51 protein-coding genes, 1 pseudogene and 1 riboswitch (1 of these 53 running past the window's edge) are annotated in these 56,498 nt (G+C 73.1%); of the genes and pseudogenes, 23 read left to right on the top strand and 29 right to left on the bottom strand.

Going from position 1 to position 56,498, the window contains the following annotated elements; genetic code table 11:
- The coding region (locus ABT122_RS22740; protein ID WP_351555153.1) for an acylneuraminate cytidylyltransferase family protein at window positions 1-823 on the bottom strand (823 nt) is incomplete at its 3' end.
- Between the two features lie 17 nt (window positions 824-840).
- Window positions 841-2,163, bottom strand: coding sequence for a DUF6716 putative glycosyltransferase (locus ABT122_RS22745; RefSeq protein WP_351555156.1), 1,323 nt, complete (start codon window positions 2,161-2,163; stop codon window positions 841-843).
- 187 nt (window positions 2,164-2,350) lie between these two features.
- Here ABT122_RS22745 and ABT122_RS22750 point away from each other — a divergent pair, with 187 nt between their 5' ends.
- The 3 genes from ABT122_RS22750 to ABT122_RS22760 all read left to right on the top strand — a co-directional run bounded on the left by ABT122_RS22750 (window position 2,351) and on the right by ABT122_RS22760 (window position 5,604).
- A complete protein-coding gene (locus tag ABT122_RS22750) occupies window positions 2,351-3,325 on the top strand; it encodes a glycosyltransferase family 2 protein (RefSeq protein WP_351555159.1) in 975 nt (324 codons plus the stop codon).
- Window positions 3,325-4,725 (top strand): alpha-2,8-polysialyltransferase family protein, encoded by a 1,401-nt coding sequence (locus ABT122_RS22755; protein ID WP_351555162.1) that lies wholly within the window; start codon window positions 3,325-3,327, stop codon window positions 4,723-4,725. The genes ABT122_RS22750 and ABT122_RS22755 overlap by 1 nt, the downstream gene beginning before the upstream one ends.
- A 246-nt stretch (window positions 4,726-4,971) precedes the next feature.
- Window positions 4,972-5,604 (top strand): CBS domain-containing protein, encoded by a 633-nt coding sequence (locus ABT122_RS22760; protein WP_351555165.1) that lies wholly within the window; start codon window positions 4,972-4,974, stop codon window positions 5,602-5,604.
- 117 nt (window positions 5,605-5,721) lie between these two features.
- Here the strand turns inward: ABT122_RS22760 and leuE are convergent, their stop codons facing one another.
- From leuE to ABT122_RS22790, 6 genes are all read right to left on the bottom strand, one after another.
- The gene (gene leuE / locus ABT122_RS22765) at window positions 5,722-6,375 is read right to left on the bottom strand and encodes a leucine efflux protein LeuE (RefSeq protein WP_351555168.1); all 654 of its coding nucleotides are present in this window, start codon (window positions 6,373-6,375) and stop codon (window positions 5,722-5,724) included.
- Window positions 6,376-6,714: 339 nt separating this feature from the next.
- Window positions 6,715-7,809, bottom strand: a complete 1,095-nt coding sequence (locus ABT122_RS22770) for a hypothetical protein (RefSeq protein ID WP_351555171.1) — start codon at window positions 7,807-7,809, stop codon at window positions 6,715-6,717.
- Window positions 7,809-8,588: an RNA polymerase sigma factor gene (locus ABT122_RS22775; protein WP_351555174.1), complete on the bottom strand. Its 780-nt coding sequence runs from the start codon at window positions 8,586-8,588 to the stop codon at window positions 7,809-7,811. The genes ABT122_RS22770 and ABT122_RS22775 overlap by 1 nt, the downstream gene beginning before the upstream one ends.
- Window positions 8,589-9,077: 489 nt before the next feature.
- Window positions 9,078-9,677 (bottom strand): hypothetical protein, encoded by a 600-nt coding sequence (locus tag ABT122_RS22780; protein ID WP_351555177.1) that lies wholly within the window; start codon window positions 9,675-9,677, stop codon window positions 9,078-9,080.
- A 389-nt stretch (window positions 9,678-10,066) separates the two neighbouring features.
- Complete coding sequence (locus ABT122_RS22785; protein ID WP_351555180.1) at window positions 10,067-11,707, bottom strand: beta-N-acetylhexosaminidase; 1,641 nt, start codon at window positions 11,705-11,707, stop codon at window positions 10,067-10,069.
- A complete protein-coding gene (locus tag ABT122_RS22790) occupies window positions 11,704-11,847 on the bottom strand; it encodes a hypothetical protein (RefSeq protein ID WP_351555183.1) in 144 nt (47 codons plus the stop codon). Before ABT122_RS22790 ends, ABT122_RS22785 begins: the two co-directional genes overlap by 4 nt.
- 401 nt (window positions 11,848-12,248) lie before the next feature.
- Between ABT122_RS22790 and sdhC the strand changes: the two genes are divergently transcribed.
- The 5 genes from sdhC to ABT122_RS22815 all read left to right on the top strand — a co-directional run bounded on the left by sdhC (window position 12,249) and on the right by ABT122_RS22815 (window position 16,339).
- A complete protein-coding gene (gene sdhC / locus ABT122_RS22795) occupies window positions 12,249-12,629 on the top strand; it encodes a succinate dehydrogenase, cytochrome b556 subunit (protein ID WP_351555186.1) in 381 nt (126 codons plus the stop codon).
- Window positions 12,630-12,637: 8 nt separating this feature from the next.
- Window positions 12,638-13,114, top strand: coding sequence for a succinate dehydrogenase hydrophobic membrane anchor subunit (locus tag ABT122_RS22800; RefSeq protein WP_351555189.1), 477 nt, complete (start codon window positions 12,638-12,640; stop codon window positions 13,112-13,114).
- A 19-nt stretch (window positions 13,115-13,133) separates the two neighbouring features.
- Window positions 13,134-14,888, top strand: coding sequence for a succinate dehydrogenase flavoprotein subunit (gene sdhA, locus ABT122_RS22805; RefSeq protein WP_351555192.1), 1,755 nt, complete (start codon window positions 13,134-13,136; stop codon window positions 14,886-14,888).
- On the top strand, window positions 14,888-15,646 hold the full coding sequence (locus ABT122_RS22810) for a succinate dehydrogenase iron-sulfur subunit (RefSeq protein WP_351555195.1): 759 nt from the start codon (window positions 14,888-14,890) through the stop codon (window positions 15,644-15,646). Before sdhA ends, ABT122_RS22810 begins: the two co-directional genes overlap by 1 nt.
- A 171-nt stretch (window positions 15,647-15,817) precedes the next feature.
- Window positions 15,818-16,339, top strand: a complete 522-nt coding sequence (locus ABT122_RS22815) for a hypothetical protein (RefSeq protein WP_351555198.1) — start codon at window positions 15,818-15,820, stop codon at window positions 16,337-16,339.
- 20 nt (window positions 16,340-16,359) lie between these two features.
- On the opposite strand, the gene ABT122_RS22820 is transcribed toward ABT122_RS22815, so the two are convergent.
- A complete protein-coding gene (locus ABT122_RS22820) occupies window positions 16,360-17,655 on the bottom strand; it encodes an alpha/beta fold hydrolase (RefSeq protein WP_351555201.1) in 1,296 nt (431 codons plus the stop codon).
- A 134-nt stretch (window positions 17,656-17,789) separates the two neighbouring features.
- Between ABT122_RS22820 and ABT122_RS22825 the strand changes: the two genes are divergently transcribed.
- Genes ABT122_RS22825 through ABT122_RS22835 form a run of 3 tightly spaced genes read left to right on the top strand, consistent with a single transcriptional unit; the run spans window position 17,790 to window position 19,556 of the window.
- Window positions 17,790-18,206 (top strand): hypothetical protein, encoded by a 417-nt coding sequence (locus tag ABT122_RS22825; protein ID WP_351555203.1) that lies wholly within the window; start codon window positions 17,790-17,792, stop codon window positions 18,204-18,206.
- Window positions 18,207-18,210: 4 nt separating this feature from the next.
- Window positions 18,211-18,735: a thiol-disulfide oxidoreductase DCC family protein gene (locus tag ABT122_RS22830; RefSeq protein ID WP_351555206.1), complete on the top strand. Its 525-nt coding sequence runs from the start codon at window positions 18,211-18,213 to the stop codon at window positions 18,733-18,735.
- 11 nt (window positions 18,736-18,746) lie between these two features.
- Window positions 18,747-19,556: a TetR/AcrR family transcriptional regulator gene (locus tag ABT122_RS22835; RefSeq protein WP_351555209.1), complete on the top strand. Its 810-nt coding sequence runs from the start codon at window positions 18,747-18,749 to the stop codon at window positions 19,554-19,556.
- A 75-nt stretch (window positions 19,557-19,631) separates the two neighbouring features.
- Here the strand turns inward: ABT122_RS22835 and ABT122_RS22840 are convergent, their stop codons facing one another.
- Window positions 19,632-21,197 carry a metallophosphoesterase gene (locus ABT122_RS22840; protein ID WP_351555285.1) on the bottom strand — a complete coding sequence of 522 codons (1,566 nt, stop codon included), beginning with the start codon at window positions 21,195-21,197 and terminating at the stop codon, window positions 19,632-19,634.
- Between the two features lie 14 nt (window positions 21,198-21,211).
- On the bottom strand, window positions 21,212-21,544 hold the full coding sequence (locus ABT122_RS22845) for an SCO4848 family membrane protein (protein ID WP_502976190.1): 333 nt from the start codon (window positions 21,542-21,544) through the stop codon (window positions 21,212-21,214).
- Window positions 21,545-21,575: 31 nt separating this feature from the next.
- Between ABT122_RS22845 and ABT122_RS22850 the strand changes: the two genes are divergently transcribed.
- Entirely contained in the window at window positions 21,576-22,883 is a 1,308-nt protein-coding gene (locus tag ABT122_RS22850) for a D-alanyl-D-alanine carboxypeptidase family protein (RefSeq protein ID WP_502976187.1), read from the top strand.
- A gap of 118 nt (window positions 22,884-23,001) precedes the next feature.
- Here the strand turns inward: ABT122_RS22850 and ABT122_RS22855 are convergent, their stop codons facing one another.
- The 3 genes and pseudogenes from ABT122_RS22855 to ABT122_RS33650 form a co-directional block, all read right to left on the bottom strand.
- Window positions 23,002-23,940, bottom strand: coding sequence for a YihY/virulence factor BrkB family protein (locus ABT122_RS22855; protein ID WP_351555215.1), 939 nt, complete (start codon window positions 23,938-23,940; stop codon window positions 23,002-23,004).
- 74 nt (window positions 23,941-24,014) lie between these two features.
- On the bottom strand, window positions 24,015-24,977 hold the full coding sequence (locus ABT122_RS22860) for a decaprenyl-phosphate phosphoribosyltransferase (RefSeq protein ID WP_351555218.1): 963 nt from the start codon (window positions 24,975-24,977) through the stop codon (window positions 24,015-24,017).
- Between the two features lie 626 nt (window positions 24,978-25,603).
- Window positions 25,604-25,897: pseudogene (locus ABT122_RS33650) on the bottom strand (phosphatase PAP2 family protein); the annotation flags it as partial.
- A gap of 256 nt (window positions 25,898-26,153) precedes the next feature.
- Between ABT122_RS33650 and ABT122_RS22870 the strand changes: the two are divergent.
- The 3 genes from ABT122_RS22870 (at window position 26,154) to dprE2 (ending at window position 28,912) form a co-directional block, all read left to right on the top strand.
- Entirely contained in the window at window positions 26,154-26,624 is a 471-nt protein-coding gene (locus ABT122_RS22870; RefSeq protein WP_351555300.1) for a hypothetical protein, read from the top strand.
- Between the two features lie 82 nt (window positions 26,625-26,706).
- Entirely contained in the window at window positions 26,707-28,116 is a 1,410-nt protein-coding gene (gene dprE1, locus ABT122_RS22875; RefSeq protein ID WP_351555221.1) for a decaprenylphosphoryl-beta-D-ribose oxidase, read from the top strand.
- Between the two features lie 40 nt (window positions 28,117-28,156).
- The gene (dprE2, locus tag ABT122_RS22880) at window positions 28,157-28,912 is read left to right on the top strand and encodes a decaprenylphospho-beta-D-erythro-pentofuranosid-2-ulose 2-reductase (RefSeq protein ID WP_351555224.1); all 756 of its coding nucleotides are present in this window, start codon (window positions 28,157-28,159) and stop codon (window positions 28,910-28,912) included.
- Between the two features lie 5 nt (window positions 28,913-28,917).
- Here dprE2 and ABT122_RS22885 read toward each other — a convergent pair whose 3' ends face one another.
- From ABT122_RS22885 to glyA, 3 genes are all read right to left on the bottom strand, one after another.
- On the bottom strand, window positions 28,918-29,502 hold the full coding sequence (locus tag ABT122_RS22885; protein WP_351555227.1) for a 2'-5' RNA ligase family protein: 585 nt from the start codon (window positions 29,500-29,502) through the stop codon (window positions 28,918-28,920).
- A 215-nt stretch (window positions 29,503-29,717) separates the two neighbouring features.
- A complete protein-coding gene (trpS, locus tag ABT122_RS22890) occupies window positions 29,718-30,731 on the bottom strand; it encodes a tryptophan--tRNA ligase (RefSeq protein ID WP_351555230.1) in 1,014 nt (337 codons plus the stop codon).
- A 294-nt stretch (window positions 30,732-31,025) separates the two neighbouring features.
- Entirely contained in the window at window positions 31,026-32,336 is a 1,311-nt protein-coding gene (gene glyA / locus ABT122_RS22895) for a serine hydroxymethyltransferase (RefSeq protein ID WP_351555231.1), read from the bottom strand.
- A 164-nt stretch (window positions 32,337-32,500) separates the two neighbouring features.
- Window positions 32,501-32,591, bottom strand: a riboswitch (ZMP/ZTP riboswitch).
- 137 nt (window positions 32,592-32,728) lie between these two features.
- On the opposite strand from glyA, the gene rocD reads away from it, so the two are divergent.
- Window positions 32,729-33,934: an ornithine--oxo-acid transaminase gene (rocD, locus tag ABT122_RS22900; RefSeq protein ID WP_351555233.1), complete on the top strand. Its 1,206-nt coding sequence runs from the start codon at window positions 32,729-32,731 to the stop codon at window positions 33,932-33,934.
- Window positions 33,935-34,048: 114 nt separating this feature from the next.
- Here rocD and ABT122_RS22905 read toward each other — a convergent pair whose 3' ends face one another.
- Entirely contained in the window at window positions 34,049-35,230 is a 1,182-nt protein-coding gene (locus ABT122_RS22905; protein ID WP_351555235.1) for a glutathionylspermidine synthase family protein, read from the bottom strand.
- Between the two features lie 15 nt (window positions 35,231-35,245).
- A complete protein-coding gene (locus ABT122_RS22910; RefSeq protein WP_351555288.1) occupies window positions 35,246-35,521 on the bottom strand; it encodes a hypothetical protein in 276 nt (91 codons plus the stop codon).
- 283 nt (window positions 35,522-35,804) lie between these two features.
- Between ABT122_RS22910 and ABT122_RS22915 the strand changes: the two genes are divergently transcribed.
- Window positions 35,805-36,299 (top strand): carboxymuconolactone decarboxylase family protein, encoded by a 495-nt coding sequence (locus ABT122_RS22915; RefSeq protein WP_351555238.1) that lies wholly within the window; start codon window positions 35,805-35,807, stop codon window positions 36,297-36,299.
- A gap of 67 nt (window positions 36,300-36,366) precedes the next feature.
- Here the strand turns inward: ABT122_RS22915 and ABT122_RS22920 are convergent, their stop codons facing one another.
- Window positions 36,367-36,978: a TetR/AcrR family transcriptional regulator gene (locus ABT122_RS22920; protein WP_351555241.1), complete on the bottom strand. Its 612-nt coding sequence runs from the start codon at window positions 36,976-36,978 to the stop codon at window positions 36,367-36,369.
- 133 nt (window positions 36,979-37,111) lie between these two features.
- On the opposite strand from ABT122_RS22920, the gene ABT122_RS22925 reads away from it, so the two are divergent.
- Together ABT122_RS22925 and ABT122_RS22930 are read left to right on the top strand one after the other, a co-directional pair.
- Complete coding sequence (locus ABT122_RS22925; RefSeq protein ID WP_351555244.1) at window positions 37,112-37,984, top strand: SDR family NAD(P)-dependent oxidoreductase; 873 nt, start codon at window positions 37,112-37,114, stop codon at window positions 37,982-37,984.
- A gap of 267 nt (window positions 37,985-38,251) precedes the next feature.
- The gene (locus tag ABT122_RS22930; RefSeq protein WP_351555247.1) at window positions 38,252-39,718 is read left to right on the top strand and encodes an FG-GAP and VCBS repeat-containing protein; all 1,467 of its coding nucleotides are present in this window, start codon (window positions 38,252-38,254) and stop codon (window positions 39,716-39,718) included.
- Between the two features lie 141 nt (window positions 39,719-39,859).
- Here the strand turns inward: ABT122_RS22930 and ABT122_RS22935 are convergent, their stop codons facing one another.
- The 4 genes from ABT122_RS22935 to ABT122_RS22950 all read right to left on the bottom strand — a co-directional run bounded on the left by ABT122_RS22935 (window position 39,860) and on the right by ABT122_RS22950 (window position 44,552).
- Window positions 39,860-40,849, bottom strand: a complete 990-nt coding sequence (locus tag ABT122_RS22935; RefSeq protein ID WP_351555250.1) for a malate dehydrogenase — start codon at window positions 40,847-40,849, stop codon at window positions 39,860-39,862.
- A 773-nt stretch (window positions 40,850-41,622) separates the two neighbouring features.
- Window positions 41,623-42,657, bottom strand: coding sequence for an XRE family transcriptional regulator (locus tag ABT122_RS22940; protein ID WP_351555253.1), 1,035 nt, complete (start codon window positions 42,655-42,657; stop codon window positions 41,623-41,625).
- Window positions 42,658-43,009: 352 nt separating this feature from the next.
- On the bottom strand, window positions 43,010-43,663 hold the full coding sequence (locus tag ABT122_RS22945; RefSeq protein WP_351555256.1) for a DUF3017 domain-containing protein: 654 nt from the start codon (window positions 43,661-43,663) through the stop codon (window positions 43,010-43,012).
- 19 nt (window positions 43,664-43,682) lie between these two features.
- Entirely contained in the window at window positions 43,683-44,552 is an 870-nt protein-coding gene (locus ABT122_RS22950) for a bifunctional methylenetetrahydrofolate dehydrogenase/methenyltetrahydrofolate cyclohydrolase (protein ID WP_351555259.1), read from the bottom strand.
- A gap of 277 nt (window positions 44,553-44,829) precedes the next feature.
- Between ABT122_RS22950 and ABT122_RS22955 the strand changes: the two genes are divergently transcribed.
- Both ABT122_RS22955 and ABT122_RS22960 read left to right on the top strand, forming a co-directional pair.
- Window positions 44,830-45,432, top strand: coding sequence for a hypothetical protein (locus tag ABT122_RS22955; protein WP_351555262.1), 603 nt, complete (start codon window positions 44,830-44,832; stop codon window positions 45,430-45,432).
- A gap of 308 nt (window positions 45,433-45,740) precedes the next feature.
- The gene (locus ABT122_RS22960) at window positions 45,741-47,144 is read left to right on the top strand and encodes a protein kinase domain-containing protein (RefSeq protein WP_351555265.1); all 1,404 of its coding nucleotides are present in this window, start codon (window positions 45,741-45,743) and stop codon (window positions 47,142-47,144) included.
- A 159-nt stretch (window positions 47,145-47,303) separates the two neighbouring features.
- Here ABT122_RS22960 and purH read toward each other — a convergent pair whose 3' ends face one another.
- Entirely contained in the window at window positions 47,304-48,887 is a 1,584-nt protein-coding gene (gene purH, locus ABT122_RS22965) for a bifunctional phosphoribosylaminoimidazolecarboxamide formyltransferase/IMP cyclohydrolase (RefSeq protein ID WP_502976188.1), read from the bottom strand.
- Between the two features lie 23 nt (window positions 48,888-48,910).
- Window positions 48,911-49,546: a phosphoribosylglycinamide formyltransferase gene (gene purN, locus ABT122_RS22970; protein WP_351555268.1), complete on the bottom strand. Its 636-nt coding sequence runs from the start codon at window positions 49,544-49,546 to the stop codon at window positions 48,911-48,913.
- A gap of 408 nt (window positions 49,547-49,954) precedes the next feature.
- Here purN and ABT122_RS22975 point away from each other — a divergent pair, with 408 nt between their 5' ends.
- Window positions 49,955-50,752 (top strand): hypothetical protein, encoded by a 798-nt coding sequence (locus tag ABT122_RS22975; protein WP_351555271.1) that lies wholly within the window; start codon window positions 49,955-49,957, stop codon window positions 50,750-50,752.
- Here the strand turns inward: ABT122_RS22975 and ABT122_RS22980 are convergent.
- The gene (locus ABT122_RS22980) at window positions 50,742-52,724 is read right to left on the bottom strand and encodes a cell division protein PerM (protein WP_351555294.1); all 1,983 of its coding nucleotides are present in this window, start codon (window positions 52,722-52,724) and stop codon (window positions 50,742-50,744) included. The genes ABT122_RS22975 and ABT122_RS22980 overlap by 11 nt on opposite strands.
- A gap of 125 nt (window positions 52,725-52,849) precedes the next feature.
- On the opposite strand from ABT122_RS22980, the gene ABT122_RS22985 reads away from it, so the two are divergent.
- Complete coding sequence (locus tag ABT122_RS22985) at window positions 52,850-54,466, top strand: sigma factor-like helix-turn-helix DNA-binding protein (protein ID WP_351555274.1); 1,617 nt, start codon at window positions 52,850-52,852, stop codon at window positions 54,464-54,466.
- Between the two features lie 97 nt (window positions 54,467-54,563).
- Here the strand turns inward: ABT122_RS22985 and sucD are convergent, their stop codons facing one another.
- On the bottom strand, window positions 54,564-55,448 hold the full coding sequence (gene sucD / locus ABT122_RS22990; protein WP_351555277.1) for a succinate--CoA ligase subunit alpha: 885 nt from the start codon (window positions 55,446-55,448) through the stop codon (window positions 54,564-54,566).
- A 16-nt stretch (window positions 55,449-55,464) separates the two neighbouring features.
- Window positions 55,465-56,498 carry the 3' portion of an ADP-forming succinate--CoA ligase subunit beta gene (gene sucC, locus ABT122_RS22995; RefSeq protein ID WP_351555279.1) on the bottom strand. Its footprint extends 142 nt past the window's final position, so 1,034 of the gene's 1,176 nt are visible here — the last part of the coding sequence; the start codon falls outside the window, past its right edge; the stop codon is at window positions 55,465-55,467.

The raw sequence follows: 56,498 nt of genomic DNA on the forward strand, positions 1-56,498 counted from the left end.
GCCATTGAGCCGCACCACCCAGCCCCTCCGGCGATTGAGGAGCGGGGGTTCGGGGGCTGGCCCCCGACCCGGGCCCGCACTGTGCGGGGTCCTGTGGCACAGGGTCCGTCCTCAAACGCCGGACGGGCTGAGGGGGCTCGGCGGGCTGAGAGGGGGCGGCAGGGCGGGGGTGGGCCACCAGCTGGGGCTGCCCGGCGGGCCCGGGGTGGGCCGGGGGCTGAGAGGGCTCGGCAGGCCCGGGGTGGGCCTGCCCGGCAGGCCCGGGGTGGGCCGCGGGCTGAGAGGGCTCGGCGGGCCCGGGGTGGGCCGCGGGCTGAGGGGGCTCGGCGGGCTGAGAGGGGGCGGCGGGTCCGGGGTGGGCCGGGGGCTGAGAGGGGCCGGCGGGGTGGGGGCGCCAGAGGAAGCCGTGGAAGGGGGACACCGTCACCGCCGTGTCCGCGCCATCGTCCAGCACCGCCGCGGCCACCCCGTCCACATCCCCCCGGGTGAGAAAGGGACTGGTGCACTGCACCAGCACCACCACCCCCACCCTGCGCCCACTCGATTCCTCGAAGGCGTCCAGCGCGTGCAGCACCGCCGCCTCGCTCGTCGCCGTGTCCCCCGCTATCTCCGCCGGCCGCACCACCACCCCCGCGCCCGCGTCCCGCGCCGCCGCCGCTATGTCCGGGTCGTCGGTGGAGACCACCACATCGGTGACCCGCCGGGCGGCGAGGCTCTCCCGCACCGCCCGGACCACCAGCGGCACACCCCCCACCCGCGCGAGGTTCTTCCCCGGCACTCCCTTGGACCCGCCCCGGGCGGGGATCACGGCGAGAACGGTCATCGGCTGCTGCTCCCTTGTCACAGTTGTCCCACCCGTCGGATCACGGGTGCCACCCGCTGCACCCCGTGCCGGTACGCCCCGCGCGCCGCCCCCTGGACGGCGTCGCGCACCACCCTCCGTACACCGCTCGGCTCCGGCCGCTCCGCCGCCGTGCCCGCCGACGGCGTTCCGTCGGGGGCGAGGTGGTGGCGGGCGAGGATGCCGGGCAGATAGCCGGGCGCGGTGGTGGGGGTGTAGTACGGGGCGATGGGCGGCAGCCGGTCCAGGGCGAGCAGCCCGGCGACCCGGTCACGGGCCGTGTCGAAGGCCCTCGCGTAGGTGCCGTCCGCCGCGACCCCCTGCGCGGCGAGCCAGCGCGGGTCGGGTACCGGCCGGTGGCCGGCGTCGATGCGGTCGAAGGAGGTCAGCAGCCCCGAGCCGAGGAAGTGGTGGTTGCCGAGGGTCTCGCGCACCCCGAGGTCCGTGAGGATCGCCGTGGGGATGCCCCGGTGCAGCGACTCCAGCGCCGCCGTGGACGAGACGGTGACCAGCAGATCGGTCCGGTCGAGGACCTCGCCCATGTGCCCGTACACCAGCCGGAGGTTGGGCGGGAGTCCGCCCGGCAGCTTCGCCGCGAGCCGCTGATAGGGGAGTTCTTCGAGGTGGGTGGTGTGCTCGCCGGGCCGGGAGCGCAGCTTCAGCAGCACCTCGCGGCCCGGGTGGAGCCGGGCGTGGCCGACGAGCCGGTCCAGCAGATGGGCGCGGTCGGCGCGGGTGACCGGGACGGACGGCTGGGCCGCGAAGACGAGGGTGTCGCGCCCGGCCTCGGGCCGGTGGGGCGTACCGCCGAGGAAGGGCAGCGCGGCCTCGGTGACGGCGGAGGGGTCCGCTCCGATGCCCTCGTACACCGCGCGGAACCGCTCGGCGTCCTGGCGGGAGTTGGCGAGGACGAGATCCGCGCCGTGCCGCAGCAGCAGTCCGTCGGCGAGCTTCTCGTAGACGACTCCGACATAGCCGGTGACGACGACCGGCCGGCGCTCCCGCTTCAGCGCGGCGAGCCCGTGCAGCAGCGCCTGGACCCCGCCGCCGACGAGGGCGAGCACGATCACGTCGTACGGCTCGTCGCCGTCGGCGCAGGCCCGCAGGAAGCCGGCCGCGGTCACCTCGTGGATCGCGTCCGCGTCCGCGCCGACCTCGGCGAGCTGACGGGGTGTGGGGGTGGCCCGTCCGCGCAGCAGAAAGCCGGTGAGCCGGACGGGTCCGGGGGCGATACGGCGGGCGGTGAGCGCGCCCCATTTCCACCGGGTGTCGGAATCGGCGATTACCGCTGTGCGCAGGGCGCCGCTGGTAGGTGATGGCACATCGAGGACGCTAGAAAGCCATTCGGTTTGACGGCCCAACGCGATCGCAACAGCGGGTTAACAGCGCGCCTACGAATGGGGAGTGCCGCCGGGGCACCCGGAAGTGAACATCTTCGTCGCCCGCCGTTCACCCGCTGTCCGCACAGTGGTCAGCGCGAATGCCGGACGGCGATCTAATCTCACCCGGGTGGTCAAGCTCTCCGTCATCGTGCCGTTCTTCAATGTGCGGACATATGCGCCCGACACCCTCAGAAGTCTTCGGTCGAATACCCGGGACGATTATGAATTCCTGCTGGTCGACGACTGTTCGACCGATGGGACAGCGGAGATCCTGGAGCGCGCGGAGCGCGAGATCCCCGGGGCCCGGCTGATCCGGCAGGAGCGCAACGGCGGGCTCGCGACCGCGCGCAACGCCGGGCTCGACGCGGCGGCCGGGGAGTATCTCGCCTTCCTGGACGGCGACGACTGGCTCGCGCCCGGTCACTTCGACCGGCTGCTCGCCGCCCAGGAGGAACTGGGCTGCGACTTCGTCCGCACCGACCATGTGCAGTGCACGGCCAGGTCCCGCACGGTCCGCCGGGCCCCGGTCGGCCGGCGCGGCGTGGTGCTGAGCCCGCGCGAGGTGATCCTGCCCGCCGACCGGTCGACGGCGGTGGACTACCCGTTCGCCTGGGCGGGGATGTACCACCGGCGGCTCCTCGACCGGGGGATGCTGCGTTTCACGGACGGGCTGCGGACGGCCGAGGACCGGCCCTGGATCTGGCGGCTGCACCGGGACGCGGAATCCTTCGCCGTCATCAGCCTGCTCGGGATCTTCTACCGGCGCGGGGTGGCCACGTCCCTGACCCAGATCGGTGACATCCGGCAGCTCGATTTCATTCGCGCGTTCGACCAGGTGCTGGAGGAGACGGCCCTGGACCGGAATTCCGCGCAGCTGCTGCCGAAAGCGGTGCGCACCTACTGCGCGGTCATCGCGCACCATCTGAACTCGGTGGAACGATTCGAACCGGCGGTGGCACGGGCCTTGCGGACGATGAGCGCGGCGGCGCTGCGGCGCATGCCGCAGGACGTTCTGCGGGACGTACTGGATTCCATGGACACCGAACGGGCGTCGCGGCTGCGCAGGCTCCGCCGCCGGCACACGGCGGAGGCGGGGCTCTGATGCGTACGGCGCGGGTCACCCAGATCTTCTACGCGTCCTCGCTGTACGGGGCCGCGACGCTGGCGGCGGCGCTCGACAGCGGCGCCTTCGCGGCGGCCGGCCGGCGGCTGCTGCTGGTCGCCAACAACGCGCAGACCCCGGAGACCTCTCCGGCCCTGGACGAGATGCCCGGTTTCGAGCGGCTGCGGGACCGGTTCGACGGGGTGGTGTCGTGGAACGAGGCCATCGCCCCCTTCCATCCCGGCGGCTGGTCGCCGCGCCGGGACGATCTGCCCCTGTGGGAGCGGTATCTGCGGCTGCTCTGGGGGCTCGGTGCGGACCGGGTCGAGCTGGCCGTGGAGTCGATCCAGGTCGCCCCGGCGCTGACGGTCGCGCAGGTGTTCCCGGACGCGCCGGTGGATGTGTACGCGGACGGGCTGATGAGTTACGGCCCCACCCGCAACAGGATCGATCCGCTGGTGGGCGAGCGGGTGCGGCGGCTGCTCCATCTCGATCTGGTGCCGGGGCTCGAACCGCTGCTGCTCCAGGAGTTCGGGGCGCGGCCGGAGGTGGTGCCGGCGGAGGCCTTCGTCAAGGTGATCGCGGAACTGTCGGACGCGGTCGGGCCGCGGGAGTCGGGAGAGACGGCACACAAGGCACAGAAGGCACAGCCGGCGGAGACATCGGAGACATCGGAGACAGAACGGACGGCGGACCCGGAGGGGCCCGCGCTGCTGCTGGGGCAGTATCTGGCCGCGCTGGGCATCCTCACCCCCGAGGAGGAGGAGGAGCTGCATCTGCGGATGGTGCGCGGGGCCACCGCCCGGGGCCACCGCCGGATCGTCTTCAAGCCCCACCCGACGGCTCCCGCGTCCTGGACCCGGGCGCTGGTGGAGGAGGCCGGGGCGCTGGGCGCGGAACTGACGGTGCTGGAGAGCCCCTTGCTGGCGGAGGTGGTCTACCGGCGGACGCGGCCGTCGCTGGTGGTGGGCTGCTTCTCGACGGCGCTGCTGACGGCGGGGACCTTCTACGGCATCCCGGTGGCCCGGGTGGGCACCGAACCGCTGCTGGACCGGCTGACCCCGTACCAGAACAGCAACCGGATACCGCTGACGATCGTGGACGCCGTGGTCCCGGAGATCCTGGACGAGCACGGGGCGGGTGTCGCCGCCGGACCGGGCGAACTGGCCGGGCTGGTGAGGGCGGTCGGCTTCGCGATGCAGTCGGGGATCAGACCGGATCTGCGCGCGGACGCGGAGGCGTTTCTCGCGGCCCGTCCAGACGACCGTGTGCTGCGGTACTTCAAACGGCGGCGGCTCACCGCGCTGGGTCTGCCCGGAGGGCTGCCGGTCCCCCGGGGCGCCGCGCTGAGAAAAGTCGTGCGCAGGGCTCGCCGCCTGCGGCGAGCGGCACTACGCTGATCCGGCGGCGCCCGTCTCCCGTAAAGAGGCCGGGCGCCGTCCAATGTCCCGTGGAAGCCCCCGCCGCAGACCGGCCGGGAGGGCTCCGGGACGGCCGCCGGAGGTTGCGGCCGGAACAGCCCCGGCCCCGGCACCGCCCGCTCCACCCGAAGTGGGGTCCAAGGCCTCTGGGCGGAGGGATGCCGCACTCGACACTCTTGTGGGCATACCATTCCGAGCAGGACTTTTGGAAGGGGCTGGCGAGCCATGAGGCACCGCAGGGTCGCCGACCTGATGACGCCCACCGCCGTGAGTGTGCAGCGCGGGACGGCGTTCAAGGAGATCGCGCGGCTGCTGGACGAGTACGGCATCACGGCCGTCCCGGTGGTCGACGAGGACGAGCGGCCGGTCGGGGTGGTCTCCGAGGCGGATCTGCTCCGCAGACAGACCTCCCGGACGACCGCGAGCACCGCGGAGGGGCTGATGTCGAGCCCGGCGATCGTCGCCGAGCCGCAGTGGAGCGTGGTGCGCGCGGCGCGGGTGATGGAGGAGTACCGGATCAAGCGGCTGCCGGTGGTGGACGGCTCGGGCCGGCTGACCGGGGTGGTGAGCCGGAGCGATCTGCTCCAGCTCTTCCTCCGCCGGGACCGGGCGATCCAGGAGGAGATCCTGGAGGATGTCCTCACCCGGACTCTGGGGCTCTCCCCGTCCGCCCTGACGGTGGATGTCGCGGACGGCCGGGTCACGCTCAGCGGGACGGTGGATCACCGCAGCGTGCTGCCGGTGTTCGTGCGGCTCTGCGAGAGCGTCGACGGCGTGGTGGAGGTGGTCGACCGGCTGGACTACCGGCACGACGACACCGCCCCGGAGGGTGCGGCACCCGGCGCCGAGCGGTCCTAGGGGGTTTCTTCCGGACCGGGCCGGATCTCGGGCCGGATCGGTGAGCGGGGCCGGATCTCGGGCCGGATCGGTGAGCGGGGCCGGATCTCGGGCCGGATCGGTGAGCGGGGCGGGGTCTCAGACCGCGCTGCCGAAGGAGAGCTTCGCCGCGAACCCCAGGAAGAGCGCGCCCGCCGCCGAGTTCGCCCCGGCGGTCAGCCGCCTGCGGCGGCGGAAGGCGGCGGCCAGATGGGTGCCGGTGAAGATCAGCAGGCTCAGATAGAGAACGCTCGCTATCTGGAGCAGGCCCCCGAGCAGGGCGAAGGAGAGCGCCGGATAGGCGTACTCCGGGTCCACGAACTGCACGAAGAACGCGACGAAGAAGAGGATCGCCTTCGGGTTGAGCAGACTGATCACCGTCGCCCGGCGGAACGGGCGCTCGGTGGTCGCCGCGTCGGCGGCCGGGGCCTCGGCGGGGGGCTCGTTCCTGGCCCGCCACATCGCCCAGGCAGCGCGCAGCATCCCTATCGCCAGCCAGACCAGATACCCGGCGCCCAGGAACTTCACGATCCCGAAGAACAGCTCATTGGCCTGGAGCAGGGAGGCGACACCGGCGGCCGACAGCACCATCAGCACCATGTCCCCGAACCAGACGCCGGCGGCGGCGGTGTATCCCTTGCGGGTGCCGCGCCGGGCCGCGACCGAGAGCACATAGAGCGAATTCGGTCCGGGCAGCAGAACGATCAGTACGAGCCCCGCCAGATACGTCGGCAAATCGGTGACACCCAGCATGAAAGGGAGTGTCGCACACGGGTACGACACTCCCTCTTGTGTTCTGTGCCACAGGAGTCGCGTGCGCGTCCGCGGGGACCTGGACGCCCCACACCCCGCGCGGCGCGCCGTCGGCGGCTCAGGGAGGGGTCGGAGCGGAGAGAGGGGTGGCGCGAGCGGGACCGGGGGAACGTGTCCCGCCCGCGCCGATGCGCCCAGCCGCAGGTACGGGGGGAACCCCGGCTTCTGGCGCCGCCGATGACCAGTCGGCTCACTTCTTACTGCGCCGTACCTCTCAGAAATGTCACACCCGGCCGTGAGGAACGGGGAAATCGCTGCTCAGGAGGGTGTGCGCACGGGCTATCGAAGGCCGGACGGTGTGGTGCCGCGCCCCGAATCCCCGCCGGGGCCCCCGGCCCCGAAGCCGCCGCCGCCCTCCCGGCCCTCCCGGTCCTTCCCGCCCTCGCTCCCGCCGCCCCCGCCGCCCTGGTCGCTCGGGTCGTCCCGGTGGCCGCTCTTCTCCGCCCGGTCCTCGTCATCGCCCGGGTTCCGCTTCTTCCCGTTCTTCCCGTCGTCGAGCATCCGGGCGCAGAACGCGTCCACCCCGTCGGGGCCCCCGGCGATCCGCTCCAGGCGCCGCTGGCGCCCGGGGTCGAGGGTGCCGGCCCGGTGTTCACGGCACGCGGCCTTCAGCCGGTGGCGCTTGCCCTCGCCCCACTCGCCGGTCCACCCGTCCCGGTCGGCCTCGTCCCGGTCCGCGTCACCGTCACCATCCGCGTCACCGTCGCCGTCACCGTCCGCGTCGCGGTCCCGGTCGTCGCCGGTGTCCCCCGGTGGCCGGGTCCCGGGTCCGGAAGGTGCCGGGGTCTCGGTGCCGGGCGCGCCGTTCACCCTCGGGGGCACCGACGGCGGCACGGCGGGAGGGGACGCGGGCGGTGCCGATCGGGGCGGCGGGGAGGGCGGCTCACCGATGGCGAACCCGGCCTCGCCCCCGGGAACCCCGGCTCCGGCCGGGCTCCTGTCGAACGGGGAGGGCAGCAGTCCGGAACCCGCCGCCACCGCCACCCCGCCGAAGGCGAATCCGGCGACCGCGGCGACCAGACCGAGGCGTACCGGACGCAGCAGCCGGCGCCGGGCGCGGTGGGAACGCGGTGACGGAGTGAGCCGTACGATGCCGAGGCTCACGCCCTCCGCCGGTGCCGGGTGGTCCCCTCCGGCCGTGCGGGGGCCCGGGTCCGCCCGCGCCTTGCGGAAGGCGGCGGTCGCGGCGGCCTCTCCCTGCATGTCGCCGCCCTCGGGGTGGAGGGGGAGTCGCGGCCTGTCCACCGAGCGCAGGGCCCGGTTCAGCCGAGCGGCCTGGGTACGGGCTTCGCCCTCGGGCGCTTCGACGGGTTCACCGCGCAACAACCGTTCCGCTGTGTCCTTGTCAAGCCACTCGTACCGCTCGTCGGCCATCACATGTCCTTCTGCGTCCTCAGCCGTGTATGCGTCACACCGGCGGGCGCTGTGGCACCCGCCCGTGACACGCGCTGCGGAGGCACACCCTGGAGATCCGTATCACGGTCGGCGGGACCGGCGCTCACGCCCCTGTCATCGGTGCCGACACCGTCCGCACCGTACGCTCTCGGGACCGGATCGACGTATTCCGCTCTCGCCCGGGGGTCCTGGCCGCCGCCGTAGTCGGCATGCGCACCGAGCAGTTCGGCCAGTCGCTTGAGCCCCCGGTGGGCGGCGGTGCGGACGGCTCCGGGGCGTTTGCCCAGGGTCTGCGCGGCGCTCTTCGCGTCGAGTCCGACCACGACGCGGAGCACGACGGCCTCGGCCTGGTCCTGCGGCAGCTGGGCGATGAGCGCCATGGTGCTGCCGGTGGCGAGGGCCTCCATCGCCTCGTCGGCGGTGTCCGAGGCGGCGGGTCTGCCGGTCAGCTCGGTCTCGTCGCCGCCGACGGCGGGGCGGCGGCCCCGCATCCGCACATGGTCGAGCGCCCGGTTGCGGGCTATGCGCGCGGCCCAGCCCCGGAACCGGTCCGCGTCGCCGCTGAAGCGGTCCAGATCGCGGGCTATCTGGAGCCATGCCTCGGATGTCACGTCCTCGGCGTCCGGCTCGCCCACGAGAGTCCGTACATAGCCGAGCAGTCGCGGATGCACGGCGCGGTACACAGTACGGAAGGCGCTCTCGTCCCCGCCCTGCGCCGCGAGCACCGCGGCGGTCAGCTCCGCGTCGTCCCCCAGCACTACCTCAACCTGTTTCCGAATCGCAGCTGGTCACCACTGCTCGCGCCACCGGGCGCGCATCTGCACGCTACGGCGTCCCCAGTCGCCGCGTCCATGGTTTGTACAACTTGCAACAAAATGAGGACTCAGTTGGGTGTGACAGAAATCGCCTGCCCGGCGCTGAGTGAAGTACGGGGACGCGACGCGACCCCGTCGAAGGACGACCGGTGCCTCTCCTGTGGGGGGTGGCGGCATCCGGTCGTCCTTCCATCTGCCACGGCTCGCGCCCGGTAAACCCGGGCCCCCGTGGATCACCACGCGTTGGCCGGTTCTGGGCGGTCCGGGGCCGTGATCCGCTCCCCGGGGCCGGGCCCCCGGCACGTCCCGTACCGGGCGGACCCCGCCCCGGCCCACGGCCCGGCCCACGGCCCTACCGGGGCATCGGATCAGCGGGGGATCACCGGATCGGCTCGGACCGGATCGGCTCGGACCGGATCGGCCCGGACCGGCTCAGCCCTGGACACGGGCCCGCCGCGACACCACCGCGCGCAGCACCCGCTGCCCCTCGGTCGAGACCCGCAGCACCTGGCGGAGCCCCGCCCCGCCCTCCCCCGCGGCGAGGATCTCCAGCACCCGCAGCTGGCGCCGCAGCTCGCCCGTGACCAGCGGACCGGCCCCGGTGGGCTCGCCCTCGCGGCAGCCCTTGAGCACCTCGACGACGGCGGCGGCGGACGGCTCCGTCTCGCCGAGGCCCGCGTCGAGCCGGTGGTGGAGTTCGAGGGCCGCGACCGAGCAGTCGTCGGCCCACTCGCGCAAGGGGCCCGTCTCCCACGCGGCGGGCGCCGCGTCCAGCATCTGCTGGACGAGGGCGACGGCCTCGTCCCCGGTGTCCGTGTCCGCGTCCGCCATCGCCTCCCTGCACCGGGCCAGCGAACCGGACCAGCCGTCCGTGCCCTTCGCCAGGCCGGTCCACAGGGGTGCCAGCGCGCCGGACCCGTCCTCCAGCGGAGGCAGACAGCGCTCCAGACAGGCCACACCGCTCGCCGCCAGACCCCGCTCGTCCGCCGCGGCGATCAGTTCCCTCAGACTCTTGGACCTCTTCGACGTCATGGACGCCTCCCCTCCCGTACGCGCCCGCAGAATCCGGAGGACGCGTCCAGCGGCGCGGTTTTCGGGCCGCTTGGCGCAAAGTACCCCCTTCCGCACCCCGGCCGCCATGGGTTCCACGGAGCTGGGGGGAGTTGCCCGCCCTGCGCCTTAATCCATCAAGTGCGTGCTAACCACACACATTTGCGCCACATATCTGTTACATTCTGCCCACTCGGAGCCGGCCGAGGAGCGCCCCCGCGCCCCCGCCGGACCTCCGGGACCAGCGGTGCGAGTCCGCACACCCCCGGGCGGACTCGCACCGCGCCCCCCTGCCCCGGACGGGGCGGCGGGCAACCGGCGGCAGGCGACCGGCAGCGGAAAGCGGGCAGCCGGCGGCAGGCAGCGGGCGCTCAGTCCAGCTGCCCGGCCAGGGCGCGGAACTCCGGCCAGCCCCGCTCCGGGGTGCGCGGGTCCCAGACTTTCTGGGCCGTCGCCGCCAGCGGCAGCGCGATGCCCTCGGCGATCCGTTCCGGGGTCTGCGCCTGGGCCAGGTCGCACCAGATGGCGAACCGGGCGCCCAGGATCTGGTCCGAGTACTTCTCCGGCACCGGCCGGGTGCCGCGCAGCACCAGCGGGGTCCACTGCTCGTAGATCCGCTGCCCGGTCGGATAGGTGAACTCGTTGGGCTCGCCGAGGACGTAGTAGAGGTACTCGTCGTTGAGATTGATCACCGGCCGGCCCTCGTCCAGATACTCCAGCGGCGGGCGCGCGCCGATCTCCTTGCCCGTCCAGTACTGGACCTGGATGTCCTGGTCGACACCGACCCGGCCGCCCCGGAAGTAGCCGTCGTTCCACGCCTGGAGCGTGCGGCCGTCCGGGCGCAGCACCGCGGCGCGGTCGTTCACCCAGGCGCTCGCCAGGTCCTGGATGCGGCCCTCGGGTCCGTACTCCTCGCGGGCGAGGGCGGCGAGGGAGGGGAAGGACGCCTCCGGGTCCCGCCGGGTGAGCGCCTGGTACTCGTCGCCGCCGAGGTTCCAGTAGGCGCCGTCGAACAGCTCGGCGTACTCCTTCAGCAGCCCGTCCACCAGCCGGCCCGACGCGGGGTTCCCGATGTCGATCGCGCCGGGCACGACCCGGCCCGCCGTGTCCTTCAGCTTCAGCTCGGGGTACTGGGCGAGCACCGCGCCGAGATGGCCCGGGGAGTCGATCTCGGGGATGACGGTGATGTGGAGCGAGGCGGCCAGCTTCAGAATCCGCCGGACCTGGGCCTTGGTCAGATGTTCGCGGGAGACGATCCGCGGGTGGGTGTCCGAGGCGATCCGGAAGCCCTGGTCGTCCGAGAAGTGCAGGCCCAGCTGGTTGAGCTTGAGATCGGCCATCTCCCGCACCCGGTCCTCGATCCAGCCGGCGCTGAAGCTCTTGCGGGCGATGTCGACCATCAGTCCGCGCTGCGGCCGGTCCGGCGCGTCCCGCACCGTTCCCTCGGGCATCGCCCCGCCGGAGCGCACCGCCTGTTTGAGGGTGCGGGTGCCGTAGAAGACCCCGGCCTCGGCGGGGCCCGATATCCGCACCCGGCCGCCGGAGGTGACCAGGGTGTACGACTCCGGGTCGGCCTTGGCGCCGCCGGGGGCGGCCGGGGCGAGCGCCAGTTCCACATCGCCCGCGCGGGCCGGCACCGCCCCCCGGAAGGCGATCCTCAGCTCCCCGGCGAGCAGTCTGGCCTCGTCGTCGAGCCTCTCGGCGCCCTCGGCGACCACGACCCCGGCGCCCGGCCCCGGCCGCCAGCCCGGGCCCCGGGCCGGCTCATGGGTCCGTACGGCGGGGATGGTCGCGGGCGCCGAGGAGAGGGGATACGTCCGGGAGGGTGACGGGCTGGTGGCGTCCGTCCCGGGTATCCGGTCGCGGCCACCCGCTTCCGTCCGACCGGAATCGGGCGATCCGCCCGACTCGCCCGAGCCTCCGGCGGAGCAACCGCTCAGCGAGAGGGACAGCGCGGCGGTCGCGGCGAGCGCCGTGGCCGCGAGACGAGCGCCAGAAGAGTGCCGTATCACTCGAATACCTCCAGATTGGTAAGAATGCCGATGAATCGCCCCATGCCGCCCATCAATTCATGGGGATCTCCCGTTCGGGTGAAGATCGCGCATCCATCGGACCGCCACTCGCCCACGCCGCCGCCATGCGACCCGTCCATCCCTCCAGCCTCACCGGGCCCGGCCGTCCCGCAAGCCGAGCGGCGCCGGGCGCCACGCGCCCGGGGAGGGCGAGCGGCCCGGCACCGGCGCCGCGGGGGCGGCCGTATCCGGCCGGGAGACCGGTCGTGAGCGCGCCGCGGCGGCGGAGGGACCGGGCGGGCAGGCCCGGGCCCGGCCGGCCCGCCCGGCGGCGCGGCCGGTGCGACATCCGGCGCGCGAGGGGCTTTTCGATAGCCCGTCCGAGGCTGTTTGATTGCCTGTTTGATCACACCTGAGGACCCGGCGCGAACGAACCGACAAGTCGTCGCTACGATGGCCGGGGCCGGTGGACCGTACCCGGCCGGGTCAGACCGACAACCCAAGCCGGCAGGCCCTAATCCCCGCTCCCGGAGGGTCTTCCGTGCCGGCTGGAACGCTGTACCGCGGCCGGGAAGGAATGTGGTCCTGGGTGGCTCATCGAGTCACCGGCGTCCTCATCTTCTTCTTCCTGTTCGTCCATGTCCTGGACACCGCACTCGTCCGTGTCTCCCCCGAGGACTACGACAAGGTCGTAGCCGTCTACAAGACACCGCTCGTCGCGCTGCTGGAGTACGGCCTCGTCGCCGCAGTCCTGTTCCACGCGCTCAACGGCCTGCGCGTCATCGCCGTGGACTTCTGGTCCAAGGGCCCCCGCTACCAGAAGCAGATGCTCTGGACCGTGGTGGGCATCTGGGTCGTACTGATGGCGGGCGCGCTCTACCCCGTCCTCGGCCACGCCGCACGCGAAGTCTTCGGGAGCTGACGCCGGACATGTCTGCTGACACCTCTTCCGCGATCGGTCCCGTCGAGGGCGAGAAGCTCTACGACGTGGACAACCCGGCGCCCCTCATCGAGGCCCCGCGCAAGCGCACCGGGAAGACCCCGCGCGCCACCCGCGGCAACTTCGAGATGGCCGCCTGGCTCTTCATGCGCCTCTCCGGCGTGGTGCTGGTCGTCCTGGTCATCGGCCATCTGCTGATCCAGCTGGTGCTGGACGGCGGCGTCTCCAAGATCGGCTTCGCGTTCGTCGCGGGCCGTTGGGCGTCCCCGTTCTGGCAGGTCTGGGATCTGCTGATGCTCTGGCTCGCCATGCTGCACGGCGCGAACGGGCTGCGTACCGTCATCAACGACTACGCCGAGCGCCCGAACACGCGCCTGTGGCTCAAGGGCCTGCTGTACACCGCCACGGTGTTCACCATCCTGCTGGGCACGCTGGTGATCTTCACCTTCGACCCGAACATCCGCTAAAGCCGGGGCTGACGAACCAATGAAGATCCACAAGTACGACACCGTCATCGTCGGCGCCGGCGGCGCGGGCATGCGCGCGGCCATCGAGGCCACCAAGCGCAGCCGTACCGCGGTACTGACGAAGCTCTACCCCACCCGCTCCCACACGGGCGCGGCGCAGGGCGGCATGGCCGCCGCGCTCGCCAATGTGGAGGAGGACAACTGGGAGTGGCACACCTTCGACACGGTCAAGGGCGGTGACTACCTGGTCGACCAGGACGCCGCCGAGATCCTGGCGAAGGAGGCCATCGACGCGGTCCTCGACCTGGAGAAGATGGGCCTGCCGTTCAACCGGACACCGGACGGCACCATCGACCAGCGCCGGTTCGGCGGGCACTCCCGCAACCACGGCGAGGCCCCGGTCCGCCGCTCCTGCTACGCCGCCGACCGCACCGGTCACATGATCCTCCAGACGCTGTACCAGAACTGCGTCAAGGAGGGCGTGGAGTTCTTCAACGAGTTCTACGTCCTGGACCAGCTGATCACCGAGGTCGACGGGGTCAAGAAGTCGGCCGGTGTGGTCGCCTACGAGCTGGCCACCGGCGAGATCCATGTCTTCCAGGCGAAGGCCGTGATCTACGCCTCCGGCGGCACCGGCAAGTTCTTCAAGGTGACCTCCAACGCGCACACCCTCACCGGCGACGGCCAGGCGGCCTGCTACCGGCGCGGGCTGCCGCTGGAGGACATGGAGTTCTTCCAGTTCCACCCGACGGGCATCTGGCGCATGGGCATCCTCCTCACGGAGGGCGCCCGCGGTGAGGGCGGCATCCTGCGCAACAAGGACGGTGAGCGCTTCATGGAGAAGTACGCGCCCGTCATGAAGGACCTCGCCTCCCGCGACGTCGTCTCCCGCTCCATCTACACGGAGATCCGCGAGGGCCGGGGCTGCGGCCCCGAGGGCGACCATGTCTTCCTGGACCTCACCCACCTGCCGCCGGAGCAGCTGGACGCGAAGCTCCCGGACATCACCGAGTTCGCGCGCACCTACCTCGGCATCGAGCCCTACACGGACCCGATCCCGATCCAGCCCACCGCGCACTACGCCATGGGCGGCATCCCGACCAATGTCGAGGGCGAGGTCCTCCTCGACAACACCACGGTCGTCCCGGGTCTGTACGCCGCCGGCGAGGTCGCCTGTGTCTCCGTGCACGGCGCCAACCGGCTGGGCACCAACTCGCTGCTGGACATCAATGTCTTCGGCAAGCGCTCCGGCATCGCCGCCGCCGAGTACTCCGCGACGGCCGACTACGTCGACCTCCCGGAGGACCCGGCGTCGCTGGTCGTGGCGCAGGTCGAGCGGCTGCGGAACTCCACGGGCAACGAGCGGGTCGCGGAGATCCGCCGTGAGCTCCAGGAGACCATGGACGCCAATGTCATGGTGTTCCGCACCGAGCAGACGATCAAGACCGCGGTCGAGAAGATCGGCGAGCTGCGCGCCCGCTATCTGAACGTGTCGATCCAGGACAAGGGCAAGCGGTTCAACACGGATCTGCTGGAGGCCGTCGAGCTGGGCAACCTGCTCGACCTGGCCGAGGTCATGGCCGTGTCGGCCCTGGCCCGCAAGGAGTCCCGCGGCGGCCACTACCGCGAGGACTACCCGAACCGCGACGACGTCAACTTCATGCGCCACACCATGGCGTACCGCGAGGTCGGCGACGACGGCACCGAGACCATCCGTCTCGACTACAAGCCGGTTGTCCAGACCCGCTACCAGCCGATGGAGCGTAAGTACTGATGGCTACCCCCGTACTGGACAAGGCCGAGGCGGACTCCGCCGCCTCCCCGTACATCACGGTCACCTTCCGCATCCGGCGCTTCAACCCGGAGCTGTCGGAGCACGCGGTCTGGGAGGACTTCCCGATCGAGATCGACCCGAAGGAGCGGGTCCTCGACGGCCTCCACAAGATCAAGTGGGATGTCGACGGCACCCTGACCTTCCGCCGCTCGTGCGCCCACGGCATCTGCGGCTCCGACGCGATGCGGATCAACGGGAAGAACAGGCTCGCCTGCAAGACCCTGATCAAGGACATCAACCCGGAGAAGCCCATCACGGTCGAGCCCATCAAGGGCCTCACGGTCCTGAAGGACCTGGTCGTGGACATGGAGCCGTTCTTCCAGGCCTACCGCGACGTGATGCCGTTCCTGGTCACCAAGGGGAACGAGCCGACCCGCGAGCGCCTCCAGTCCGCCGAGGACCGCGAGCGCTTCGACGACACCACCAAGTGCATCCTGTGCGCGGCGTGCACCACCTCGTGCCCCGTGTTCTGGAACGACGGCCAGTACTTCGGCCCGGCGGCGATCGTCAACGCCCACCGCTTCATCTTCGACTCGCGCGACGAGGCCGGCGAGCAGCGGCTGGAGATCCTGAACGACAAGGACGGTGTGTGGCGCTGCCGCACGACGTTCAACTGCACGGACGCGTGCCCGCGCGGCATCGAGGTCACCAAGGCCATCCAGGAGGTCAAGCGGGCCCTGATCACCCGCCGCTTCTGACGGCGTCCGCACGCGCGCCAGGGCCCCGCTCCGGGATGGGAGCGGGGCCCTGGCGCGTTCGGCGGGCGCCTTTCGCCGCGGGATGGCGTACGGGGTTCACCGGGCCGGGGCGGACCTGGCAGGATCGGTGGGACATTCGATGTGAACGTGGTGGAAGCGGGGAACACGACGATGACCGAACCGAATCCGTACCGGTCCGACGGGGAGCCGGAGTACCAGTGGGGGCCGGACCAGCCGGCCTACGGGTATCCGCAGGAGACACCGCCGGGGTACGTCCATCCGCCGCAGCATCCGGGGTACGCGCCGGTGCCGGCCGTCGGGGCGACCGTGCCCATGGGAATGGGCGGGGCGCCGCTGGTGGCGATCGGGGACATCACGGTGGTGGGTGACTCGATCATCACACCGGCCGGGTCCCTCGCGCTGCGGGGCGCGGTCTGGAACGCGACGGATCTCTCCAGGACGGAGGAGAAGATCCCGGTGTACGCCATCGTGCTGGCGGTCCTCTTCTTCGGCGCGTGCGGTCTCGGCCTGCTCTTCCTGCTGATCAAGGAGAAGTCGACCACGGGCTTCGTCCAGGTCACCGTCACCAACGACGGGCGGCACCACGCCACGATGATTCCGGCCCACAACCCCTATGTCTTCCAGCAGATCATGGGCCAGATCGGCTACGCCCGGTCGATCAGCAGCATGTAGCGGCACCGCCCCGGGCCCGTTCACCCCGCGCGGGAGAGGAACTCCTCGTGCGCGGGCAGCAACGGGAGCCCGAAGCGGCGGTGGAGGGCGAGGACATCGCGCAGGTCGTCCTCGTCGATGGCGTACCCCGTGTGGCTCGCGATCTGGGAAGCGGCCGACATGCAGTCGACCGTGCGGCCGAGGACGGTGCCGGTCGCGGTGAGCGAGCCCACGGGGTACGCCAGCCCGAGGGGGCCGTGGATCTCGGTGCCCGCCCCGTCGCGGCGGGTGGTGGCGAAGTCCACCTGGTGGATGTCGACATGGCGGCCCCCGGGGTCGGCGAGGACCTCGTTGAAGGGGCCGTCGTGGAGTACGTGGGTGAAGCCCGCGTCCGTCAGCGCCGCGCGGAGCCGGGCGAAGTCCAGCCGGTCGACGGCGATGTCGAGATCCTGGTGGGGACGGGTCTGCTCGCCGAGGAGCGCGTCCACCCCCCAGCCGCCGTCGACCCACACCCGGACGCCCGCGCCGGCGAAGAGGTCGAGCAGCAGATGGACGTCCCGGGCGCTCATACAGGGGCGGGCGTGTTCGGTGAGGAACTCCGTCAGCGCCCCGTTGATCTCCGCCGGGCGCTCCAGGCCGGGCAGATGCCCCGCCCAGGGCAGCTCGCGGTGGCGGGCGCGCGGCAGTAGCCGGGGCAGCCGGGCCGCCGTGGCGCGGAAGTCCGGCAGGTCGTGGGCGCCGGAGAGGACCAGGGCGGGCGCGCGGACCGCCGTGAGCGCCGATACGTCGAAGTCGGTGTCCCCGCCGTACTCCTCGGCCGCCGCCGACTGCACCCGGAAGGCGTGCAGTTGCATGCGCCGTACCGCCTCCCGGGTCGCCTCGCCGGCCTCCGGGCCGAGCCAGGTCTCCGCGTTGAGCGCGGCGGCCCGCTCCAGGTCGCCGGCCTCGAAGAGCGCGGTCTCCGCCTCGTCGAACGCGGCGAGTCGGGGGCTCTCGCCCTGGTCGGGGAGGCCCGGGCAGAGCAGGGCGAGCGCGGTCACCCGGTCCGGTTCGCGGGCCGCGATCTCCAGGGCGACCCGGCCGCCGTAGGAGGAGCCGACCAGCGCGGCGCGCTCGATGCCGAGGGTGTTCAGCAGCGCGAGCACATCGCCGGCGTCGGTGTACGGGGCGGTCGCCGCGGGCGTCTCGCCGTACCCCCGGAAGTCGGGGCGCACCACGCGCAGTCCGGCCTCGGTCAGGGCGGGGAGCTGGGGGTCCCACATCCTGCGGTCGCAGACGGTGGAGTGCAGCAGTACGGCCACGGGGCCCGAGCCTGCCAGGTCATGAGTAAGCGTCACCGGGCCGAGGGTAGGTCGTCCCGTCCTCCGCCGCCTCCGGATTTCCGCCCCCGCCTCCCGTCTTGAACATGTTCAAAAAGAGGTCTACTGTCATCGTCGACAGCCTTTTTGAACGCGTTCAAGGAGCGTGGGGCATGGACCTCAATGTGGTCGGGTACATCGTCTATCTGCTGATCAGCGTGGCCCTGACGGTCTGGGTGGCCCGCACTCTCAGCCGCAACGGCAGGATCTTCCTCGCCGATGTGATGCACGGGAACGAGCGGCTCGCCGACGCCGTGAACCATCTCCTGGTCGTCGGCTTCTATCTGGTGAACCTCGGGTTCGTCGCTCTCTATCTCCGGGTCTCCAAGACCGTCGAGGACACCCGGGGACTCTTCGACGCGCTCTCGGTGAAGCTCGGTGTCGTCCTGCTGGTGCTCGGCGTGATGCACCTGTGCAACGTCTACGTCCTCAACAAGATCCGCCGGCGCGGTGTGATGGAGCGCGAGATGGTGCCTCCCGTACCGGCGCAGGGGTGGACCGCGCCCGCCGGCGGCCCGGCCGGAGCGTGACGCCATGACCGCGCGGCAGATCCACGGCGCCCCCGGCGCGCACGGCCCCCACGGACGTCTCCCGGTCCGCCGGCTGACCGTCCTCTACGACGCCGGCTGCTCGCTCTGTGTCCATCTGCGGCACTGGCTCGGGCGCCAGCGCCAACTGGTGCCGCTGACGCTGGTGGCCGCCGGGTCCGAGCAGGCCCGGCGGCGCTACCCCGGACTCGACCACAGCCGGACACTGCGGGAGATCACCGTCATCGGCGACCGGGGCCAGGTCTACAGCGGGGCCGCCGCCTGGGTGGTGTGTCTGTGGGCGCTCGCCGAGCACCGGCCCAAGGCCCACTGGCTGGCCACCCCCGCCGGAGCGCCCTTCGTCCGGGTCACCATGCTCGCCGCGGCGAAGTACCGCGAGCTGTCCGGTTCCGGACCGGGCCCGGTGGACGCCGGGGCCGGAGCCGGCGTCCGCGCCGGGCCGGGCGATGTGGCGGGGGCCGGGAGCGGGGCCGCCGCTCCCTGCGACGACCGGTGCGCGATCCCCCGTTAGGCTCGGACACCGTGACAGACGCGCCGGCCCCCAAGAACGCCCCGAAGAGCGAGCAGACCCGCACGCTCATCCTCGAAACGGCCCTGCGGCTGTTCCAGGAGCACGGTTACGACAAGACCACGATGCGGGCCATCGCCAAGGAGGCCGGTGTCTCGGTGGGGAACGCGTACTACTACTTCTCCTCCAAGGAACACCTCATCCAGGGCTTCTACGACCGGATCGCCGCCGAGCACCGGGCGGCGGTCCGGCCCGTGCTGGAGGCGGAGACCGCGCTGGAGGCGCGGCTCGCCGGGGTGATGCTCGCCTGGCTCGACATCGCCGAGCCGTACCACGAGTTCGCGGCGCAGTTCTTCAAGAACGCGGCCGATCCCGAGAGTCCGCTCAGCCCCTTCTCGCAGGAGTCGGAGCCCGCCCGCGAGGAGGCCATCGCGGTCCACCGGCAGGTCCTGGCGGGGACGCGGACCAAGGTGCCCGCCGAACTGGCCGGCGCCCTGCCGGAGCTGATGTGGCTCTCCCAGATGGGTCTGGTCCTCTACTGGGTCTTCGACCGCTCGGAGGGCCGTGAGCGCAGCCGGAAGCTCGCGGCGCAGGGCGCCCGGCTCACCGCCCGGGGGATAGTCCTCGCCCGGTTCCGGGTGCTGCGGCCCCTGGTCCACGATGTGCACGAGCTGCTGACGGATCTGCTGCCCGGGATGGCGGAGTCGGTCGCGTCGCGGCGGACCACCGGTGCCGGGGGCCGGACCGGCGCGCGCGCCGGGGTCAGGGCCCGGAGGAAGACCGCCGGGGCCGGGGAGCGGGAGACGAAGCCGGAGGCGGAGTGATCCCCCGGGGGCACCGGGAGGGGCGCCGGGCCGCCGTCGGGCGGCCGGGAGGTCCCGGATTCCCGGGTCGGGCCGTCAGGCCTGGCGGGAGGCGAGCTGGACGATGGTGATGTCCGACGAGGCACCAACCCGCACGGGCGGGCCCCAGGCACCCGCGCCCCGGCTGACGTAGAGCTGGGTGTCGCCGTACCGCTCCAGGCCGGCGACGGTGGGGTTGGCCAGGGCGGCGAGGTGGTTGCCGGGCCAGAGCTGGCCGCCGTGGGTGTGGCCGGAGAGCTGGAGATCCACCCCGTGGTCGACGGCGTCGTGGATGACCACGGGCTGATGGGCGAGGAGCACCGAGGCCCGGGAGCGGTCCCGGTCGCCGAGCGCCCGGACGAAGTCGGGTCCCTGGCCGGTGTTCTCGCCCTCGATGTCGTTCACTCCGGCGAGGTCGAAGCCGCCGGCGATCTCCACGCGCTCGTTCTCCAGCGGTCGGAGCCCCAGCTCCCGCACATGGTCGACCCACTCGTCCGCGCCGGAGTAGTACTCGTGGTTCCCGGTGACGAAGAAGGAGCCGTGCCGCGCCCGGAGCCCGCGCAGGGGTTCGGCGGCGGTCCCGAGGTCGGCGACGGTGCCGTCGACCATGTCGCCGACGATCGCGACGAGATCGGGCTGGGCGGAGTTGATGGTGTCGACGATCCGCCGGGTGTGGCCGCGGCCGAGGATGGGCCCCAGATGGATATCGCTGACGACGGCGATCCGGAGGCCGTGGGCCGAGCGCGGGAGCTTGGCCAGCGGGACGGTGACCCGTTTGATCCGGGGGCCGCGCAGCACGCTGTGCGTACCGTGGCCGACCGTGGCCAGCGCCGCCGCCGCGGCTCCCGCGCCCACCGCCCGGGAGACGAACAGCCGCCGGGAGAGGGCGCGCCCGGCATCGGGCGCCCCGGGGGACGCCTCGGCCTTGACCTCGGCCGAGCCGCCGGCGGAGGGGGTGTCGAGGCAGGTGGGGAGGGAATTGGCGGGGGTGGGAGTGGGAGTGGAAGTGGGTGCGGGTGCGGTCGGGTCGGTGGTCCCGGCCAGGACGGGCCCGGGCGCGGATTCGGACGCGGGCCCGGAAGCCGACGCGGACACGGGCGCGGGCGCGGGTCCGGAAAACCCGGAGGAGGGCGCGGGTCCGGAAGGCGACGCCGGCGCGGACGCGGGTCCGGCGGAGGTCTCAGGCCCGGAAGGCGACGCCGGCCCGGACTCCGGTCCGGCGGAGGACCCGGGGGTCGATACGGAGTCGGCGGGTCGCGCCGGGGGGCGGCGGGCCCCGTCGCCGGAAGCGGCCGGGGCTGCCGGGCGGCGGCGGTCGCGGCGCAGCCAGAGCGCCCGTACCACCTCCCCCACCCCCAGCCACAGCACCAGATAGAGCAGTACCACCAGCCACAGAAAGCCCGGCCAGGCGAGAATCTGCTGTACCCGGAACGGGAAACCCGCCCGCCCCGACACCAGGGCCCCGATGGAGAGCACCGGCAGGATGAGAATCGCCACCGTGCCCGCCCGGCGCGCCGCCCCTCCGCCGCGCGTCGTGTCATGGACGAGTCTCCGCCACACATACCAGTGCGCCCCCGCGAGGACGGCGATCACGGCGACCATGACCAGCAGGACGACGACCATCACAGGAAGCTCCCCTATCCTTCGCGCCGCAAGGCGCGGACCCCGCGCAACCCGATGACTCCGATGACCGTCCCCAGCAGCAGGGACGTAAGGGCGAGCAGCAGGTGGACCCAGAAGTACGCCGTCGGGTCGCCGGCGTCGTCGAACGCGAGCCCGCTGCCGTCCTGCCACAGGTTTTTGACGAAAGTGACCCAGATGAACCAGCTCCACACCCCGAAGGCGAGCAGGAACCAGGACACGGGGCGGCTGAGCTTCATGGACCCAGTATCCGGGGCGGCCCCGGACCGGGGCTTCCGGGGTGGGCTGTCCCGGCGGCCTCCCCGGCGAGTCACCGACCCGACAAGCATATTTTCTCTTTTTCCCTGTACTTTCACGTCCGTGCCCGCCCTGAAGAAGACCGTGAAGCGATCGCTGCTGACGGTCACCGCCGCCTCGCTCCTCCCCCTCCTCCTCGCCGTGCCCGCCTCGGCGGACACCCACGACGACAAGCCGAAGGGGAAGGCGGGCAGCAGTGAGAAGCGGAAGCGGCCGGACAAGCCGAAGAAGCCGGGGCACCCGAATCCCCCCGCGGCCATGTCCACCGTCGGCGGCTCCCTGCTCGGCAAGGCGGGCACCCAGGTCAGTCTCGGCGCGGGGGCACCCGTGCTGCCCAAGGATCTGAGCGGGCGCTCCTGGATCGTCGCCGACGCCGAGAACGGCGATGTGCTGGCCGCGCACAACGCCCACTGGCGGCTCCCCCCGGCCTCCACGATGAAGATGCTCTTCGCGGACACCCTGCTGCCGAAGCTGCCCAAGGCCACCACCCACAAGGTGTCATCGGAGGAGCTGGAGAACGTCGGCCCCGGGAGCAGCCTGGTCGGGGTGAAGGAGGATCTGAGCTACTCGGTCCACGATCTGTGGCTCGGGGTCTTTCTGCGTTCCGGCAACGACGCGGTCCATGTGCTCTCCGCGATGAACGGCGGCATCGACAGGACCGTCGAGGACATGCAGGCCCACGCCGAGGAGCTCCAGGCCCTCGACACCCAGGTCGTCTCGCCGGACGGCTACGACGCGGCCGGCCAGGTCTCGTCCGCGTACGACCTCACCCTCATCGCCCGCAGCGGGATGCAGAAGAAGGACTTCCGCGAGTACGCCTCCACCGTCAGCGCCGACTTCCCCGGCGGGACGGACGGCGGCAAGCGGGAGACCTTCGAGATCCAGAACACCAACCGGCTGCTCACCGGCGACTACGGCATCGCCCCCTACAAGGGCATCGCGGGCATCAAGAACGGCAACACCACCCACGCGGGCGCGACCTTCACCGGGGTCGCCGAGCGGAACGGGAAGGTGCTGCTGGTGACCGTCATGAACCCGGACTCCGGCGGGGGCAACGCCGTCTACCAGGAGGCGGCCGACCTGCTGGACTGGGGCTTCGCCGCCACGGGGAAGGTCGTCCCGGTGGGCGAGCTGGTCGCGCCGAGGTCGGCGCCCACCACCGCCACCAGCGCCGCGCCCAGCGAGGACACCGGCAAGGCGGGACCGGCGAAGGACGACGGCGACGCACCGGCGCGGACGGTCGCCACCGCCTCCGGCGAGGAGTCCTCCAGCGGTGTGGGGACAGCGCTCGCCATCGCCGGCGGGGCGCTGATCGCGCTGGCGGCGGCGGTCTTCGTGGTCAACCGGCGCTGGCCCTCCCGGCGCGGCTGAGCACCGGGAACACCGCGAGCAACGCGAGCACTGCGAGCACTGCGAGCACCGCGGACACCGGCCGCACCGGCCGCACCGGCCGCACCGGCCGCACCGGTCCGGTGGTGCCCGGCACCGCTCACGCCGCCCCGGTGGGGGCGGGAGCGCCCTCCACGGGGGTGCTCCCGCCCCCGGGAGCGGCCCCCGCCTCCTCCTCGCCGGACACCGGCGCCTTGCCGGTGGCCGTCCACGCGGCACAGAACAGCAGCAGCTTCGCCGTGAAGTTCATCCACAGCAGCAGGGCCACCGGCACACCGAAGGCCCCGTACATGCTCTTGGACGCGACCCCCTGCATATAGCCGCTGAGCAGCAGCTTCAACAGCTCGAACCCGATCGCGCCGATCAGTCCGGCGACCACCAGACGGCGGCGCGGCGGATGCACCCCGGGGAGCAGGGTCAGCAGATAGAGCAGGAGCAGAAAGTCGGCGACGACGGCGATGGCGATGGCCGCCGCCGACAGCAGCACCCCCTCGGCACCGCCCCGGTCGATCCCGAGCCGGTCGGCGCCCCAGCCGACCGCCGATGAGCCGAGCGCCGACGCGGCCAGCGAGGCGAGCGCGGTGGCGCCGAGGCCGAGCAGCACCCCCGCGTCCTTGGCCTTGCGGACCAGCGGATTTCCCTCGTCCACACCGTCGAGGCCCCACACCGCCCGCAGGCACTCCCGTATCGAGCCGACCCAGCCGATGCCGGTGAGGAGCAGCAGGGCGCCCGCGACCAGTCCGACCGTACCGGCGTTGGCGACCAGCGAGCCGATGTCGAGCTGGTCGGAGATCCCCGGGACCTGGTCGCTGATCCGGCTCTCCAGCCGGTGCAGCGCGTCATCGCTCAGCAGGGCGGCGCCGGCCGCCGCCGCCACGGTGATCAGCGGGAAGAGGGCGAGAAAGCTCAGGAAGGTGATGGCGGCGGCGAGCCGGGCCCAGTGCACCCGCTCCAGCGTTTCGTACGAGCGCCAGGCGTGGGTGCGCATCAGCCGGGCGAGCCAGGGGCCGATGAGCGGGAGCCTTGTCAACCAGTCCATGCCGGTACGCCTACCCTGCCGGGCCCGGTTTGTGCCACCCGGGTTCCGCGGCGGCCACAGGTCACCGGGGCCGCTCAGAGACCGGCGACGGCGAGTGCGTACATCGCCGCCCACACCAGGCCGATGACGGCCAGCGCCCGGTCGCGCAGCACCACGTCCTCGGGGGCGCCCGCGGTGCCGCGGTCCGCGAAGACGGCGTACCGCAGCACGGCCAGGATGAAGGCGATCATCGAGAGCTGCCGCCAGGGCAGCAGGGACCGGTCGTCGGCGCCACCGCTCTCCAGGGCCCAGAGGCAGTAGGCGAGGACGGCGACCCCGGCGGCGAGCTGCCAGACGAAGCGCAGATAGCCGGTGGTGTACTCGGTGAGCAGGGCCCGGGTCGCGCCCTTGCCGCCCGCCATCTGGACGGCCTCGGAGTAGCGCTTCGCGGCGACCATGAAGAGCGCGCCGAAGCCGGTGGTGATGAGGAACCAGCGGGAGAGCGGGATGCCGAGCGCGACACCGCCGATCATCGCGCGGAGCAGAAAGCCGGTGGTGACGACGGCCATGTCGACCACGAGGACGTGTTTGAGCCAGATGCAGTAGGCGAGCTGCATGGAGAGGTACGCGGTGAGCAGGGCGCCGGTCATGGCGCCGCACAGGGTGGCGGCCCCGCCGACGGCGACCGCGGCGAGCAGGGCGGCGGCGGCGTGGGCGACGGGGACGGGAACCTCGCCGGCGGCGACGGGGCGGCGGCACTTCACCGGGTGGGCGCGGTCGGCCTCGGCGTCGCGGGCGTCGTTGACGAGGTAGACGGCCGCCGCGGCGGCCGTGAAGAGCAGGAAGACGATCGCGAGGCGGCCCGCGTTGTGGAGGGAGTCCAGCTCCCCGGCGGCGGCGGGGGCGGCGGCGACGAGGGTGTTCTTGACCCACTGGCGGGGCCGGGCGGTGCTGAGCAGACCGCGGGGGAGGCTCCGGGCACGGGTCGGGACGGGCCTGCGTGCGCGCCGCCCGGGCCGCTCGGGCCGCTCCAGCAGCACGGTGCCGGGCTCGGTCACGGGGCTCCCTTCCCGGAGATCCATGAACGGAGGGAGCCCGGGAGACCGGGGAGGCGCCGGAGACCAGGGAAGCCGGACGAGCTCGGGAGGCCTGAGGAACCTGGGAAGCCCGAGGAGCCCGCCGAGCCCGGGGAAACCCGGGAAACCCGGAAGCCCGGGAAGCCTGAGGAGTCAGGGAGGCTCAGGAAGCGCCGGACTCCAGGGAAACCCGAGGAGCCCGACGAGCCCCGGACGCCCCAGACACCCCGGACACCCCGGACACCCCGGACACCCAACGAGCCCGGGAGGCCTGAGGAACGTGGGAAGCCTGGGAAGCGGCGGAGGCCAGGAAAGCCTGAGGAGCCAGGGAAACCCGGGAAGCCCAGGAGGCCAGGAAGACCCGAGGAGCCCCGGAAGCCCCGGACACCCGACGAGCCCGAGGAACCAGGGAAGCCCGACGAACCCGCCGAGGCCGCCGAGCCCAGGACACCCAGGACACCCGACGAGCCCAGAACGCCCGACGCGGCGGAGAAGCCCCGGGAGCCCGACCAACCCCAACCCCGGGCGCTTCCGGGACGCACGGTGCTCCAGGCACCCGGGACCCCGCCGGCGCCCCCGCCCCCGCCCCCGCTCCCGGGGCGGAGCGCTCCCTTCACCCACCGGGCCCCGAGCCGTGCGACGGCTCCGCCGAGCGCGGCGCCCGCCACGACATCGGACGGGTAGTGCACCCCGGCCACGAGCCGCGACACGCACATGGCCGCCGCCAGCGGCACCACCACCCTCTCCCCCGCCGGGAAGAGCGCCCCGAAGGCGACCACCGCCGCGGCGGCGGATGTCGCGTGCGAACTGGGAAACGCGTACGGCCCGGCCGTCCCCACCAGGGGCCGGCGGAGTTCCCGTCCCACGGGCCCCGGGAGGGCACCGGGAGCCGGGCCCGGGCGGCCGGCCGCGTGGCCGCCCGGCGGCCGGGGCCGCTCCCCCCGGCCGCCGCCGTCCCCGGCCGGACCCGGCCCCGTTCCGCTCCCGCCGGGTGCCCGGGTGCGGCCGGATGTCCCGTACGGAAGCGGCTCCCCCGGATCGCCCCCTCCCGGGACCCCGCCGGACGGCCCGCCCCCGGCCCCGGCCGGAACCCGCCGAGCGGCCGGAGCCGGGGACGGATCGGGGGCGGGCCGGCCGGCGGCGGCCGGTCCGGCGCCGGTGAGCCGGGGAGCCGGGCCGCCGGGGACGGCGGGGACGGCGGCGGCCGGGGAGAGCGGCCCCGGTCTCCTGCGGCGGACGGTGTACTTCACCCCGAGGCTCGCCAGATGGGCCCCGGCCACCAGGGCGGTGGCGCGGAGCCAGGCCGGGCGGCGGGCGGCGTCCGCCGCGGCGGCGGTCAGGCCCCCGGCGAGCCAGAGGGCGGCGTGCTCCCCCGCGAAGGAGAGCGCCCGGGCCGCCGGGGCGATCCCCGGGCGGCTGCCGCAGTCGCGCAGCACCACGAGCACCGCCCTGTCGGCCGCCGCGCAGTCGGCGTATCCCATGCGCCACCCCTTCTTCCTCATGAGCCCGGGCCCGGTGCTCCGGCTCTCCACCCGGCCCCGGGGGCTCCACCCGGCCCCGGTCGGCCCCGGACGACTCCTCCGGTCGACTCTTCTGGGCGCCCACCCGACAACTCCGGCCATTCTTTGATGACACTCGTTTAATCACCCATTTCGGCGAGTCCATCCAGTACTCCAAAAATGTGGGCATAACCGGCTATACGGTCTTCCCCATGCCTGCCGAGACCCCCCGGTCCGCCGTCGCGGAGCCAGCAGCGGCCGACCTCGCCCACCCCCCTGACCCCTTTGTCTCCGTCAGCGGCTGGGGCCGCACCTCCCCCACCACCGCCTCCGTGCTCCGCCCCCGCTCCCCCGACGAGGCCGCCACGGCGGTACGGGAGTGGGGCGCGCGCGGCGGCATCGCCCGGGGGCTCGGCCGGGCGTACGGGGACGCGGCGCAGAACGCGGGCGGCACGGTCCTCGACATGACCGGTCTGCGCCGCGTCCACGCCGTCGACACCGAGGCGGGCACGGTCGTCTGCGACGCCGGCGTCAGCCTCCACCGGCTGATGGAGGTCCTGCTGCCGCTCGGCTGGTTCGTCCCGGTGACCCCCGGCACCCGGCAGGTCACCGTCGGCGGCGCGGTCGGCGCGGACATCCACGGCAAGAACCACCACGTCAGCGGCGCCTTCTCCCGCCATGTCGGCTCGCTCGAACTGCTCACCGCCGACGGCGCGATCCGCACCGTGACCCCCGGCACCGACCTCTTCGACGCCACCACCGGCGGCATGGGCCTGACCGGGGTGATCCTCTCGGCGACCCTCCGGCTGCACCGGGTGGAGACCTCGCTGATGTCCGTCGACACCGAACGGGCCACGGACCTCGACGACCTGATGGCCAGGCTCGCCGCCACCGACCACCGCTACCGCTACTCGGTCGCCTGGATCGATCTGCTGGCGCGCGGCCGGGCGCTGGGCCGGGCGGTCCTGACCCGGGGCGAGCACGCGCCGCTGGACGCGCTGCCGGAGCGCGCCCGGCGCGCACCGCTCGCCTTCCGCCCGGGGCGGCTGCCCGCACCCCCCGACCTCGTACCGGCAGGGCTGCTCACCCGCACCACGGTCGCCCTGTTCAACGAGTTCTGGTATCGCAGGGCCCCCCGCTCGCGCACCGGCAGGCTCCAGCCGCTGACCGCCTTCTTCCACCCCCTGGACGCCGTGCCGCACTGGAACCGGATCTACGGCCGGGAGGGGTTCGTCCAGTACCAGTTCGTGGTCGGCCACGGTCGGGAGGAGACGCTGCGCCGGATCGTCCGGCGGATCGCCCGGCGCGGCTGCCCCTCCTTCCTCGCCGTCCTCAAGCGGTTCGGCGAGGCCGACCCCGGGTGGCTCTCCTTCCCGGTGCCCGGCTGGACGCTGGCGCTGGACATCCCCGCCGGGCTCGACGGCCTCGGGGAGTTCCTCGACGAGCTGGACGAGGAGGTCGCGGCGGCGGGCGGCCGGGTCTATCTCGCCAAGGACTCCCGGCTGCGCCCGGAGCTGCTCGCCGGGATGTACCCCCGGCTCCCGGAGTTCCGCGCCCTGCGGTCCCGGCTGGACCCGCGCGGGGTCTTCGCCTCGGACCTCTCCCGCCGGCTCGGGCTCTGAACCCGCGCCCCACCGACGTACACGCACCTCTGGAGCAGTCATGAAGGACGCCTTCGGCACCCCGCAGTCCCTGCTCGTCCTCGGCGGCACATCGGAGATCGGGCTCGCCGTCGCCCGCCGGCTGATCGCCCGGCGCTGCCGCACCGTCCGGCTGGCCGGGCGGCCGTCGCCCGCGCTCGACTCGGCCGCCGACGGGCTGCGCGGCCTCGGCGCCGAGGTCCGCACCGTCGCCTTCGACGCGCTGGACCCGGACTCCCACGAGGAGGTCCTGGGCAAGGTCTTCGCCGAGGGCGACACCGACATGGTGCTGCTCGCCTTCGGGGTGCTGGGCGATCAGGCGAGCGACGAGGGCGACCCGCCGGCGGCCGTCCGGGTGGCGCAGACCAACTACACCGGGGCCGTCTCCTCCGGTCTTGTCTGTGCCGCCGCCCTCCAGAACCAGGGGCACGGCTCCCTGGTGGTGCTCTCGTCCGTCGCCGGGGAGCGGGCCCGCCGGACCAACTTCATCTACGGCTCCAGCAAGGCCGGACTGGACGCGTTCACCCAGGGGCTGGGGGACGCGCTGTACGGGACGGGGGTCCATGTGATGGTCGTGCGCCCCGGTTTCGTCCGCACCGCGATGACCTCGCATCTGCCCGACGCGCCGCTCGCCACCACCCCCGACGAGGTCGCCGCCGCCGTGGAACGGGGGCTGCGGCGCCGTTCGGAGACGGTCTGGGTGCCGGGGGTGCTGCGGGTGGTGATGTCGGCGCTGCGGCATGTGCCGCGCCCGCTCTTCCGCCGGCTGCCGGTGTAGCGGTGCTACGAGGTGCGGGGCGCGGGTTCGTCCACCGGGGAGCCCTGCGCGGGCACGGACCCCGCCGCGCCCCCGAAGGGGTAGGAGTTGAGCTTGCGCCAGACGCTGTCCGCGCCCTGCTCGTACAGCGCGAAGGAGGCGCAGGTCCAGGCCGCCTCGAAGTCGGCCAGCTCCGCGTAGGCGCGGTCCATGGCCTCCTCGGCGATGCCGTGGGCGACGGTGACATGCGGGTGGTACGAGAACTGGAGCTCGCGCACCAGCGGCCCGGAGGCGTCCCGGACCCGCTTCTGGAGCCAGGAGCAGGCGGCGGCGCCCTCCACGATCTGGACGAAGACCACCGGTGACACGGGCCGGAAGGTCCCGGTCCCGCTCAGCCGCATCGGGAACGGCTGGACCGCGCGGGCGACCTCCGCGAGATGCGCCTCGACGGCGGGCAGCAGCGCGGGATCGGCCTCGGTCGGCGGCAGCAGGGTGACATGGGTGGGAATGCCGTGCGCGGCCGGATCTCCGAAGCTCGCGCGCCGCTCCTGGAGCAGGCTGCCGTAGGGCTCCGGGACCGCGATCGAAACGCCGAGCGTTACGGTCCCCACGTCGTTCTCCTTCGCACTTCGGGTGGGCGGCCGGCCCAGCGGACGGCCGCCCCGTCACAACGGGTGGTGTACAGCCGCCAGTGTGGCGGCTGGACGGCGTGTGTGGCCAGAGGCGTTGGCCACAGCGGGGCGGGGCCGGCGGGCCCCATACTGGAGGGCTCGGCCCCGCGGACCCCTCGGCGACGCGCCCGGGGCCGGGTCCCGGCGGCGGCCGGTCAGGGCCTGGCGGGGAGGAAGCCCACCCGGTCGAAGGCCGTGGCCAGGGTCCGGGCCGCGACCGCGCGGGCCTTCTCCGCGCCCTTGGCCAGTACGGTGTCCAGCGCCGCCGGATCGTCCAGATACTCCTGGGTCCGGGCGCGGAACGGCGTGACGAACTCCACCATCACCTCGGCGAGGTCGGTCTTCAGGGCGCCGTACATCTTCCCCTCGTACTCCTTCTCCAGCTCGGCGACCGTGGTGCCGGTGAGGGTGGAGTAGATGGTGAGCAGATTGCTGACCCCGGGCTTCTCGACGGGGTCGAAGCGGATCACCGTGTCGGTGTCGGTGACGGCGCTCCTGACCTTCTTCGCCGTCGTCCTCGGCTCGTCCAGCAGATTGACCAGGCCCTTGGGCGTGGAGGCCGACTTGCTCATCTTGATCGCCGGGTCCTGGAGGTCGTAGATCTTGGCGACCTCCTTGACGATGTGCGGCGCCGGGATGGTGAAGGTGTCGCCGAAGCGGGTGTTGAACCGCTCGGCGAGGTCCCGGGTCAGCTCGATGTGCTGGCGCTGGTCCTCACCGACCGGGACGGAGTCCGCCTGGTAGAGGAGGATGTCCGCGACCTGGAGGATCGGGTAGGTGAAGAGCCCGACGGTGGCCCGGTCGGCGCCCTGCCTGGCGGACTTGTCCTTGAACTGCGTCATCCGCGAGGCCTCGCCGAAGCCGGCCAGGCAGTTCATGATCCAGCCGAGCTGGGCGTGCTCGGGGACATGGCTCTGGACGAAGAGGGTGCAGCGGTCGGGATCGAGACCGGCGGCGAGGAGCTGGGCGGCGGCGAGGCGGGTGTTGGCCCGCAGCTCGGCCGGGTCCTGCGGCACGGTGATCGCGTGCAGGTCCACGACCATGTAGAACGCGTCGTGGGTCTCCTGCAGCGCCACGTACTGGCGGATCGCTCCGAGGTAGTTCCCGAGGTGGAACGAGCCGGCGGTGGGCTGGATGCCGGACAGGGCGCGGGGTCGGTCTTGGGCCATGCCGGTCATTGTCTCAGGTGCCCGGCGGGGTCCGGTTCTCCGGTGGACGGCCCCGCCCGGCGGGCCCCCGAGGGCTCCGCCGGACGGGGCGGCGGGCGGCGCCGGACGGGGCGGGCCCGGGGTCCGCTCCGGCTGGGTCGTCTCTTTCGGATCGTGCCGGGCTCGCGAGCCCCGGCACCGCGCCTCGCCGCGTTGTCGTCGGTCGCCGACGCTCCGCGTGGGCTCCCTCCTCCGCCTCGCGATCCACGGCACCGGACCCCGCTCACCGACCCGGCCCGACCCGAAAGAAACTCCCTAGCGGGGCAGCCCGGGGGCCGGGTACGCGGCCATCAGCTCGGCGACCTCGCCCCGGATCGCGGTGAGCGCCTCCTCGTCGCCCGCGCCGGCCGCCCGCACGCCCCGGTCGATCCAGTCGGCGACGGCGGGCATGTGCGCGGTGGTGAGCCCGCGCGAGGTGAGGGAGGGGGTGCCGATCCGGATGCCGGACGGGTCGAAGGGCTTTCTGGTGTCGTAGGGGACGGTGTTGTGGTTGACGACGATCCCGGCCCGGTCCAGGGCCTTGGCGGCGGTCTTGCCGGGGATCTCCCGGGCGGTGAGGTCGATGAGGATCAGATGGTTGTCGGTGCCGCCGGAGACCAGGTCGAGGCCCCGGGCGAGCAGGGCGTCGGCGAGCGCCCGGGCGTTGGCGACGACCGCGTGGGCGTACGCGCGGAAGGAGGGCTGGGCCGCCTCGTGCAGGGCCACCGCGATCCCGGCGGTCGTCTGGTTGTGGGGGCCGCCCTGGAGGCCGGGGAAGACGGCCCGGTCGATGGCGCGCGCGTGCTCCGCGCGGGACATCAGCATCGCGCCGCGCGGGCCGCGCAGGGTCTTGTGGGTGGTTGTGGAGATCACATCGGCGTGCGGCACCGGCGAGGGGTGGGCGCCGCCGGCGATCAGTCCGGCGAGATGGGCGACATCGGCCGCCAGGACGGCCCCGGTCTCGCGGGCGATCTCCGCGAAGGCGGCGAAGTCGATGGTCCGGGGCAGGGCGGTGCCACCACAGAAGATGATCTTCGGGCGTTCGGCGATGGCCACGGCGCGGACCTCGTCGAAGTCGATGAGCCCGGTGTCCCGGCGCACCCCGTACCGCACGCCCCGGAACCAGGTGCCGGTGGCCGAGACGCCCCAGCCGTGGGTGAGGTGGCCGCCCATGGGCAGGGCCATGCCGAGCACCGTGTCGCCCGGCTCGGCGAAGGCGAGGTAGACGGCGAGATTGGCCGGGGAGCCGGAGTAGGGCTGCACATTGACGTGCTCGGCGCCGAAGAGGGCCTTGGCGCGGTCGACGGCGAGCCGCTCGACCAGATCGATGTTCTGCTGGCCCTCGTAGTAGCGGCGGCCGGGGTAGCCCTCGCTGTACTTGTTCTGGAGGACCGTGCCGGAGGCCTCCAGGACGGCGCTGGAGACATAGTTCTCGCTGGGGATCAGGCGCAGGGTCTCGGCCTGGAGCCGCTCCTCGGCGCCGACGAGCGCGGCCAGCTCCGGGTCGGCGGCGAGCAGCGCGGGGTGGGCGGCGGGGGCCGGGCGGGCGGAAGGGGCGGCGGGTGCGGGATGGGGAAGAGTGCTCATGGTGTCCTCCGTATCCGTGAGACGACGGGAACCCCGGGGCGTGCCCGTGCGGTCCTCCGGTCGTGCGCGGAGGCGGGCGGCACCCCTGGGGCTGTCATCGGGACGCGTCCCGAGATCCCCGCCCGGAGAGGCAGGAAGCGGTCGGCGCCCCGCTGACGGGTTCGCCGGGGCACCCAGGCGGGCGGCACCTCGTCTGCTCCTGCGCACACGGTTTCCCCGCGGTCTCTTCCGCGTTCGCCAGTCGCCGTGCGTACCCTCCACCTTAAGCGCCGGGCCCTTCGGCAAGGTTTCCCCGTCCACGATGCGAGCGACGATAGAACCAGGGGCACCACCCCGCCCCGTGCCGGATGCCCTGCCTCTGAGAGATCCGAGGAAGAGGAAACGGAGACCCCGTGTCTGTGTCTGAGAGCGCCATCGCCGCCGCCGAGTCCCACAGTGCCCACAACTACCACCCGCTCCCCGTGGTCGTCGCCACCGCCGAGGGCGCGTGGATGACCGATGTCGAGGGACGCCGCTACCTCGATCTGCTCGCCGGATACTCGGCGCTCAATTTCGGCCATGGCAACCGCCGGCTGCTCGACGCGGCGCGAGCGCAGCTGGAGCGGGTCACCCTCACCTCGCGCGCCTTCCACCACGACCGCTTCGCCGAGTTCTGCACCCGGCTGGCCGAGCTGTGCGGCATGGAGATGGTGCTGCCGATGAACACGGGCGCGGAGGCGGTGGAGACCGCCGTGAAGACCGCCCGCAAATGGGGTTACCGGGTCAAGGGCGTCGCGGACAACACGGCCAAGATCGTGGTCGCGGCGAACAACTTCCACGGCCGTACGACCACGGTGATCAGCTTCTCGACGGACCCGGAGGCGCGGGCGGACCACGGCCCCTACACCCCCGGTTTCCAGATCGTGCCGTACGGGGACCTCACCGCGCTGGAGGCCGCCGTCACCGAGAACACGGTGGCCGTGCTGCTGGAGCCGATCCAGGGCGAGGCGGGGGTGCTGGTGCCGCCGCCCGGGTATCTGGCGGGGGTGCGCCGGGTGACCCGCGAGCGGAATGTGCTCTTCATCGCGGATGAGATCCAGTCGGGCCTGGGCCGGACCGGGCGGACCTTCGCCTGTGAGCACGAGGGCGTGGTGCCCGATATGTATCTGCTGGGCAAGGCGCTGGGCGGCGGGGTGGTGCCGGTCTCGGCGGTGGTCTCGTCCCGGGAGGTGCTCGGGGTCCACCGCCCCGGGGAGCACGGCTCGACCTTCGGCGGGAACCCGCTGGCGTGCGCCGTGGCGCTGGAGGTGATCGCGATGCTGGACACCGGTGAGTACCAGCGGCGCGCCACCGAGCTGGGCGACCATCTCCACCACGAGCTGGAGCTGCTGACCGGCGGCGGCGCGGTGCGGGAGGTGCGCGGCCGGGGCCTGTGGGCGGGTGTGGACATCGATCCGGCGCTGGGCACGGGGCGGGAGATCTCCGAGCGGCTGATGGCCCGGGGGGTGCTGGTGAAGGACACCCACGGTTCGACGATCCGGATCGCTCCCCCGCTGGTGATCGGCAAGGAGGACCTGGACTGGGGTCTGGAGCAGCTCCGGGCGGTCCTGTCGGCGTGAGCGTGGGCGGGCGCCGCGCGGAGGCCCGGCGCCCGGCGGGCCCCCGCGCGTACGGCCCCGCGCGTACGGCCCCGCGCGGAGGGGCCCGCGCGGAGGGGCCCGCGCGGAGGGGCGTCAGCGGATGAGGTGGGGCAGAAAGCGCGCGTATCCGTCGGTGACGAGGTCGGACGACTCGCGGATGCCGAGCCCGGCCGCCTCGTCCTCCACCACCCAGGCGCCGAGCACCACCCGGTTGCCGTCGAAGTCGGGCAGCGGCGCCAGCTCCTGGTAGCAGCAGGGTTCGTCCCGTACGACGGGGTCGGCGCCGGCTCCGTGGACGGTGACGCCCGCGCCCTCCCGGCCGAGCAGCGGCTTGGCCACATAGCCCCGCCGGGCGGCGAGTTCACGGGGGCCGTCCAGATAGGCCGGAAGCAGATTCGGGTGGCCCGGGTACAGCTCCCAGAGGATGGCGAGCAGCGCCTTGTTGGAGAGGAGCATCTTCCACGCGGGCTCTATCCAGCAGGTGGTTCCGGTGCCGCCCCCGTTGTCCAGGGTGTCCAGGACATGGGGGCCGAAGCGGTCGGTGGCGAGCCACTCCCACGGGTAGAGCTTGAAGCAGGAGCGGATGAACCGCAGCCGGTCGTCGACGAAGCGGCCGGAGAGCCGGTCCCAGCCGATCCGCTCCACCGACAGCGCCTCGGTGTCGAGCCCGGCCTGCTGGGCGGTCTCGCGCAGATAGGCGACGGTCATCAGGTCCTCGCCGAGTTCGTCGCCGTCCGAGTGGGCGAAGTGCACCGGTCCCGGCGGCAGCAGCGGGGCCTGCTTGCGCCAGGCATCCACCAGCCGTTCGTGGAGGGAGTTCCACTGGTCGGCCCCGGGGAACCGTTCCTCCATCCAGAACCACTGCGGGCTGGCGGCCTCGACCAGGGAGGTCGGGGTGTCGGCGTTGTACTCCAGCAGCTTCGCCGGCCCCGTGCCGTCGTAGCGCAGGTCGAACCGGCCGTATATGGACGGGAGTTCGGCCCGGCGCCGCCAGGACTCGGAGATCAGCGAGGCGAGCCGGCGATCGGTGACGCCGAGTTCGGCGAAGCGGTCCCGCTCGACGATGTGCGCGGCGGCGGCCAGGCTCATGGCGTGCAGTTCCTCGACCACCTCCTCCAGCGCCTCGACCTCGGGGAGGGAGAACTCGTAGTACGCGCTCTCGTCCCAGTAGGGGCGCAGGGAGCCGTCGGGGAAGCGGGTCAGGGGGTAGACACACCCCTGCTCCTCGACGATCTCCTGCCAGCCGGGGCGGGGTTCGATGGTGTGGCGCTTCATCGCTCGCCGCCCGGCTCAGCCGCCGCCGGAGCCGGAGCAGCCGAAGCCGCCTCGGTCCACCGCCGACTTGTTGAAGCTGCCGCCCTCCACCAGGCCGCTCTTGACCTTGCCGCCGTAGTAGTGGCTGCCGCTGCCGCTCGAGTCGTCGCACTCGGAACTGGACAGATGTTCCATGGTCGACCGGTTGGCGCAGCGCTTGTCCGGTTCGGACCCGCACGAAGTGATCGTCAGCGCCAGTACGCCCATTCCGCCCAGCACCACCGTGCTCGACCTCAGCCTGCGCCGTGCCATCAGCAGCCCGCCCCCGTTCACTGTCAAACTGTTGTTCTGAATCGCCGCAAGACTAGTGGTCAACCCACTCGCCCCGCCCCCTGGGCCCCCGGGTGCCCCTGCTGGTGTCCCACGCGCGCGGGTGCCCGGCCGGTTCCTGAGCGGGTCGCGGAAGGTGCGCCCGCCGCTCCGGCGGACCGCTCCGGCGCCGGGCGCCCGGCGCCAGGACCCGTACCGGAATCGGCCCCGAATCTGTCATGAAATCGACCGTGCCCGGCCGTGCCCCGGCGTTAGATTCGGTCATATGAGCACCGACAGAAACCCCGAACACCCACAGCGGCTGCCCTGGGTGAACCTGGCCCCCGAGGTCTTCAAGGCGATGCGCGCGCTGGACGCGGCGGCCCGCAAGGGCGTCGATCCGGTGATCCTGGAGCTGGTCAAGATCCGCGCCTCGCAGCTCAACCGCTGCGCCTACTGCCTGGACATGCACAGCAAGGAGGCGCTCGCGGCCGGTGAGACGGTGGAGCGGATCATCCAGCTCGGCGCCTGGGAGGAGTCCCGGCACTTCTACACGGCCCGGGAGATCGCGGCGATCGAGCTGACCGACGCGGTCACGGAGCTGACCGACGGATTCGTGCCGGACGAGGTGTGGGAGCGGGCGGCGAAGGAGTTCGACGAGAAGGAGCTGACCCATCTGCTCGCCTCCATCACGGTGATCAACTCCTGGAACCGCTTCCAGGTCGCCACCCGGGCCGTCCCGGGCCACTTCACCCCGGCGGCACCGGGCCACGCCCACTGATCACACCGTGGTGACGCACGGGGAGCCGGGCGGGCCGTGAGGGCGCGAAGCCGGGCGGCCGGCGCGGTCATCGGGCGGGCGGGCGCAGCCCGTTGAGGGCGTGCTCGACGACCGCGTCGGCGAACTCGGCGGTGAGCGGCCCCTCGCCGTGGAGCCAGCGACCGCGCAGCGGACCCCAGATCAGGTCGATGGCCAGGTCGAGATCGGCACCGGGGTCGAGCTGCCCGGCCCGCCGGGCGGCGCGCAGCCGGGCGCGCTTCAGCTCCCTGAGGGGCCGGTCGAGCCGGTCGGCGCAGTCGGCGGCGAGAGCGGGATCGAGAAGGGCCTCGATGGCGAGGGCGCGCAGGGGGGCGCTCCGGCGGGGATCGTCCAGTTCGGCCGCGGTGGCGCGGAGGACGGTCTTCAGATCGGCTTCGAGGTCGCCGGTGTCGGGCAGTCCGGCCGGCTGCCCGCCCTCCCCCTCGGCGAGGGCGAGCAGCGCGTCGAAGAGGACGGCCCCCTTGGAGGGCCACCAGCGGTAGATCGTCTGCTTGCCGGCGCCCGCGCGGGCGGCGATGGCCTCGATGGTGAGGCGCGCGTATCCGACCTCCTCGGCCAGTTCCCGCGCGGCGGTGAGGACGGCCCGGCGGACGGCCTGGCTGCGCCGGGAGGGGTCGGGGGGCCTGGGCGTGGTCGTCATGGGCCCAGCCTAGCCCGTAGCCGAGACGAGACGGGTCGTCTTGCACAGATCCCCGCCCCGCTCTAGAGTCGGAGCGAGACGGGACGACTCGTCTCGCACAATCCCTCCGACCCTCCAGCCCCGGGAGCCCTCCATGACCAGCACCCCCTCCACCGCCGGCCGCGTCTGGCTCATCACCGGGGCGAGCCGGGGCCTGGGCCGGGCCTTCGCCGAGGCCGCGCTCGCCGCCGGGGACCGGGTGGTCGCCGTCGCCCGTACCGTCGCGCCGCTGGAGCCGCTGAGCGCCGAGTACGGCGAGCGGCTGCTCGTACGCCCCCTGGACGTCACCGACCGGGCCGCCGTGCGCACCACCGTGGACGAGGCGGTACGCCACTTCGGCCGGCTCGATGTCGTCGTCAACAACGCCGGCTTCCTCGCCATGGGCATGGTCGAGGAGTTCGGCGAGGAGCAGGCCCGGGCCCAGATGGAGACCAACTTCTTCGGCGCGCTCTGGGTCGCCCAGGCCGTCCTGCCCCATCTGCGCGAGCGCCGCGCCGGGCACATCCTCCAGATCTCCAGCATCGGAGCCCTCGGCGGCTTCCCGCTCACCGGGCTCTACAGCGCGAGCAAGTTCGCCCTGGAGGGCCTGAGCGAGGCACTGGCCGCGGAGGCCGCCGGCTTCGGGGTCAAGGTCACCATCGTGGAGCCCGGCGGCTACTGGACCGGGCTCTACACCCGGGGGCTGACCACCACCGAACCGCTCGGCGCCTACGCACCGCTGCGGGCGGAGATGGAGCGGCAGTTCGCCGAGGGGTCGTCGGACAGCCTGCCGCACCTCGCCGCCGAGGCCGTCCTGGAGGTGGTGGACAGCGACGACCCGCCCCTGCGGCTGCTGCTCGGCGGGATGGCCTACGACCTCGCCTTCGAGACCTCGCGCCGGCGGATGGAGACCTGGGCCGCCTGGGAGGAGACCAGCCGGGCCGCCGAGCACGCGGTGGCGGCGCCCGAGGGGTACGACGAGGGGTGACCGGCCGGCGGGCCGGGCGGGGCCGGCCGGAGCGGGGGGAGCGAGGCGGGGAGGCCGGGAGCCGGGGCGCGGGGAGGGCGGGGCGCGGGGAGGGCGGGGCCGGGCCTCCGGCAGGGGCGGTGGGCGGGGCCGGGGATGGCGGGATCACAGGGCAACCATTCCCCGGCTCAGCGGGTCAAGCAGGTGCGTGCCGCGCCTCCGGGGGCGGGACACGCGCCGCTCCCCGTCCCCGTCCACCCGTCACCACACTCACCGTAAGGGCTGATCATGAACTCGCTCAGTGTGGCCCGAGCTCTGGGGCCGGCCCTCGCCGTCGCGGTCACCCTCCTCCTCGTCGCCCCGGTGGGGCACGCCGCCACCGTCCGGGGACCCTCCCGGGAGTTCGTGGCCCCGCCGCAGACAACGGTGCGCGCCCAGCCGGAGGACGACTTCAACGGGGACGGCTACCAGGACCTCACGACCGCGGCACCCTTCGGAACCGTGGACGGCGAGAAGATGGCGGGGTACGTCGCGGTGCTGTACGGCTCCGCGTCCGGCGCGACCGCCGGCCGCCGGCAGATCCTTCATCAGAACACCCCGGGCATCCCCGGGGTCGCCGCCGCCGAGGAGTCGTACGGCACCGCCCTCACCTCCGCCGATCTGGACCAGGACCGGTTCGCGGATCTGGTCGTCGGCTCCCCCAACGAGGGGTCGGACGGCGGCGGGACCCTCTCCGTGATCTGGGGCGGCCCGAAGGGCCTCACCGGCGGTACGGCCCTGCTGGACGGCTCCGAGCGGCGCTCGGGCAGCCACATCGTGACCGGGGACTTCGACGGCGACCGCGTCCCCGATGTCGCCACCACCGGGCACGGCGGCGAACTGTGGGTGCTGTCCGGGCCGTTCGACCGGGACGGCTCCCCGGCCCGCACCCTGTGCGTCACGGGCGAGCGGAACCGGCAGATCGCGGCCCTGGCCGCCGGGGACGTGACCGGGGACGGCATCACCGATGTGGCGGCCCTGCGGAGCCCGGTGGCGGGGGCCGCCCCCGCGCTCGTGTTCTGGAAGGGCACCCCCGAGGGGCCGGCCTCCGTGTACACCGGGGGTCCCGGGCGCACCACCGTCAGGGGCGAGACACTCGACATCGGCGATGTGAACCAGGACGGCTTCAAGGATCTCGTCGTCGGCCACACCCGCGCCCACGAGAACGAGCCCCCCGTCCCCGAGGGCGGCATGATCACCTATGTGCCCGGGGCCCCCGGCGGCCCGGCCACCGACCGCGCCGGGGGCTTCCACCAGGGCAGCCCGGGCGTCGCGGGGGACGCGGGCCCCTCGGACCGGTTCGGCTCCGCGGTCTCCGTCGGCGACATCGACGGGGACGGGTACGAGGACATCGCGGTGGGCGCCGAGGGCAAGACCGTCGGGGAGAGCGCCCGGGCGGGCGCGGTCTTCACCCTGCCCGGCGGACCGGCCGGACCGACCGGGGCGGGGGCCCGGAGCTTCGTCCAGGGCCGGGGGTGGATGCGCGGCACCGCCGAGACCGACGACCGATTCGGCGCGGCGGCCCGTCTGATCGACACCGACGCCGACGGGGAGACCGAACTGGCGGTCAGCGCACCGGGGGAGAACGGGTTCACCGGGGCGGTCTGGGTCTTCCGGCCGAGGGCGGCGGCGGTCTCCGACTCCTTCGTCTACGGGCCCCGGGCGCTGCGGACCCCGCCGGCCTGGGGCTGGTTCGGCAAGACCTACACCGGCTGACCGCCCCTCCCCGGCCCGGGGCGCCGGGCCCCGGCCCGTTCCGGGCCACCGCACCGCGAGGCCCGGCCCGGTTCGCGGAGATCCGGGAACGCGACCGCCCCCGGTCGCCGGGAGGGCGGCCGGGGGCGGTCGGTGTACGGATCAGAGCAGGCCGAGCTGGCGGACCGCGTCGCGCTCCTCCGCGAGCTCCCGCACCGACGCGTCGATGCGGGCGCGCGAGAACTCGTTGATGTCCAGGCCCTGGACGATCTCGTAGCGGCCGTCCTTGGTGGTCACCGGGAAGGAGGAGATCAGACCCTCCGGCACACCGTAGGAGCCGTCGGAGGGGATGCCCATGGAGGTCCAGTCGCCGTCGGCGGTGCCGTTGACCCAGGTGTGGACGTGGTCGATCGCGGCGTTGGCCGCCGAGGCCGCCGAGGAGGCGCCGCGCGCCTCGATGATCGCGGCGCCGCGCTTGGCGACGGTCGGGATGAAGGTGTCCGCGAGCCAGGCCTCGTCGTTCACCGTCTCGGCGGCGTTCTTGCCGGCGATCTCCGCGTGGAAGATGTCCGGGTACTGGGTCGCCGAGTGGTTGCCCCAGATCGTCAGGCGCTTGATGTCGGAGACGGCGGCACCGGTCTTGGCGGCCAGCTGCGAGATCGCGCGGTTGTGGTCCAGGCGGGTCATCGCGGTGAAGCGGTCGGCCGGGACGTCCGGGGCGGCGGCCTGGGCGATCAGCGCGTTGGTGTTGGCCGGGTTGCCGACGACGAGGACCTTGATGTCGTCCGCGGCGTGGTCGTTGATGGCCTTGCCCTGGGGCTTGAAGATGCCGCCGTTGGCCTCCAGCAGGTCGCCGCGCTCCATGCCCTTGGTGCGGGGGCGGGCGCCGACGAGCAGGGCGACGTTGGTGCCGTCGAAGGCGACGTTCGGGTCGTCGGTGATGTCGATGCCGCGCAGCAGCGGGAAGGCGCAGTCGTCGAGCTCCATCGCGGTGCCCTGGGCGGCGCCCAGCGCCGGGGTGATCTCAAGAAGGCGCAGCTTGACCGGCACGTCCGGGCCGAGCAGGTGGCCGGAGGCGATGCGGAAGAGCAGCGCGTAACCGATCTGGCCGGCCGCGCCGGTCACGGTGACGTTGACGGGAGTGCGGGTCATGGCGATCTCCGTAAGACAGCTGGCGGTGGGGGGTGGTGCCCCGGGTCCGGATGGCCCTCCCCCGGGTTGTCCCGGGGACGAATCTTGATGTGAAGAGACATCCGGCGCCCAGGCTATCCTCTGCCCCCTCCCCCTCCCCCACAGCCCCCCGCCCGTGGACACCCCCCGGAGCCCGCTCCGAGAAACCCCACCCCCGCCCCCGCCCCACGGGCGCCCCGAGCCCACCAAGCCCGCCCGGGGGCACCTCCCGGAGGCAGCTCCGGTGAAGCTTGAGACCGCCCCCCGCACCACAGGCACCCCGCACCACGGGCGCCCCGCACAAACCCAGCCCGCCCAGCACCCCCCAGCCCGTCCGGCGCTTGAGGACGGACCCCGCACCACAGGTAGCCCGAACAAATTCAGCCCGCCCGGCACACCCCAGCCCGTCCAGCACCCCCCAGCCCGTCCGGCGATTGAGGACGGACCCTGTGCCACAGGACCCCGCACCCTGCGGCCCACGGTCGGGGGCCAGCCCCCGAACCCCCGCTCCTCAAACGCCGGAGGGGCTGGGTTTGCTCAGGTCCCCGGAGGGGCTGGAGTGGTGCGGCTCCAACACCGGCGGGGCTGAAGTGGTGCGGCTCAACCACCGGCGGGGCTGGAGTGGTGCGGCTCAACCGCCGGCGAGGCTGGATTTCGTGGCTCGGCCCGCCCGGAAGGGCTGCTCGGGTCGCCCGGGAGGACGGGTCCTGGGGGGGCAGGGGTCCGCGGCGCGAGGAGGGAGCCCGGGGCGGAGGCTACTTGTCCGTGCAGGACCTTGTCGCCGACTGGGTCAGAACCCCGCACGCGACAGCAACCTCCCCTTCCCCCACCGCCGTCATCGGCGTAAACGCGTCCTTGTCCGCGTTCACCAACCCCGTCTGCTTCCCTTCCCCACCCACAGCGATCTCCACCGTGTCCCCCGGCGCCGCGTCCGTGATCCGCGCCCAGGCGGCCCGGCAGACCTCGCTGTAGCGAACCTCCACCTTCGCCTCCCCCACCGTCGCGGACGAGACCGTCTTCGCGTACTCCCCGCCGCACCCCATCACCTGCGGGTCCTCCCCCGCGCACTTCTCCCCGCTGCACTTCACACCCTCCGGCAGCGGCGGCGCGCTCCGGGACTGCGACGGCGACGGCTTGGCCGTGACCGTGGTGGTGTCGTCGTCGCCGTCCCCGCCGAGGTCGGTCAGCAGCACCGCCCCCGCGATGACCACCAGCGCCGCGACCACTCCCCCGAGGAACAGGAAGACCTTGCGCCGGCCGCCCCGGCCCCCGCTTCGGCCCCCGCCCCCGCCCCTGCTCTGCGGCGGCGCCGCCCGGTGCCTGCTCTGGCCGCCGGGACGGCCGAACGCGGGCGCCTGCGCCGTCGCCGGGCCCACCGCCTGCTCCAGCTGGTCCTTGTAGGGCGGCCAGGCCGCCCGGCCCGCCGCCGGTGCCGCCGGCTCCCCGGAGCCGTACTCCCCCAGCGCCTCCCGGGCCTGGGATATCCGTATCTGCTCCATGGTGCGGTCGTGCCGCGCCTCCGCGCGGCTCCAGGCCCGCTCCGCCAGCTCCCACATGGTGGTGAGGTGGATCGGGCTGGTCCCCGTCACCTCGGCCAGCGCGACGATCGCGCCCTTGGGCGCCAGAATCCGCCCGTTGAGATACCGCTCCCAGGACGTCTTGCTGTAGCCCGTGTGATCCGAGACCGCCGCGATGCTCAGCCCGCTCCGGTCGACGAGCCGACGCAACTGCTCCGCGAATTCACGGACCTCCGGATCAAGCTCTTCCGGAAGCGGCTTCCAACGAGCCATGGACTACCCCCTTGTCCCCCGAACGTAGGTGCTGTGACCCGCGCTCACCCACCCTGCACCGACCTCGGATGCCCGACTTGTCGGACAACCTGAAGGGATGCGCAGGGATCAGGATGTCAGGTCCTGACAGCGGCGCGCACGGGAGCATGAGGGATACCGGCTGCGCCCCATGTGCGCCCCCATCCCTGCTGCCGCCACAGTCTCGCATCCACGGCACAGCGATCACACCGCGCCGGAATGCTCACTTCCGTGCCGCCGGCCACACCCCGCCGACTCTCTCCCGGCAATCCGAAGCCCGCCCTCTCACCAGGGAAAGGGCGGGCGACCACGGGAGGACACCGGGGTGAACGGCCTACTTCGGCTCCCGGACGGTGAACCGCACCAGGTCCTCCACGAACGGCAGCTCCAGCCAGGGGCCCGGCTGCGCCACCAGCGCCAGCAGCGTGATGGCGACGCCCAGCACCCCGTACGTCACCATGTCGGTGAAGCGGGAGCGCACGGCGAGCATGCCCACGGAGGGCACCACCCTGCGCATCACGGCGCCGGTGAGCAGCCCCACCCCGACCAGGATCGTCCCGACGCGGAAGGCCTCGGCGAAGGGGTCCAGGCCGACGATCAGCAGACCGGCCCCGACGATCGCGAGGACCGTGAGCAGGGGCCACTGCCGCGCGGGGGCGGGAGCGTCCCCCGGGGCGGCGCGACCGCCGCCCTCGGGGCGCGCGGTGTCGGTGGTGAGGGTCGGCGGCCTGCGCCGCGGAGGCCCGGATTCCCGCTCCTGCTCCTGCTCCTCCGAAGGCGAAGGCGAAGGCTCGCCCCCGGTATCCGGCTCCGGCTCGGCCCCCCGCCGAGCGCCGGACCCGGGCCCGGCCCCGGGCTCGGTCTCGGCCCCGGGCTCGGCACCCCGGGCCTCCTCCGGCGCCCCCGCCCCCTCCGGCTCCGGCTCCCGGTCCCGCCCGGCCCCCGGGCCGCCCTCCACCGCGCGGTCGTCGTTCATGCGTACGCCCATGAGGGCAGCCTCTCCCGTCTCAGCCCGCCGCGCCGGCGCCCGCCGCGCGCTCCGCGGCCTCGACCACATTGACCAGGAGCTGCGCACGGGTCATCGGACCGACACCACCCGGGTTCGGGGCCACCCAGCCCGCCACCTCGGCGACGCCCGGGTGGACATCGCCCACGATCTTGCCGTTCTCGTCCCTGCTGACACCCACGTCGAGCACCACGGCGCCCGGCTTCACGTCCTCGGGCTTGATCAGATGCGGTACGCCCGCCGCCGCGACGATGATGTCCGCCTGCCGCAGATGGGCGGCGAGGTCACGCGTACCGGTGTGGCACTGCGTCACCGTCGCGTTCTCGGACTTGCGGGTGAGCACCAGCGGCATCGAACGCCCGATGGTGATCCCGCGCCCGACGACCACCACGTTCGCACCGGCGATCTCGACACCGTGGTGGCGCAGGAGCTGGACGATTCCGTACGGAGTGCAGGGCAGCGGCCCCTCGACCCCGAGCACCAGCCGGCCGAGGCTCATCGGGTGCAGCCCGTCGGCGTCCTTCTCCGGGTCCATCAGTTCCAGCACCCGGTTGGCGTCGATGCCCTTCGGCAGCGGCAACTGGACGATGTACCCGGTGCACTCGGGGTTCTCGTTCAGCTCCCGGACGACCGCCTCGATCTCCTCCTGCGTCGCGGTGTCGGGCAGTTCGCGCTGGAGGGACGCGAGACCCACCTGGGCGCAGTCCCGGTGCTTGCCATTGACGTACCAGCGGCTGCCCGGGTCGTCCCCGACCAGCAGGGTTCCGAGGCCGGGCGTCACTCCCTTCGCGTGGAGGGCCGCCACACGGGCGGTCAGATCGGATTTGATCGCGGCTGCGGTGGCCTTGCCATCGAGAATCTGGGCGGTCATGGCCCCATCCTCGCGGATGGACCCGCCCCGGTTCCACTTGCGCCCGCGCCCCGGACCCCGCGGCCCCCGAATCCGGCCCCGCGGCCCGCGCCCCCGCCCGGAACCGGACGTTGCACTTGCACAACACATACAGCTACCGACTGGACAAAATACCCGCGCCGAACCAGCATGACCGCTGCCAGTGCCGCGGAAAGGCTGGGGGGCGAACCGCCGATCATGTGATGCTCCTCCACTCGGACCGCGCAGTCCCCGCACCCCACACGGAGGAGTCCCCGCCATGAGCTTCGGCGACCCGAACAACCCCTACGGCCAGCAGCAGGGCGGTCAGCCGGGCTACGGCCAACCGCAGCAGGGGCAGGCGCCGGGGCAGCCCGGACAGCCCCCCTACGGTTACCCGCAGGCCCCGCCCGTCCAGCCCTACGACGGTGGTTACGGCGGCGGTTACGGCGGCCCGCCGACCACGATGCCCGGCACCCTGAGCGCCGCCCGCGTCATGCTCTATGTCATCGCCGCTCTCCAGCTGATCGGCGCGGCGCTGATCCTCCTGGGCGCCGCCGCCATCGACGCCGCCAAGAGCAACGAGGAGCTGAAGAACGACGTCCAGTTCCAGGAACTGGCCGAGTTCTCCAGCGGCCAGGTGTACGCCATGGGCGTCTTCGCGATCCTCTGGGGCGTGCTCGCCGTCTTCCTGGCCGTCAAGTTCGGCAAGGGCGGCAACGGCATACGCATCACCGCGCTGGTCTTCGGCGTCATCACGGCGATCCTCGGCATCTGGCCGTTCATCGTGGTCGGTCTGATCCACACGATTCTCGGCATCCTCATCGCGGTGTTCGTCGCGAAGTCCGACGGCTCGGCCTGGTTCAACCGTCCGCGCCACTGATCACATCCGCGTACCGAAGGCCGCGACTCCCCGGAAACCCGCCCGGGACGAGGGGAGTCGCGGCCTTCCGCGTGTCCGGACGGCCCTGGCGGACGGCGGGTCCCGGCCACGGCGGAGGCGTCCCGCGCGGGCGGTATGCATTCGTTGTGCAGACGTTTATCGCGCTTCCCTACCGTGAGCACCGTGCCCCATCGAGCGGGAGTCCACGGGAGGGAGCCAACCGTGTACGGAGCCATCGCGGTGGCCCGGGCCCGGCCTCTCCTCCTCGGTGAGACCCCAGAAGTCGAGCCTGGAGTGGAGCGGGTCCGATGACTATGCATTTCGACTCACTGGCACTGCCCGTCCCGCCCGGATACCGCGTCGGCCCCTGGGAGGTCCGCGAGCCGCTCGGCTCCGACGCGTTCGCGACCGTGTACGCGGCCCGCCGGACGACCCCCGCGAGGGACGCCCCCGCCCAAGTGGCCCTGAAATTCCTTCCCACCGGCACCCGCACCCCCCGCCAACTCCGCCACCTCGAAGAACTCGCCGCCCGCGAGGCCCAGGTGCTGCGCCGGCTCCGACAGCCCCGGCTGATCCGGATGTACGAGACCCTGACCGTGGACGACCCCGCCGAGCCCCTGCTGCACGGCGCCACCGTGCTCGTGCTCGAACGGGCCGAGGGCTCCCTCGACGCCCTGCTCCGGCGCTGCCCGCGCCCCGCCGACGGGCCCGCGCTCCTCGCCCAGGTCTGCGAGGGCCTCCATCAGCTCCACCACGCCGGCTGGGTGCACGGCGATCTCACCCCGGACAATGTGCTGCTGCTCCCCGACCGGAGCGTCCGGCTCGGCGACTTCCATCCGGCGGCCGAACCGCACTCCGCCCACGGCTACGCCCCCGCCTTCCGCACCACCGACTACACCGCGCCCGAACTCCTGTGGGCCGGAACCGCCGAGCGCGCCCGGCAGCCGCGCGGCGCCGCGGACATCTGGGCGTTCGGCGTCCTCGCCCATGTGGTGCTGACCGGCGAACTGCCCCTGGCCGGCGCCACTCCCGGAGCCCGCAGGGAGGCCGCCGCGCGGTACGCGAGCGGTGGCGCGGAGCTGACCCTCTCGCCCGCCCTGCCGCGGGAGTGGCGGGGGATCGTGGCGGGGTGTCTGGCCCGTACCCCGCGGGAGCGGGCGGAGCTGGACACGGCGGAGCTGCTGCGCCGGGTCGAGACGGTCTCGGGCACCCGGCCCTCGCCCCGGCTGCCGCGCCGTCTCCCGGGGCGGCGCCCCCTCGGACAGCGTCCCGTGCGAAGACGGCTGTTCGGGTGCCGGCCCGGATCGGCGCTCGGCTCCACGGTCGGCTGGGGCTCCACGGCGGCGGCGCTGGTCGCGGCCGTGCTCATGGTGATGGTGCTGCGGGACACCCCGACGGCGGAGGCGGCGGGGTACGACCGGTGCGCCCTGGGCCATGTCTGCTTCTTCAGCGAGCGGGACGGCGCGGGGGAGATGTGCGCCTGGTACGACGACGAGCGGGACTGGCGGTCCGGGCCGGCGGCGTGCGACTGGGGCCGGGCCCGCGCGCCGAAGTCGGTGATCAACAACGGCTATGTGGAGAACCACCCCGGCGCCCGGCTCTTCAGGGAGCGGGACTTCAAGGAGCCGGTGGGGTGTGTGCAGCCGCTGGAACGGCGCAATCTCCAGGGCGAGGTGGTGATCCGCTCGCTGAAGCTGCTGCCGAGCTGCTGAGCAGCGGGACTTCCGGGCTGCCGGGCCGCCGGGCCGCCGGGCCGCCCGGCTCCCGGAGGGGGAGCGGCCCGGGCGGCCCGGTACCGATCAGCGCGGATCAGTACCGGACCGTACCCGGGCCGTACCGGGCCGTACCCGATCAGTACCGGGCCGTACCGGTCAGTGGAAGAAGTGGCGCGTGCCCGTGAAGTACATCGTCACGCCGGCCTTATCCGCCGCCTCGATCACCTGCTCGTCACGGACCGATCCGCCCGGCTGGACCACGGCCCGGACACCGGCGGCCGTGAGGATCTCCAGCCCGTCCGGGAACGGGAAGAAGGCGTCCGACGCGGCGTACGCGCCCCGCGCCCGCTCCTCGCCCGCGCGCTCCACCGCGAGCTTGGCGGAGTCCACCCGGTTCACCTGACCCATGCCGACCCCGACCGAGGCACCGCCCTTGGCCAGCAGAATCGCGTTGGACTTCACCGCGCGGCAGGCCCGCCAGGCGAAGGCCAGCTCGGCCAGCTCATCGGCGTCCAGCGCCGTGCCGGAGGCCAGGGTCCAGTTCGCGGGGTCGTCGCCCGGCGCCTGGAGCCGGTCGGTCATCTGCACCAGCGCCCCGCCGTCCACCGGCTTGGCCTCGGCGGCGGCCGTGGGCGCCCCGGTACAGCGCAGCACCCGGATGTTCTTCTTGCGGGCGAGCACCTCGACGGCGCCGTCCTCGTACGCCGGGGCGACGACGACCTCGGTGAAGATCTCCGCCACCTGCTCCGCCATGGCCACCGAGACCGGCCGGTTGACCGCGATCACCCCGCCGAACGCGGAGAGCGGGTCGCAGGCGTGCGCCTTGCGGTGGGCCTCGGCGACATCCGCCCCGGTCGCGATGCCACAGGGGTTGGCGTGCTTGATGATCGCCACACACGGCTCGGCGTGGTCGTACGCGGCGCGCCGCGCGGCCTCCGTGTCCGTGTAGTTGTTGTACGACATCTCCTTGCCGTGCAACTGCTCCGCGCCGGCCAGCCCGCCGCCGGCGGCGGTCACGTACAGCGCGGCGGCCTGGTGCGGGTTCTCGCCGTAGCGCAGCACGTGCGAGCGCTGGTAGGTGACGCCCACGAAGTCGGGGAAGCCCGACTCGTCGGCGGGGGCGTGCGAGGAGGCGAACCAGGAGGCCACGGCGACGTCGTACGCGGCGGTGTGCTGGAAAGCCTCGGCGGCGAGACGCTTGCGGGCGGTCAGGTCGAAGCCGCCGCCGCGGACCGCGGTGAGCACGTCCTCGTACCGCCCGGGGCTGGTGACGACGGCGACCGAGGGGTGGTTCTTGGCCGCGGCGCGGACCATCGAGGGCCCGCCGATGTCGATCTGCTCGACACACTCGTCCGGGGAGGCGCCGGACGCGACGGTCTCCCGGAACGGGTAGAGGTTGACGACCACGAGGCCGAAGGGCTCGACGCCCAGCTCCGCGAGCTGCTCCCGGTGGGAGTCGAGCCGCAGATCGGCGAGGATTCCGGCGTGGACCCGGGGGTGCAGCGTCTTGACCCGGCCGTCCAGGCACTCGGGGAAGCCGGTCAGCTCCTCGACCGGGGTCACGGGCACCCCGGCGGCGGCGATCCGCGCGGCGGTCGAGCCGGTGGAGACCAGCTCCACACCCTCCTGGTGGAGACCGAGCGCGAGCTGCTCCAGGCCCGTCTTGTCGTACACGCTGATCAGCGCGCGCCGGATGGCCCGCTTCCCGGCCACAGCAGCCTCGGCAGCGACGGCAGCCACACTGGCCTCAGTAGCGTCAAAAGTCACGGGAAAACTACCTTTCGTCCCTCAATGCGATAGCCGTGACGGGCCAGACGCCCCACGACCTCGACGAGCAGCGCTCGCTCGACTTCCTTGATCCGCTCGTGCAGAGCGGCTTCATCGTCCGCGGTCCGGACCTCGACCACGCCCTGGGCGATGATCGGACCGGTGTCGACGCCGTCGTCGACGAAGTGGACGGTGCACCCGGTGACCTTGGCGCCGTACGCGAGCGCGTCGCGCACTCCGTGGGCCCCGGGAAAGCTGGGCAGCAGGGCGGGGTGCGTATTGACGACCCGTCCGCCGAACCGGGCGAGGAACTCCTTGCCCACGATCTTCATGAATCCGGCCGAGACGACGAGATCCGGCTCGTACGCGGCGGTGGCCTCGGCCAGCGCGCGGTCCCAGGCGTCACGGGAGTCGTGGTCCTTCACCCGGCAGACAAATGTCGGCAGCCCGGCCCGCTCGGCCCGGTCCAGGCCGGCGATGCCGTTCCGGTCGGCTCCGACGGCGACCACCCGGGCGCCGAAGCCCTCGGGGTCGGCGGCGATGGCGTCGAGAAGGGCTTGGAGGTTGGTACCGGAGCCGGAGACCAGGACCACCAGACGGGCGGGGCGGGAGGAGGGGGGCGGGGAGGCCACAGCGGGTCTCTTTCTCGCGTGCGTTGCCAGTGCGGTTGCCGGTGCGGTGCCCGTGGGACGGGCGCGGTCGTGCGTCATCGTGCGGGGGCCTGCGTGGATGGTTCGTGGACCTGCGTGGACTGCGTGGTGGACTGCGCGGATGCGGCCGGCCGTGCGTCTCCCCGCGGTTTTCCCGCGCGGAAACGGAAGCCTGCGTACTTGTACGGTCGTACGAACGAATCGTGATCCCCGATACGGGGAACTCTACGAAGAGGCCGACCGTCAGCAACGATACCGGCACACGGGACGGCCCCCACGGGACGGGGGCGTGGCCGGGAGGTAGCGTCAGGGGACAACCACCCGTCTTCCGACGGGCACGACGACACACGGCCCGTCTGCACAAGGGTCTGAGGGGAAGACGTTCACCAGATGCCGGACCGACGCCGCCGTACGGACCTCCTGTTGCCGCGGGAGCGCCAGTCCACCGACGACAACAACCCCTTCGCGCCACCGCCGGAGGGGAAGCCGGACCAGCCGTGGCAGCCGCGGCAGCCCTCGAACTCGAACGACAATCCCGATCAGTCGGGGTCCGGCTCCTCCGACGGTTCCTCGGACGGCTCATCGGGCGACCGGGGCGGGCGGGGCGGCTGGGGCGGCCAGTGGAGCAGCCGCCAGCCGGGCCGCTCGTCCGGCGGCGGCTTCGGCGGCCGCCCCGGACCGAACGGGCAGAACGGCGACAAGCAGGGCCCCTCGGGGGGCATGCGCTGGGACCCGACCGATCCGTCCCAGCGCCGCGCGCGGTACGCGCTGCTCTCGGGCATGTGGGCGTTCTTCTTCGCGATCTTCGACTTCACGGAGATCGCGCTGCTGCTCGGCGCGCTGGCGCTGTACTGGTCGATCAGCTCGCTGCGGGCGCCGCAGAAGAGCGGACGCGTGGGCGCCGACGCGATGACCGCCCCCGCACCCGCACCCCCGGCCGGGACCGCGCCCGGTGCCGCACAGGGGGGCGACAAGTCGCTGTCCAACCGGTCGCAGCGGACGGCCGCGGTGACCGGGCTGGTGATGGGCGGCATCGCGCTGGCCATCGTGGCCGCGGCCTTCACCGCTCAGCTCGTCTACCGCGACTTCTACACCTGCGAGCGGGACGCGCTGACGAAGGAGGCCCAGCTCTCCTGCAACCAGGAGCTGCCGAAGCCGCTGCGGGATGTGATCGGCGTCAAGGAGTAGGCCGCTCCGGCCCGTCCCCGGGCGGTTGCGTTGGCGACTGCCCGGGGGAGGCGGCGGTGGCCTCGGGGCCTGCCGCCCTCTCCGTGTTCTTCGTGTGCTCCGTGCTCTCCGTGTTCTCCGTGGATTCGGTGCTCGTCGGGGCTCCGGTGCTCGCCGGGGTTCCGGTGGCCCCGGTGCGCGTCGGGGTTCCGGTGGTCTCCCTGCCGGTGGGTGCGGGCCAGCCGAAGGGGGCGGGGGCCCGGGGCCAGGGGCTCGCGGGAGCCGCCCAGGGCTCGGGCAGCGGTGCCGGCTCGGGCTGCGGCTCGGGCTCGGGCCGTGCCTCGCGCTCGGGCTGCCGTGCCGGCTCCTGGGCCGGTCCGGAGCCGGGGTCCTGTGCCCGGTCGGGGTCCTGTGCCCGCTCCGGGTGCTCCGCCCGGTCGGGGTCCCGCGGCCGGTCCAGGTCCCGCGGCTGCCCGGGACCCGATGGCGCGGGGCCGTCCTGGGCCTCCCCCGCACCGGCCGCCCCCCGCACCGGGCGCTCCGGCAGAAAGTCGTACCCCTCGCCCATCGTTCCGCCCACCGGCGGGACCGGCGCCCGGGAGAGCGTGTCGGACGGCGTCTCGTCCGGCGCCTCCCCGTGCGCCTTCGCGCCCCCCTCGCCACGCGTTCCGCCGAACGGCCACCGGCCGGGCCGGCCCACCCCCATGCCCCGGCCCGTCCAGGCCGCCATGAGCACCCGCCAGGTGCGCACCACCACCGCCAGCGGCACGGCGATCAGCAGCGACCAGCCCAGGGCCACCGCGCCCGTCCGCCACCACACCGGACCGAACGCCACCAGCCGCCCCGTCCCCATCGGGCCCCCGGCGGCAGCCGCCGCCAGCGCCATCAGCACCCCGCACCCGGCCGCGCCGAGCCCCGCGGCCAGCGCGGTGTCCCGCATGCTCCACGCGCTCTCCCGCTCCCCGTGGCGGGGCGCGGCCGCCTCCACCGTGAACCGGGCGATCACCAGCGCGGCCACCACGGGCAGGGCCGCACACGCCCAGTTCAGCGGCGTGCCCGGCCCCTCCGCCGGGACGGCGGCGAGCAGCGGGAAGCGCGGCAGGGCGGGGTCGCCGGTGACCGCCAGCGGCGTGGCGACCGACCCCGTACCGAGCGCGAACCCGGGCCCGAGGCCGTACGCCGCCCCCCACACGGCCGCGTTGGGCACCAGCGCGACGGCCAGCAGCAGCACCGCGAGCCGGCCCGACCAGCCGCCGGCGAGGTGGAGAAAGGAGTCCTGGGCGGCGTCCGCGTGCCACACCAGCGCCGACCCGACCAGCAGCGCGCCGCCGCCGATCAGCACCAGCGCTCCGGCCGCCGCCGACCGCAGCGCCACGGTCACCCGGGTGCGGGCCAGCAGGACGCGTACCCGCCCCGGCAGCCACTCGGGCAGCGGCCCATCGGGGCGGCGGCTTGCCGTCCACACCCCGGCCACCGCCGCGCAGCCGGTCACCAGCGGCATCCGGACCAGCGCGCTCCAGGGGTCAGCGGTCAGCGGCCCGCCCGCCGCGTAGAGCGTCACCACCGCGCCGACCAGCAGATATCCCAGGCTGACCGCGCATACCGCACCCCAGGGGGCGGGCCGTGGCAGCCGTCCGTCCTCATCCGGCACCAGCCCGTCGCGCGCGGCCCGGTGGATCAGCCAGACCGGCAGGACCATCAGCAGCAGCGGTACGACACCGATCGGGGCGGGGGTCCCGGAGAGGGTGCCGGCGCGGACGAGTTCGGTGCCATGGGCCAGCAGCCAGCAGGCCGCGGCGGTGTGCAGCGCTCCCTCGGGCCCGTTGTCCGGGTACGGGGAGCTGATCCACACCGCCATCACCAGCACGGTGACCGCGCCGAGCCCCAGCCCGGCGGCGGTCGCCCCGCGCACGAGACACGCCATCAGGGCGGCTCGCCGCCCGCCCTGCACGAGGACCGGGGTCTGCGAGTACGGCGGGCCGTGATCGGTCATCTGGGTCACGCCGCCATGCTGCCAACGACACGCGCTTTATCCATGTAACAGGCGAATAACCGTTGTGTCGCTCAAGATACGGTTATGTACTTTTATGCCGAGTGCTGCGCTTCGGGGAGTTCTTCATGACGCAGGGCACCACCCACTCCGCCGCGGACAACCCCCTGCCCTCTCCCAAGGAGCGGCGCAGACTGCGCGAGGCGAAGTCGATGAGCGAGCAGGAGGTGGCAGCGGCGGTCGGCGTCACCCGGGCGACGGTCCGCGCGTGGGAGAAGGGCCGCAGCGAGCCGAGGGGCCGCAGACGCGAGGTGTACGCGAGGCTGCTGGAGTGCCCCGGACGGGCACCCGGCACCGAGGGGTCCGGGTCCGGGCTCGCACCCGAGGCCGGGGCGGGGGCCGGGCACGCACCCGATGCCGGGGCCGAAGTGCTGACCCCGGCTCAGCCGGCAGCGGCAGCGGGAGCGGGAGCGGGAGCCGGGACGGGGACCACGGCCGAGGCCACCGGCACGACGCCGGCCGAGCCCGAGGTGAAGGCCAAGGCGCAGGCCGAGCCCGAGGCGCAGGCCCAGGCCAAGGCGCAGGCCGAGGTCAAGGGCAAGGCCGAGGTCAAGGGCAAGGGCAAAGCCGAGGCCAAAGCCGAGGTCAGGCTCAAGGCCGGAGGCGCGATCGACGCGCGGAGCGACCCCGCGAGCGCGGGCGGGCCCGGAGGCACCGCCTCCCCCGAGAAGCCCGGACAGCCGCACTCCCTCACCCGCCCCGCCCCCGCCGTCAAGCGCGCCGCCCGCCCGGCCCCGTCGCACCCGCCGAGGACGGCACCCCCCGTCGTCCACCCGGCCGCCCGGCCGGAGCGGCCCGCGCCGCCCCCGGACGCGCCCCCTGAGCCCGTGGAGAAGCCGGGCCCGGACGCGCGGCCGGTCCCGGGGGTGACATCGGAACCGGGGATGGAGCAGTCGCCCGCCGACGCCTTCGACGCGCTCTACGCGCACGCCGCCCCCGGTCTCGTACGCCAGGCCTATCTGCTCTCCGGCCGCCGGCGGCTCTCCCATGAATCCGTCGAACGCGCCTTCCACCTCGCCTGGCAGAGCTGGCCCGAGGTCGCCCGCGACCGGGACCCGGTGGGGTGGGTGCGGATCGCCGCGTACGAGTGCGCGATGTCGCCCTGGCAGCGGCTGCGGCCCTCCCACCGGCACCCCGACTCCCCTCCCCTGGACCCGGAGCGGCGGGCGCTGCTCGACGCGCTGCTGGAGCTGCCGCCCCCGTACCGGCGGACGCTGGTGCTCTACGACGGTCTGGGCCTGGATCTCCCGGAGACCGCGGCCGAGACCGAGGCCAGCACCCCGGCCACGGCCAACCGGCTGCTCAACGCCCGCCGGGCCATCGCCCGCCGGCTCGGGCTCGGCGAGCCCGACTCCCTCCACGATCTGCTGACGGACCTCGCGGACGCCTGCCCGGTCCCCCAGCCCGCCCCCGCGCGCTCGGTACGGGAGGGCAGCGAGCGGGTGGTCTGGTTCTGGACCAGGACCGCGCTCACCCTGACCGCGCTGATCATCGGCGCGACGGGGTTCACCCTGGTCACGGCGGACCGGAGCTATCAGCCGGAGGTGGCGCCGGGGCAGCGGGTCTCGGGCATCCCGCCGCACGCCGGCCCCCAGCGGCTCACCGAGGGGGACCGGAAGCTGCGCGACAGGCTGCGCTCCGAACCGGCCCACGGGCCGGGGCGGCTGGTCCCCCGGATTCCCTGACTCCCCCCGGGTCCGGGCCCCGGACACGGCACAGGGGCCCGTGCCTCCGGCTGAGCCGGGGGCACGGGCCCCTGTGTCACGGGTGGTGCGGTACGCGTCAGCCGTTGAGCAGCTCGCGCGCCAGCTTGGCCGTCTCGGTCGGGGTCTTGCCGACCTTCACGCCCGCGGCCTCCAGGGCCTCCTTCTTGGCCTGCGCGGTGCCGGAGGAGCCCGACACGATGGCGCCGGCGTGGCCCATGGTCTTGCCCTCGGGGGCGGTGAAGCCCGCGACATAGCCGACGACCGGCTTGGTGACGTTCGCCTTGATGAAGTCGGCCGCACGCTCCTCGGCGTCGCCGCCGATCTCGCCGATCATCACGATCAGCTCGGTGTCGGGGTCGGCCTCGAAGGCGGCCAGGGCGTCGATGTGGGTGGTGCCCACGACCGGGTCGCCACCGATGCCGACGGCCGAGGAGAAGCCGATGTCGCGCAGCTCGTACATCATCTGGTAGGTCAGCGTGCCGGACTTGGAGACCAGTCCGATACGGCCGGGCTTGGTGATGTCGCCCGGGATGATGCCGGCGTTGGACTGGCCGGGGGTGATCAGACCGGGACAGTTCGGACCGATGATCCGGGTCTTGTTGCCCTTGCTGATCGCGTACGCCCAGAAGGCGGCCGAGTCGTGGACCGCGATGCCCTCGGTGATGACGACGGCGAGCGGGATCTCGGCGTCGATCGCCTCGATGACGGCGGCCTTGGAGAAGGCCGGCGGCACGAAGAGGACGGACACGTCGGCGCCGGTCTCCTTCATCGCCTCGGCGACCGTGCCGAAGACGGGGACCTCGGTGCCGTCGAAGTCGACCTTCGTCCCGGCCTTGCGCGGGTTCACACCGCCGACGATGTTGGTGCCGTCACCCAGCATGAGCTTGGTGTGCTTCATGCCCGTGGCACCGGTCATGCCCTGGACAATGACCTTGCTGTCCTTGGTGAGGAAGATAGCCATGGTGGTCTGGATTCCCTTACTTCGCCGCGAGCTCGGCGGCCTTGTCGGCCGCGCCGTCCATGGTGTCCACGCGCTGCACGAGCGGGTGGTTGGCGTCGGAAAGGATCTTGCGACCCAGCTCCGCGTTGTTGCCGTCGAGGCGCACGACCAGCGGCTTGGTGACGTCCTCGCCCTTCTCCTTCAGCAGCTCCAGGGCCTGGACGATGCCCTTGGCGACCTCGTCACAGGCGGTGATGCCACCGAAGACATTGACGAAGACGGACTTGACGTCCGCGTCGCCGAGGATGATCTCCAGGCCGTTCGCCATGACCTCGGCGGAGGCGCCGCCGCCGATGTCGAGGAAGTTGGCGGGCTTGACGCCACCGTGGTTCTCACCGGCGTAGGCGACGACGTCGAGGGTCGACATGACCAGACCGGCGCCGTTGCCGATGATGCCGACCTCGCCGTCGAGCTTGACGTAGTTGAGGTTCTTGGCCTTGGCCGCGGCCTCCAGCGGGTTGGCCGCGGCCTTGTCCTCCAGGGCCTCGTGCTCCGGCTGGCGGAAGTCGGCGTTCTCGTCGAGGGAGACCTTGCCGTCGAGGGCGATGACCCGGCCGTCGGCGACCTTGGCCAGCGGGTTCACCTCGATGAGGAGGGCGTCCTCGGCGATGAAGGTCTTCCAGAGGGTCACCAGGATGTCGGCGACCTGCTCCGCGACCTCGGCCGGGAACTTCGCGGCCGCGACGATCTCGCGGGCCTTCTCCGGGCCGACACCCTCATTGGCGTTGACCGGGATCTTCGCGAGGGCCTCGGGCTTGTTGGCCGCGACCTCCTCGATGTCCATGCCGCCCTCGACGGAGGCCATGGCCAGGAAGGTGCGGTTGGTGCGGTCGAGGAGGTACGAGACGTAGTACTCCTCGGCGATCTCGGGGGCGGTCTCCGCCAGCATGACCTTGTGGACCGTGTGGCCCTTGATGTCCATGCCGAGGATCTGGCCGGCCTTCTCCACAGCGTCTTCCGGGCTGGAGGCCAGCTTCACGCCGCCGGCCTTGCCTCGGCCACCGACCTTCA

Source organism: Streptomyces sp. NPDC001985 (genome assembly GCF_040296845.1).
Classification (GTDB): Bacteria; Actinomycetota; Actinomycetes; order Streptomycetales; family Streptomycetaceae; genus Streptomyces.

Coding starts and splice junctions, on each gene's coding strand:
- ABT122_RS22935 (WP_351555250.1), bottom strand. CDS start 40,849: ATGACCCGCACTCCCGTCAACGTCACCGTGACCGGCGCGGCCGGCCAG.
- ABT122_RS22780 (WP_351555177.1), bottom strand. CDS start 9,677: ATGACGTCGAAGAGGTCCAAGAGTCTGAGGGAACTGATCGCCGCGGCG.
- dprE2 (WP_351555224.1), top strand. CDS start 28,157: ATGAAGGACGCCTTCGGCACCCCGCAGTCCCTGCTCGTCCTCGGCGGC.
- trpS (WP_351555230.1), bottom strand. CDS start 30,731: ATGGCCCAAGACCGACCCCGCGCCCTGTCCGGCATCCAGCCCACCGCC.
- ABT122_RS22855 (WP_351555215.1), bottom strand. CDS start 23,940: ATGGACTGGTTGACAAGGCTCCCGCTCATCGGCCCCTGGCTCGCCCGG.
- leuE (WP_351555168.1), bottom strand. CDS start 6,375: ATGCTGGGTGTCACCGATTTGCCGACGTATCTGGCGGGGCTCGTACTG.
- ABT122_RS22915 (WP_351555238.1), top strand. CDS start 35,805: ATGAGCACCGACAGAAACCCCGAACACCCACAGCGGCTGCCCTGGGTG.
- ABT122_RS22755 (WP_351555162.1), top strand. CDS start 3,325: ATGCGTACGGCGCGGGTCACCCAGATCTTCTACGCGTCCTCGCTGTAC.
- ABT122_RS22975 (WP_351555271.1), top strand. CDS start 49,955: ATGCCGGACCGACGCCGCCGTACGGACCTCCTGTTGCCGCGGGAGCGC.
- ABT122_RS22940 (WP_351555253.1), bottom strand. CDS start 42,657: ATGGCTCGTTGGAAGCCGCTTCCGGAAGAGCTTGATCCGGAGGTCCGT.
- ABT122_RS22840 (WP_351555285.1), bottom strand. CDS start 21,197: ATGGTCGTCGTCCTGCTGGTCATGGTCGCCGTGATCGCCGTCCTCGCG.
- ABT122_RS22770 (WP_351555171.1), bottom strand. CDS start 7,809: ATGGCCGACGAGCGGTACGAGTGGCTTGACAAGGACACAGCGGAACGG.
- ABT122_RS22830 (WP_351555206.1), top strand. CDS start 18,211: ATGACCGCGCGGCAGATCCACGGCGCCCCCGGCGCGCACGGCCCCCAC.
- ABT122_RS22925 (WP_351555244.1), top strand. CDS start 37,112: ATGACCAGCACCCCCTCCACCGCCGGCCGCGTCTGGCTCATCACCGGG.
- ABT122_RS22960 (WP_351555265.1), top strand. CDS start 45,741: ATGACTATGCATTTCGACTCACTGGCACTGCCCGTCCCGCCCGGATAC.
- ABT122_RS22800 (WP_351555189.1), top strand. CDS start 12,638: ATGTCTGCTGACACCTCTTCCGCGATCGGTCCCGTCGAGGGCGAGAAG.
- ABT122_RS22910 (WP_351555288.1), bottom strand. CDS start 35,521: ATGGCACGGCGCAGGCTGAGGTCGAGCACGGTGGTGCTGGGCGGAATG.
- ABT122_RS22905 (WP_351555235.1), bottom strand. CDS start 35,230: ATGAAGCGCCACACCATCGAACCCCGCCCCGGCTGGCAGGAGATCGTC.
- ABT122_RS22980 (WP_351555294.1), bottom strand. CDS start 52,724: ATGACCGATCACGGCCCGCCGTACTCGCAGACCCCGGTCCTCGTGCAG.
- ABT122_RS22955 (WP_351555262.1), top strand. CDS start 44,830: ATGAGCTTCGGCGACCCGAACAACCCCTACGGCCAGCAGCAGGGCGGT.
- glyA (WP_351555231.1), bottom strand. CDS start 32,336: ATGAGCACTCTTCCCCATCCCGCACCCGCCGCCCCTTCCGCCCGCCCG.
- ABT122_RS22945 (WP_351555256.1), bottom strand. CDS start 43,663: ATGGGCGTACGCATGAACGACGACCGCGCGGTGGAGGGCGGCCCGGGG.
- dprE1 (WP_351555221.1), top strand. CDS start 26,707: ATGCCTGCCGAGACCCCCCGGTCCGCCGTCGCGGAGCCAGCAGCGGCC.
- ABT122_RS22810 (WP_351555195.1), top strand. CDS start 14,888: ATGGCTACCCCCGTACTGGACAAGGCCGAGGCGGACTCCGCCGCCTCC.
- ABT122_RS22930 (WP_351555247.1), top strand. CDS start 38,252: ATGAACTCGCTCAGTGTGGCCCGAGCTCTGGGGCCGGCCCTCGCCGTC.
- ABT122_RS22845 (WP_502976190.1), bottom strand. CDS start 21,544: ATGCTTGTCGGGTCGGTGACTCGCCGGGGAGGCCGCCGGGACAGCCCA.
- ABT122_RS22815 (WP_351555198.1), top strand. CDS start 15,818: ATGACCGAACCGAATCCGTACCGGTCCGACGGGGAGCCGGAGTACCAG.
- ABT122_RS22790 (WP_351555183.1), bottom strand. CDS start 11,847: ATGGACGGGTCGCATGGCGGCGGCGTGGGCGAGTGGCGGTCCGATGGA.
- sdhA (WP_351555192.1), top strand. CDS start 13,134: ATGAAGATCCACAAGTACGACACCGTCATCGTCGGCGCCGGCGGCGCG.
- ABT122_RS22760 (WP_351555165.1), top strand. CDS start 4,972: ATGAGGCACCGCAGGGTCGCCGACCTGATGACGCCCACCGCCGTGAGT.
- ABT122_RS22920 (WP_351555241.1), bottom strand. CDS start 36,978: ATGACGACCACGCCCAGGCCCCCCGACCCCTCCCGGCGCAGCCAGGCC.
- sucD (WP_351555277.1), bottom strand. CDS start 55,448: ATGGCTATCTTCCTCACCAAGGACAGCAAGGTCATTGTCCAGGGCATG.
- ABT122_RS22825 (WP_351555203.1), top strand. CDS start 17,790: ATGGACCTCAATGTGGTCGGGTACATCGTCTATCTGCTGATCAGCGTG.
- ABT122_RS22985 (WP_351555274.1), top strand. CDS start 52,850: ATGACGCAGGGCACCACCCACTCCGCCGCGGACAACCCCCTGCCCTCT.
- ABT122_RS22950 (WP_351555259.1), bottom strand. CDS start 44,552: ATGACCGCCCAGATTCTCGATGGCAAGGCCACCGCAGCCGCGATCAAA.